Below are 42,845 nucleotides of genomic sequence, written 5' to 3'. Positions count from 1 at the left end.
AACTTTCCGTCATCCATCGTCTGCTTCAACTCCGGCACAAGGTCATTGAGCCAGATATACCGCTGTACGGTTTTCACGCTCATGCCGTTGCGTTGGCCCACGCTTTCAAGTGAGAGCTTTCCGGCCTCGGCGCTGTCGCCGCGCGCCCCCTGATGCTTGATGGCCTCATACTGCATTTTCAGGGACATAGCCTTTTCGCTGGGCAAAATCGTTTCGCGCTGACGGAGATTGTCATCCGTCATAGCGAGAATAGCCTCATCATCCGTCATATTGCGGACGATACAGGGCATATTGCGATACCCTGCAAGCTGGCTGGCCATCTGGCGGCGGTGGCCCGCGATGATCTCATAGCCGCCGCCCTCGCGGGGACGCACCAGCGCAGGCTGGTTGACGCCGCCGTTGCGGACGCTCTCCACCAGAGATTTCATTTCCGCATCGTCACGGACACCGAAAGGATGATCCTTGAACGGGTGCAGGTCGGAAAGGTCAAGATAGACGATTTCCTCTTTCTCGGCGCGGGTAGCGTCACGGGGCGTAGGCGGCACTTCCGGGGCCGGAGGTGCTGCCTTTTCCTCGGGGGCTGCATGGGTTTTGCCAGCCTTGGGCGGCTTGGTCTGCTCCGGGGCTGTCTTTTCCGTTTTGGGCGGACGGCCACGGCGGGGCTTTTCCGCTTTTACCTCTTTCTTGGCTCCCGGCTCGGTGGGAGCGGCTTTTTCAGCTTTTGCAGGGCGGCCCCGTTTGGGCTTGGGCTTCTCCGGCTCCGGCATGGGCTTTTCCCATTCCCGCTTGCTGTACTCGGTGACGGAAACGGACGGGGCTTCCGGCTCCTTGGGGATGTCTGGCGGAGCGTCCTTTTCCGGCGTGGAACGCACAGCGGAAAGGTCAATCACCTTTGCGGACGGAGCGGGGCCGCCGCCCACATCAGGGATCTCGACCTGCTCCATTTCCGGGGCCTTTCCCGACATTTCAGGCGGGGCCTGTTCCTCCGTGGTAGGGGGATGCTTGTTTTCTTCTGCCATGACACGAATAACCTCCTCAACAAGAATTTAGGCCACGCCGCACGGCTGGCCCATATCGGCACACAGAGAAAACGCTGTCTGCATACAAAAACACCGCCTATGTCCTATTAGGCGGTGCATTGTGTAAGGCTTGGCAGCTCATTTTCAGTTGTTTTTCTCTGTGTGCCCTTGTCAAGCGATGTTTGCAAGGGCAAATAGAGCAACTTTTTCAGGTGCAGATACCTGTTCTACTACAGTTTGAACATCAAACACCTGAATTGCACCTGTTTTAGGGTTGACTTCGCATCGTTTACGAGCAGCCCATTGATACGCTTCGTCATGGTGATCTACCCACAAAAGTAGATAGACTCCAGCTTCTTGCTGACGAACAACAATACCACGATAAGTATCATCAATACGAACAGAAAAAATTTTCTTATCTATTCCCGAATTGAGTTTCTCATAGTTAATGCCAGGAGACATCGGATTGTTTCGGAACTTATTTACGAACTCCGTTACTTTACCTTGTACTTGTCTCGGAAGACGAGCAAATGCTGTTAAAAAATCCGATGAGATTGCCACTTTAACATTATCTGTCATTGGTTATCACCTCCAAAATAGCTTGCGACATCCATATTCGTCGCATCCAGCAAATTCAGGATTCTCCATCCCAATTTTTCGAGTTTCTCCTTATCTTCAGCTTGTTCAGCAGTCATAAAACCAATTCGTCTATCAGGCCATGCAATTTCAACAGTAGCAACCACTTCTCCATCATCGCCTTCAACTTCGTAACCAATGTTATCTTCATCCGGGGCCGGTACGCCAGCGTCTTTTGCGATCTCGACAAATGCTTTTGCATCATCATCGAACAGAAGCTCCTTAATTGCATTCCAAGCATCATCAACCGCGGCTACAGGCGCAACGATATCAGAATCAGCATTTATTGCAACTGGCAGTGCGAGGTAATCCATGTGGCTCATGCCTACAGATGATACCGCTATAAACTCATCCGAGAATTGCATCAAGTTACAGAATCTCCAAAACCCATTCCACTCCTGCTCATATTTGTCTGTTCTCCGATCCTTTTCATCATTGAGAACAGCGCAAACAGCAACAGCACCCTTCGCTTTAAGTTCAGATGCAAGGATAGCAGAATAAATTGCCAGATGCGCATTAGAAGTTCTCGGAATCCAGATACCGAATATGGTTCCAGGAAACACGAAATCAGCATTAGTAAAGTGTGTCTGGTCATTTACAGCTTTTACAATTGTCTCCCAATTATTGAAAGCAAGATTGTTCTTCATCAAAGCAGGTTCCAACAAGGACAGAGAATATGCGTATGCTTGTCCTTTAAAAACGATCTCTGCATCAGGTAGTTTAAGATATTCCAGCAACAAATCGAAGGAAGATAACTTTGCCGGTTCAATGACATCTGCTTTTTGTTTCTTAATCATATTCTGATACATCGTCTTTCCAGAAGGCATTTTTTCTGCTTCAAGTGTTGTTGTATAGAAATCGCCCTGTGGTGCAAATACACTTTGAACATCCTTAAAGCTTAGTGACCAAATACGGAAATTGCCACTTCTGCGAATAGCTTCTCGCTTAATTGTATCATCAGAAACGATGTCTTTGTGATATAGAAAACCATCTGTAAATACGGCCACAGGCTTGTGATCTGGTGCGGAAACCGGCCAGAACACAAAATCCGGCTTACAAGATACTGAAACACTTGAGCCAACATCCAGCAGAACCTGAGGCTCGATTTCCCAAGCCAAGTCCTCTATCTTCACATAATAACTATGTTTGCCATTGCGGATTGTGTCACTTACATTGGCAGTACCGACCTTGGTGCGAATTGCTTCCATAAAGCGCTGTTCTAATTCGCTATCAAACAACGGATTGACAGGAATATCATTAATCTTATCAATCTTCTGAACATTATCTTTACCAGAAAGAATCGATTTCATAATTCTGATAGCCGTAGTCCTTGAAATGTTACCTATCTGCTGACTCTGGCGATAGGCGTATAAGCAATGGTAACATCCATCCTTCTGCGGGTCATCCTTGCAGGAGCAATTCTCCATTACATGAAGTGCCTTTTCAAAAATTTCAATCAGAGCGTTCTTTTCATGCATCAACTGTTTCAGATAACCCGTACCACCCGGAACAGAATCATAAATAACAAGATACTGCTTTCGATAATCTGCATCGGGAACAGGGACTTCACTGACAGTTGCCCTTAGATGATCAACATTACCGAAATACTCTTTCATACCTAACATAAATGCAGCCACAAACGATTCCATTTTTACAGAGGAAGAATCCATTGTAGTCGCTGGAACAAGAAGTCGGAGAATTTCTGTGCTGAACTCACGGTACAGGAACAGACATTCTTCATAAGCGTCAGCCTGCATTAAAGTGGGCATCTTTCTTGTCTTGCAGGCAAAGCTATGGTTGGCTTTTCCGTTTTCAGGTTGGATTTTGCCGCAATATTTACAGATTCTAAAGCCCTTGCGTACTTCTTCGACACCGGACACGGACAATTTTTCACCAGTCATGTCACTCTCACCAAAGTTAATTTCACGCAGAGTTGCTTTTCGAACGAACTCATATCCAAACGGAAAATCCTCGTTGTCCATACGATATGCGCTGGAAATATCATGATCCTCATCTACATCAACCAAGAGTTGCTTGCAATAGAAAATATTATTTCGATCATCGCTTTCATCGTTAATTAGGCTCTTAGTATAGTCCATGTTAGAATAGACCATTTGAACCTTCAGCATGGTTCTAACCTGTCCAGCATCAGCCCAGGCAGAACTGCCGCACTGAGGGCAAGCCGATGTATTCTTGCCCATTTCCTCAATCTGAGCATGAGAACAATTCGGACAAAGTCTCCATCTTGCGGCCTGAGCGGTTGTCAAATCAACCTGATCTATGGTCAGCTTACGACCGTCAACATAAAAGCTATTATTGGGAGCAAATTCGCTAATAGCGGAGGAAGCGCCGCGACTATATTCATAGACCATCTTCTCGTATTTTTTCTTCTGAGCTGGTGTTTCTTCATCCTCCTTACGATAGAGCACCGCTCGCAGAATAATACCAGCTTCTGGGAAAGCGTAATTCGGAAGCAATCCCTCGTCAGACAGGAAATTAAAGATATTTTTCTTGCCAATTTCTTGAAGAACCGTAAGCAACGCTGCTTCTTCACGCTTTAGTTCTTTGATTTCCTCATCATAGGAACTATCTTTAGGTTTATCTTCAAGATCACGAATCATCGCTTTTAGGGCATCAACGCTTGTTCTCAATGCATCCTGTTGTTTTTTCAAATCCCCGAATGCATCCAGAATTTTGACATACATAGGACTGTCATTAGCTGCTTTTCCTCTGGCAAACATTTGCAACTCTTCTCTTGCACTATCATCAAGGTACGCTGCAAACATCTGCATGAAAGAGTTTAACTGACGAGATAACGTGCTTTGTACATAATTCAAGAAGTTAAACGGGAACATATCATCCGGGCGGACATCCAATTTTTTCAGAACAATACCAACTTTATCAGGAATAGCGCCATCAGGAATTCCCTTTTTAACCCAAGAATCCATGCAGAAAGCTACAAACTGCCTTTCCAAAACAGCAGATGCTCGAAGGAATATTTTAGGTGGAGTGACCTCGCCGGCAATCATATCCAACGGATCAGAATAGAAATATAAATCGTGGGGTCTTGCATTCGCAACAGCCAAGGTCAGTGCATTACCATCCTTACGGCCTGCTCGACCTGCCCTCTGTAAGAATTGGCTCTGAGCTGGCGGCATACTACACAAAATGACAGTAGACAAGTCACCAATATCAATACCCATTTCCAAGGTCGGAGTACACGATAATACATTGGGGTCCCAAATCTCCTGAGTATCCTTACTGCGCTTAAAATCCATTTCGAGCTGCTCTCTATTGGGGCGCTCTAACAAACCCGTGTGTTCCCTTGCGTTAATACGAACCAAATCACCAGCACTGTAAAGACGGCCATAATAATTTATTTCGCCTGTCTCATATTCTTCGAGAAAACCGCCACAGGTAGTCCTTTGGCAAGGCGCACCAATCCAAAGCTCTGCATTTTCTGCTGCAACAGCATATACAGAACCACATTTATCACAACGCATCTGCATCACATCATCCGTGATAAAGACATGTTCCTTATTTAGTCCGTAGATCTTATAATTGACCGAAGAAGGAACCAGAGATATTACATTTTGCTTCACTGCTTCATCCAAAATAAATTTACTGATTGCCCGAAAAGTGCTGTCATCTACCAGCACTTCGTTACAGCAGGAAGCGATCCAGTCCACATACTTATTAGCAGAAGGTGAGTCAAACTCAAAAGATGAGCGACCATTGCCAATATGCTCAGCAATAAAGCGCGGTGTATTTCGACCCGACTGACGGCCGGGCAGCCAACGATTTCTGTCGTTTGACAACATATAACCATTGCCCTCACCTATGGTATATTCATCGAACACTTTATCCTCTCAAAGGCACCATTTTTGCGCATTAGATTCAAGTATCCGATAACCATGCGTTTGAACGAATCCGAGTTTTCAGCGGTCAGCACCCCAAGTTCGTTGATTGTCCTTTCCTGTACGGCATCAGCAATCCGAACAATATCTTCCGTAACAAAAGAAATAACAGAGCAATTAGACTTTTCAAGCGTTCGCCCAATGTTACCGGCAAGACCAAATTCAAGCATGATTTCGTATTTAATGCGTTGCTCTACTTCATATACCAAAATTTGTGCCTGCTTATCCTTGCCCAAGCTGCGCTTCTCAACCATATCTTCATAGGCTTGCTTCCAAGTCAGATTAGGAGCAATAAAGAAGCTTACAAACTGCTCATCGGTCATGCGCTCATGCCAATACTTAATAAAACCATTCTGAAAATCCGCAAGGTTTTTCCCAGAACCTATTTCAGTACAGTATTTTTGAATAGCAGTTCTAAGTCCAAAACGCCATGTCCTTGAGTTGAAAAATCCTGCTCTGTGCGCAGCATCCTGGACATTATCAGAGAATGCCAACGTCTTTTTATCATCATTAAACTTGGACGCAAACATTTGAGAAATGCTTGCGCTAATTTCTGTTGCGCTACGAAGACCCATCAACGACAGGCCACGACGACTGCCACAGCAGGGACAAACGTATTGCTTGTGATTCTTAGTGCCAGAAGTCCTGATTGGATTGGGAATCATAACATCAACCATTTCGGCACCGCAGTTGACGCACTCATCGGTTCCATCCTCACCAAGTTTTACTTGCAGACAATCGGGGCAAATTCTTGCAGGAATCATACCAAAAACACGTTCATCGTGAGAATGAGGAAACATCATCACGATTTTTTCGTCCGCACGGAAATATAGATTATAGAACAATTCCAGATTTGTCATGGTGGCATTGCTACGTTCATTGAGTACGGATACCCAACCTGTAATACCACAATCACGACAGTTTACAACAGGAAGATACTGCTTTGCCTGTTGTTTATTCAGATCGTGAACGATTTCATAAGTAATTTCATTTGGGTCTATTTTCGCAACTAAGCGACGAAGTTCCCTCATCCAAAGCTGAACCTGAACATTCAAAAAAGGACGTAGCTTTCCCACCTTTCCCGTTCTTGCGTGAGAAATCAAAGCAAAGAGGGAATTGATAACTACAGCTGCATCAGGCAGGGTTTTCAAGTCCGGGTAATGGGTCGTCAAATCTTCTGCTATTTTAGAAACCTGATAATATGTACCGCCGGTCAGATTGATAACCGATTGCATGAAACTGTGATGCATCAATTCGTATCCAAGCTGGATTCTGCCTTCATCGTCAAGGACATCAAAAGAAAAATTCGGGAGCCAATCTTTTACCGCGCTCTGCAAGTAGGCCGAAGGCTCATCTTCCTCAGACAATTTTTCCAGCTCTATCGCCTGCTCTACTGTTGGCAACGTAAATTCCGTCACTTCGGCTCCCGCAAAGAATTCTTGCGCACTCAAACGGTCTTCTGTGATAATTGCGTCCTTGTCAAACGGCTCACCAAAGATTTCTTCTGCGTAGTTCAGAATATTGCTATTGTTTTCCTTTGAGCCCATCGTTGCAGATGTACCGACGCAGCACAGGTATCCATCATAGATGCCCAAGCGCCGTTTCAAACGACGAAGCAAACAAGCCAAATCTGTGCCTTGTGCACCATCGAATGTATGCAGCTCATCGACTGCGATATATTTCAGAGTCTCAGGCTCATTATCCTGCCACAAGAGAGCATCTTTCGGACGCACCAGCAGATAGTCCAGCATTTTATAGTTGGTCATCAGAATATCCGGCGCGTTGTTCAGCATGGTTTCGTGGTCTGTAATAACGCCATGTTCACTCATAGTACGGGCGGGCGTATGCTCTTGTCCACCAACATACATCCCGACAGTCACATTTCCACGGAGTTCATCACTTCCATAGATCAGCTCCGCTATACGTTTCGCCTGATCCGTTGCCAAGGCATTCATCGGATAAATAATAAGTGCTTTTATTCCTCGCTCGCCACGGTGCTGATAGCAATACTCCAGAATTGGATAGAGGAAGCACTCGGTTTTACCAGAACCAGTACCCGTTGCAACTAACGTGGATCTACCATCATCTCCGGTCAGTCGCTCAAAAGCTTTTTGCTGATGCACATAAGGAAGATATGCAGGATGAATTGCTTCAAAACAAGTTGGCATTTCCGCTGCAACACGAAACGGAAGGCGCACAGCAACATAAGGTTCATGATAAACAGAGCCTTTATTCGCCAGCATTTTCTCTACGGAACCTTTGAACGGTTCGTTGGTCATCGGGAATGTGGTTTCTATGTAATCTCCGATGCCTTTCTGTAATTGTTTAGCGAGTATGGATGGTAACATACTGCAATCCTCCTTTGTACTATCTAAGAATTCCATGTGTTATACGGCAGTTCTATAGATCTTTCCATGTTCTGGAATATGAATCAACGCACCTTCATTTTCCTCTATTATCTTGGTAGAATGATCCGCAATGGTTTCACTAAGTTTACCTACATCAGTGTTGATACCTAATGCTTGGATTTCCGCAGATGTTGCAAAGATGTATTGATCGGATTGCTTCTGCATAAGCAATTCCAAATCTTTTTCTTGATCCTTGGTGGGTATCAACTCTACAATATCAGCAAGTAAAAGCTCGTATATTTGAAAATGCTTCCCATATTCAAGTTTGCTAATATGTCTGCCGCAAACTCTATAAGAAATCTCATTCCAATTTACTAAGGCAGTGTCAACCATTTCTTCTCTGAATTCTCGGCTCAAATCATGAAGCTGCTCTCTAGAGGCTCCATTGTCAAACCGTTTTACAAATTTTCTCAAATGTTGATTTGCCAGTCTAAGCCTATAATCATTTCTTGACGATTCATCAATCGAAATTTTGTCATCATCCATAACCTGATACAAGTTTTTAAGTTCGGTTTTCTCGTCTCCCAAAAGCTTGTAGACGCCTCCGACAGGCTGAAATTTTCCTGTTCCACGAGCGTTGCGCACCAAAAGGTATTTACCACCTATTTTAATTCTAAACAAATATGCAAATGAAATGCGCACCGGTGTATCTTTCTTAAGAAAACCACCACGAACCAACTTCCTTTGTGAAACCTTCCAGTCTGTTGTATCAAAAAGATCCTGGAATGATGCAAATAATGCAGGGAGCGAAAAGCCAAGTACAATACCGGCAATGCTACTTCCAACAGGCCAGTCCATGACCTCAAACAACACAATTATTCCCATCATAATAAGTGATAAGGAAAGTAATCCTACACTTTTTAAAATCTTCACAGCATTACACCTTTCCAATCGGGATGTCAACTTTATCTTTTGCAACACATACACCATTCTTAACTATGTAGCACTCGATATAATGCTTACCGAAAAAGTTGCTATGTTCCACTATAGAATTCCCTTTCTCATAGATTTCTCCACGGAGCATATTTCGTTTCTCCGCTTCAACACCTACATTTTTAACCTTCCAGAAAACCTTGTATGGCGGAGGGCAATTTGTGTATTCCATTGTGCAACGAATTTCAAAATTGTGTGGCAAATACCGCTTGAGGAGTGATAAGAATTCCCCAATCGGCTTCGGTCGCCAACCGTTCCCACTTACAATGCACGAGATTCTACACGAATACACTTGATTGACCGGGAACATCTCTTCAATAAATTGCTCGTTATCCACAAAAGAACATACCGACTTCTTGAAGGACTGCAATGTGTTATATTCGGACTTTGTTGCGTTTTCATTCCAGAACTCATGGTTGAAGAAGCCATACCATGCCTGAATAGCATCTGCCTGGGTGCAGTCTTCACTGAAAAGAATATCTAAGTCAGCAAGTTTGCTTTTTAGTCGATTCTTCCAGTTCGTCATTTTCTGTTTGTCACTCTGTCGCGGAGTTAAATCTCGCCCATTATCGACCGGTGCAACAACAGATGTACTTTCTTCAATTCGATTGACAATTTCTTTCATGGTGTAATAAAACAACTCGTCAATTCGATCGTAGGAGTCTTGCAGCGTTTCGTCGCATAAGACAGTTTGAAGCAATCCGCTCGGCATATTTTTCCAAGAAGATCTCGATTTACAAAACATCTTGGATAGACGAACAACTTTTCTCAATTTTCCATTTGAATTGTCGTTCTGGGTCTTAAACCAATCTGTCAATCCCCTTAGTTCTCTTGATGTCCATTCTGAACCTGCGTGTTCATAAATCCATTCTTCATTGACGGAATCATAAGAACGCCTATAAACAGCAAAGTCGATATGGTAGCCATCGGCATATTTCACTCGAACACAACTAGTCTTTACTTCAGGCTCTGCATTAAATTGTTTTGTTTTTCGACGAAGAGCATTTGCAACCATATTTCTTGTAGATTGAGTACCCTTATCGCCTAAATCCGACTTATCTAAAACAATGGCATCATCTATATCATAATCGGATTCTTCATTTTGAACGACCGTTGACATTGCCACACTACCTTGAACACAATCCTCAACTATTGAATATGAAGTTTTGTATTCAACGTTATATTCCTTCAAGCCATCCTTTAGACGCTGAAGATTTAAGTCTTTTTTATGATACAGACTGCTCTGCTCACTCTGTGGCAAAACAACATATGAACTGTAAAAAGTGTTGAACTTTGATGATAAATCGTACATTTTTCTCCTTTCCAGGCACATCGAATATCTGTATCTCATTCTCTGTTCTATACTCAGATGGCAGAGATGTCAAAATGCTTCATACCAATATATTTCAGACATTCCGCTCTTCTGAATAAAGTAACGGACGATTATTGAGTGTCTCCGTACTTCTCCTCAAAGAACTTCCATGCGGTTTCGTAGTCTTGTTCACGGTCACAGCGGTCAAAGGGGGCAACATACTCAATGGTGCGCTCCACAGGGCCGCCGGGCATGGTGTCGTCCATAATAGTGCGATAGAACTTCTTCCCGGCAGGTGCATCCTTCATGTTCAGCTCAAACTCTTTCCGGTCGAAACCAACCCCCACTAGGCTACGGTTGTTGGTAAAGGTAATTCGACCGTTGGCATCGTACCAAGTATCCGCTTCATAGCTTTGCAAAACTGGGAACTGAATGCGATAGATTGTTTTCAGCTGCTGTAATGTCATGCCCAGAGCCATTGCTGTCAGCACGTCAATTTCGACCAGCGCCTGACGACGCTCATAGTCGGTACGGAGGGGCGTGTCCCAAGTCCATTGTGGAGTAAGTTTTGCAAAGTGAGTATTATCAAGACGAGAATCTTGCTTCGCCCAAGAATCAAGTTGATATTTCTCATTCCAGCAGTTTTTCCACAAGGACGAGTAATGTTTTGTAAGGCAATTTAGCATTAAACTACGAAGTATAATCTTTTGATTGCCCTCAACCGGTAGTAGCGGGAGCAACATATTCACGCCATAGTTGATATGCGTTTTTCCTAGAACCTTGATGAAAAAGTCAAATGGCAAACTGTTTTCGGTAGCATTCAGGCACACCATCTGTTTCTCCTCTGGCATAACAATACCAAAAAGCGTATATATGAATGTACTTCCTTTTGGGAGAATACATGATACTAATGTGCGTTCAGACATTGTTCCTACAAACTCTCTATTTGTAAGCATATAGTATTCATTGCATTTATTCCCCCATGGCGTTGTTGGAAGTCTGTCGTAGTACTCTTCTTTTGAACAAAACCGCTGGTACTTTGCTCTAGGTAAATAATCATCATGAATTCCCGTTAGATCAACGGCATCATAGTCGCTATTAACTCGATAATTGCTACGAGCGGTTTGGAAAATAGGATTCGCTAAGCCACAGTAAGCGCCAACAAACAATGCCGAGGAAGCACTGCTCGGAAACTGCACATCAGCAATCAATGTACCGTCATTTTGAGCATTTGTTTCATTCCAGCAGGTAGTAGAATATACATTATGTTCGTATGTGGCAAGGGTCTTCTTACAGTTTGAAAATTGACACAAAACTTCCATCTGTTCCCTAACATGAAGTGAGGGAAGTTTCGATTTTTTCCAGTCGTTGCTTCCATCAAAAACTTTTGCAAAAATCTGCAACTCTTTCTTTGTAACATGAACAATTCTACTCGGGTGTCCTATAATGTTCCAATTTCCTTTATCATCCTTTATTCCGGGAATCGGATTTGATTGCTCTCCCTCGTAACACTCTACGATGCTCTTAGCATCGTAGAGATTACTGATGGTGTCGAAAGACACCATCAGTGGACCACCCTTCGGGTCGTCATAGACGCCCTCAGGGTGAACAAATGCGTTTACACTACATTCGTTACTATACATCCAAGATTGTGGAAGAAAACACTTGTATAGATTAGCTTTCATTCCTACTAGTTCAGGATAATTTTGTAACGCATTTAAGAAGTTTTGACACCCAGATATGGATTCATATTCAGAAAAATAAGTTTCACGAGTCACTTCATTGGATAGTACTTCAATGCGTTTATCAGTTGTATTTGCCGCTGTCATTTTTTTCACAGCAAAGATCGGGTGATGGTCTGATAGGACTCCTTGCTCATTCCATTCAACTCTTATCCAAGGCGGATTACCAATAATCAGGTCAAACCCGCCACGCTCTGAAAACAAGTCTGCAAATTCAAGCTCCCAATGCATAAACTTGTTCTGTTCCGCAATTCTTGCAGCCAGATCCAGTCTCGGATTTTCCTTACGCAGACGAGGAATATCTACAATGGTATCCGTACCGTAAGTGTCGATAATATCCATTGCCATCTGTTCCATTTTCGTCGGGAACAGAGAAAGCTGACCACCCTTAACAGAATCGGTAACATTTACAGATGCCATAGTTCCTTCAAGAATCAAGGACATATCAAACAAGAACTCACTTCTGGTAGGAAGCAGATCCGCTTTGTCAATCGGCCAGAACCACAGCGCACACCAATAGTCCATCGCAAACTTCAGTCGGGCATAGGGACCGGCATTTCTCATGTGTTCGCTCTTATAGAGTTCACTGAAGATCTTGTCCTTCTGGCGAATCGTAGTATGCGAATCCTCTGCATCATCGGTATAGCCAAAGACAGAGAGGGAGTCCTGTGTTTTAGTGCCCACTTCCTTGCGCAGTTGAATTTGCGCCTCCCAAAGCTCATCGATTACCGCAGAGAGTCGCAGCAGAGTAAGAACCTCATCGTCAGTGACAGGACTGGTAAACTTCTTGTTCCAGTCTTTCATCTCCTTGATGTTTGCAGGCTCCAACTGCTTGATTACTTTATCGGAATAGCTGCACATTCCCGGATCACCAAGTAGGAAATGATAAACCTGCTTTTTCGGCATACGTTTTGTTCCCAACGGTACCCGATCAGGCTCCATCTCATACCAACGCACCCCCTTAGAGGTGGATTGTGTATTTTCAATGCGATACACCTGCCGCCTTGCACCGATCAGGGAATTTCCGTTCACCAGCTGCGTGCCAAACCAGGGCACAAAGCCACCCTCATAAATGGTGTTCAGCCACAGGGAAACCTCTGCCAGCTCAACAGCCACAGGGTTCAGGTCAATGCCATAAACATTGCGGTCGGCAATGAACATCTTGACCTTCTGTAATTCATTAAATCTCTTTTCATAGCTGATGATCTCGCCGGTTTCTTTCTCCTTGCGGGAGATATAGGCTTCTGCCAGCTGATTGATCGCTTCGTTCAAGAACGCTGCACTACCCATAGCAGGCTCGCAAATGGTCAGCTTGAGAATTTCGTCCGCAGTTTTTCCTTCAAGAAGCTCCTTCAGGGCATACTTAACCAGACACTTGGTCAAAACCTCTGGTGTATAGTAAGATGCAGATTTCTCTCGCTCTCTACCTGCCAGACGATAAATGAAAGTGCCTTTTTCATACATACGGAGCTTGCCCGCTTTTTCACCAGATTCATAACGGACACGCTCATCTTCGGTATATTGGTCAAGCTCAGATTCAGATACAAAGTATCCAACATCCAGTTCGTTAAAGCTGTCACCGGCTCTCTTTACTTCATAGAGGTCATGTTCGGCAATAAATCCTCGATAGGAAAGAAGCGCCTCGTACACTGCGCCCATCTGGTTGATGCCCAGATTTGCATAGGAAATACGGCCACGGCGACCATTTTTTCTGCCCGTAGCCCTTGTCAAGCTCATAAGGTCGATGATACGCAGCATACAGCTGTTTCTCAGCTTGGCCGCAGTAATCATCTTGGTATATTCCGGATCGAAGATATGTGCCTTCAGCGGAGCAATCAGGAACATATCGTGCAGGCTATCGGAACCTGTCGCTTGTTTCAGCTCATCCTCCGTTTTCGGATAGCCTTCATAAATCAGCTCATAGAGTTTTGCCAAAGTTTCATGCAGGTAATAGCCATCACCAACTTCATTTGCATCATCACGGATGTTATCCGCAATATCTCGCAAACTTTCCAGAGAATATCCGGAGTAATAGCTCTGTGCTTTAATCGGTGCATAGCCAAGTTCCGGCCTGGACTCAATAAAAAGCACAAACAGCATACGATACATATAGCGCAGACACTCTAAAGTCAACTGTCCGGCATCTACAGGGTTTGCATCAAGATCACGACCAAGGCGTGCCTTCATATCGTAAAGGACTTCGTTACCGAGCAACTCAATACTTTCACGAAGGGCGTACTTCAAGTCTTGCGATACGCCGGAAGCATTCTTCTGGCTCTGTTCATCCAACTCATCCAAAAGAACTTTTCCATCATCAGGGCAAAGAGAATCCTTATGAAGCAGGACAGACATTGCCTGCAAAGTCGTGTTTTCCAGTCGAGAAAAAATCTCCTCAAGTTCAAACTGAAGATAGCGCTTTTCGTTCCACTTGTTGCGGTCGATAAGAGCGATCTGATTCATGCCAATCAGCATAATAAAACGAGGGGGTTCAGCTGTGCCAAAGAGAATTTTTGTAACCAAGTCCTCGTTTGCCATCTCGCCCAAAATGCCCTTGTAAAGTGTACCGGCAGCATCGTCGTCCACATCGTCGGCATTGAACACAAAGCTCTCCATAATGCCCGCATCCGATTCTTTAGATGCTGATAACAATACCCACAGCAATGGTGCGCCATTGCTCTTTGTCATTTCAAGATAAACCGGAACCGACAGAGAATCGTCCACTGCCACAACTTCTGGCTTTGCTTCCGGATAGCCCAACGATTTCAGATAACTACCTGCAAGCGCCTTGATATTTGCAAGCACCTGTAAGTTAACAGAAGAACGGACAAATTTATCATGTGCTGTATAATACTGTCGGGCGTTCTGACGCAGAAGCGACCAGGGAGTTTTGATTTCTTCGGACTCTCTTGCAGCTGCATTCCAATCACTGATAGTAGCACTCGTGTTTTCTTCAAACACAGTGGAAAAATAATGGTTGGTATAGTATTCGTTTTTATTGGTGATACCTGTTAAATCTATGCTCATTGCGATACCCCCATCAGCACAGATACAACTCTGATGTACGGGTTGTTCTGTATTGTCAAAGTTTCTTTCACCCAGCTCATAAACTGATCAAAGAGTTCATCTACCCGGCGCTCCTGCTCTTTCAACTTTCGCTCATGCTCAAACAGGGTCAGCTGGTAGTATTCTTTATGCTTCTCTTGAAGCTCAATCAGCTTATCAACTTCTTCATCCAGCAACGGACTCATTTCCGTCTGGTACCTCTTGTAATGTTCGTCCAAATGCATTTTTGCTTGGGAAACTACATCACGCAGCAAAGAACTTGCGGCAGAAATTTCATCTTCACCTATGCAATTCGTATTCGGAATCCGGGAATTACTCAATCCTGTTTTCTGTACCACTTCATTCATAGATAGCACCTTAACGAATTTGCCATCTTGGTACAGCAAGCCAAACCATTCATCAACCAAAGGAGTTGACTTCAGATTCGGCATACTGCCGGTTACAACATAAATGCTTTCGCCAGCCTTTAACGCTCCAGAAACCCCAAGGACAGGAGCTTCATCTCTCTTAAACAGCAAACTTGCTTTGTCATTAACCCAACTAAGAACGGGGTGGAGTTTCCACAAATACTGAGTAGTCGGCCATGCAGCCTCATCCATATTTTTCTGCATACTGCTTCTCATCTGTTCCATGCAGAAGGCTTTATCATCAGAAACACGGAGAGTTTCTCCCTGCGGAAGTGCTTCTTCTGGGACAAGCGCTTTCAAACGTCGCTCCATATCTGGAGTCAGTCTTATATCCAAACCGGAAACTGTTTTCAGTCTTTCAACCGGATGATTCTCTGTCTGATTTAGATATGTGAGTGCCTGATACAAATAATCTATATCCGAGAACAAGGTTTCGTCTGAAACAATCTCAGATTTTTTCTCGTCCTCATCTTCCTCTTTACCAGCTGCGGCCATCAACGCTTCAAATGGATCAAAATCATCTTCACCAGCATCCAATGTTTGTTCAAAGACATCTGAATCCGAACCGGATTCGATGGTTTCAGCTACAACAAGCTCTTCATCTTCGATGGTAAACTTACCGAGCAACAGAGAAGGATCGCCTATATTTTTCAGAGCCTGCTCCTCTTTAGTAATCAAGATTTCGATGATGCGCATATCGCCCTTGATACGTTTGTTATCACTTTCAATGAGCATATAGCGAATATCAGGGCGCTTCTGTTGGCCATATCTGTCGATTCTACCATTTCTTTGTTGGAACACCATCAAAGACCAAGGAATGTCGAAATGAATCAACCGATGACTCAAGTAGTGAAGATTCAAGCCTTCAGATGCAACATCAGATGCAACCAAAACACGAACCGAAGATTCCGTTCGGCCAAAATCCTCAACAATGCGTTGCTGTTCAGCGTCGCTCATCCCACCGGAAATCTCCTGAATGGCGTTTGCCTTCAGTCCAAGATCTTGGCGAAGTCTTTCGGCAAGATACTTCATGGTTTCGATACGCTCAGTAAAGATAACAATACGGTCACCGCTATCTGCTGGATTCCAAGCGTATTCTTTACTTTTGAGGAGATCAAGGAGTTTCTGATAGCGTGTAAAATCTGCCGGAGTAATTGCCTCCAGCGCAGTTTTCAGGTTTTCAAGCAGGTGAATATCTTTGATGTCATCTGCAGTATATTTTTTATATAGTTTCTTCAAGCGCGCTTCGATACTCTTGATACAAGCTGCCGGACTGGAGAACAAAGATTTTTCCAAGCTGGTCTTAAACAGCTGACCTGTACCTTTGGTTTTACCCAGATCCATCTCCAGTTGCATTTCAGTAAAAATATCAAAAGCGTATTCTTCCTTTGCAGATGCATCGCAACGCTCAAGTGTGATTTTTCTTTCTAAGAACGAACCACTGACTTGATCTTTGACATCTTTCTTAAAACGACGAATGCAAAGTCCTTTAATATCTTCTGGGGTATAGTTTTGTGGGTCTGCAATCGCGGTTGGGTCGAGCATATTCATCAAGGATGCAAAGCTCTTTGCTCTACCGTCATGAGGAGTTGCTGACAGCATTATCATTGTGTCGCTACGATCTGCAAGCAGCTTTGCAAGACGAGAACGCTGCGCCTGATGATCTCCACGTTCTGCAACGTTCTGAGCTTCATCGATTACAATAATGTCCCAATATGCATTTTCCAGATGAGTGCGGTATTCAACATCTCTCTTTAGAGTGTCGATGGATACAATCGTCTTATCATAATAGAAAAACGGATTATAATTCGATGGTAAGTTGGCACGAATTTTTTGAATCCGGTTAGAATCAAGGCGCACCAAAGGAATGGTGAAGCGGTTCCACATTTCTTTCTGAAACTGCGTCATCATACTCTTAACGGTAACAACCAGTATTCTTTTACCTTTGCCACGAGCAATTAGCTCGGACATCAAAATGCCTGCCTCCAAAGTTTTACCGAGACCTACGGTGTCCGCAATAAGAATTCTCTGTCTCGGGCGTTGCAGGGCAAGCTTTGCGGGATCAAGCTGATATGGCATCAAGTCCATCGCCGCTTTATGGCCAATATGTAAATTGGCATCAGTAGGAATTTGCTGACGCCATTGACTTTCTAAATATAATAGTGCTCGCTTGTAGAACGGTGAAGCATCCGCAACTAATTTAACTTCCGCAGGATCAACGATTTGAATTTTTTCCAAATCCGTAAAGAAAATCGCTTCTCTATCCTTAACCAACGGAGAAACACCAACGCAGTATAAAGTCTTGTTTCCAAGATTATTCGTTTCAATTTTTTTGACCATCCATTCCTCGTCACGAATGATGGTTCTCATGCCAGGCGCAAAATCTATCATCACGTTTTCTCCTTTGGTTTACTGCTTTTTATCATCTCGGTAAAACTCCAGAACATCATTTGGAGTGCATTCTAATGCAAGACAAACTCTTTCTACCATTTCAACGGAAACAGGTTCTCCGCGCCCCATTTTTCCAATGGTACTTGCGCTGACTCCGGCAAGCTCGCACAGCTCTTTCTTCTTCATTTTCTTGTCTATCAACAGCTTGAACAACTTGTTATATGATACTGCCATCGCCTCTGCCTCCTGCTTAAAAACAACCTTCCCATGGGTATAATTTCTCTATTTTCAAGTATAGCACTCATCAACTTCCAAGTAAACAAAAAATCGTGCGTTCAAAACAGTTTTCACTTTTCTGCAATCAGTTTCTACAATATCAGCAATATCAGTGAAAAAATTGTCTCGGAAAAGACTTTGATCATTTTTGATAAAATACAGGACTGTCCTAAAGTAATTAATTCTCTGAAATACTTTTGTGAAAATGCTCCGCAATACCACATTGCCTGCGCCGGGTCTTTATTGGGTATCGCTCTGGCAAAACCATCTTCTTTCCCTGTTGGCAAAGTCAATTTTATGCAGATTGATCCCATGACTTTCATGGAATTTCTGATTGCCAATGGTGATGAAAATCTTGTTAAATATCTTGACAGCATAAATACAATTGAACCAATTCCAGATGCATTTTTTAATCCGCTCTATGAGAAATTAAAAATGTACTACATTACCGGTGGAATGCCGGAGTCTGTATTAATGTGGACCGAGGCCCGGGATGTTTCTGCCATGCAGGATGCCTTATCCGGAATCATCAATGCCTATGAAAGAGATTTTGCGAAACATCCGGATACACATGAATTTCCAAAGATCTCCATGATCTGGAAATCCATTCCTTCTCAGCTCGCAAAAGAAAACAAAAAATTTCTTTATAAAGTTGTCAAAGAAGGAGCCAGAGCCCGGGAATACGAGGATGCTTTACAATGGTTAGTAGATGCCGATTAGTCCATAAAGTCTATCGAAGCAGTGCTCCGCGTCTTCCTATTGCTGCTTATGATGATTTATCTGCCTTTAAATTATATTTAGTCGATGTTGGATTACTTCGTCGCCTGGCACAGCTGGCTCCCACCGCTTTCGGCGATGGAAACCGCCTTTTCACCGAATTCAAAGGAGCATTAACAGAAAATTACGTTCTTCAGACTTTAACTACACAGTTTGAAGTCGCACCTCGCTACTGGAGCAATTTTCTTATTCAACGCGAAAATGATATTTTCCCAATTGAAGTAAAATCCGAGAATAATACAACCAGCAGAAGCCTGAAAAAATTTAAAGAATTATTTCCGGATCAGATCAAACTTCGTGTCCGCTTCTCACTGGATAACCTCAAACTGGACGATGATCTCCTGAACATTCCTTTATTTATGGCTGATTACACAGATCAACTGATTGGATTTGCCCTGGAGCAGAAAAAGACCTCCATTTCGCTTTAATTAAACTTTTGACGTGGGTCTATATGAAAATAGTCCCACGCCAGTTCCTGTTTTTCTATATTCCCTTTCCAAACCCACAATTCGGGTAATGGCAGGGCTTACATCCCAGGCAGAAGCCTCCATTTCCCATATGGGCCAGTTCTTTCTTTGTGATCTCTACGCCTGCCGCAATGCGGGGCAGGACCAGATCGAAGATTGTGGCTTTGGCATACATGACACAACCGGGCAAGCCAAGAACAGGTGTTCCATCTTCAAAATAAGCCAGCAGGAACATAGCTCCAGGAAGTACCGGTGCACCGTAGGATACGATTCTTGCACCGGTATTTTTAATAGCACCCGGTGTCCGGTCATCCGGATCCACGCTCATGCCGCCGGTGCAGAGAATGAGATCGGCACCTTCTTCCTTCAGTTTCAGAATCGCATCGGTAATGCGCTCCATATTGTCGTCGCAAAGAACATATCCGCAGACTTCGATGCCGTAAGCTGCCAGTTTTTCGATAATGACTGGTGTAAAGGTATCTTTGATTCTTCCATAATAAACTTCATTTCCGGTGGTAACGATGCCCGCTTTCATTGGTTTAAAGGGAGTCAGGGAAACCAGCGGTTTTTCACCTGCTGCCTCTTTGACCCGTTCCATTTTCTCTTTTGCAATGACCAGAGGAATGACGCGGGTACCAAGAAGACGGTCTCCTTTTTTCACTGCTGTATTGGTATGCCGGGTGGCAATCATCACCTCGTCAATCTCATTGATCGTATCCAGCCTCGGCACATCCACCCGAAACAGACCATCGCAGTCTGCCACCAGTTCGATCTTTCCTTCTTTTACATCCGTTGGATGCATATGCTCATTGATACAGACATTTTTCAGGATCTCCGCTGCCTCATTTTCATGGAGAGTGTTTTCATCCTTCTCCCATACATAGAGGTGATCCTTTCCGAGGGACAGCAGAACCGGAATATCCTCCTCTGACACAATATGTCCTTTCCGGAATGCTGTGTCCTTTACCACATCCTTCACAATTCTTGTAATATCATGGCAGAGCACATGACCTACCGCATCCGTTGTATTAATACATTTCATGATTATTTCCTCCGAACGTTCTTCTTATATTAGTGTATCACAGAGCAAGAAAAAAAGGCTACCCTCTTTTCGTAGAAGGGTGGCCTTTGAAATATTTCTGTTACTGTTTATAACAACCAGCCGGATAAAAGTGACCGTCTGTGAAAGGAACGTCCGCAGTCCCGGTACTTCACGAGAACGAGCGTTCAGCGATGTTTGAGTGTTAGTACCGCTGGATCGAGGACTTAGCGCGATCGGTTCCGCTCACAGACGGTCACTTGCGGCCGGTTGGTTTCCAATGAACTACAATTTACAATTTCTTAGCCGGTTTTTTCAGTGCACACCAGCAGATAAATCCAAGGAATACGATTGCCGCAGCCATCCAGCATACCAGCGTTACAGTTCCCTGACCGCTGAATTTGTCATAGTAACCTTTCAGGTAGATAAATGCGATCAGTGCCGGGATTCCCCAAGCCACATAGGCTTTTAATCCTGTCGGGAATTTCAGTCCGTCTCCGGAATTAGCCTCCTTAATGAATGCATCCCAGCCCCAGCCGTTTCTTCTGGTACAGAAGAGAAGATAACCCAGGCTTCCCAGCGGCAGCAGGTTATTGGATACAATGAAGTCCTCCAGATCCATAATCGTGCTTCCTTCACCAAGGGGTTGAAAGAAGGACAGTACATTAAATCCAAGAACTGCCGGCATGGACAGGATCATCACCAGGACTGCACTCACCAGAACGCTCTTCTTTCTGGTCCATCCGAACAGGTCCATATCAAATGCAATAATATTTTCAAATACCGCAATAATCGTGGACAGTGCTGCAAAGGTCAGGAACAGGAAAAACAGTGCACTCCATAAAAATCCTCCCGGCATCTGTGCGAAAATGTTTGGCAATGTAATAAATACAAGACTCGGACCTGCGCCCGGCTCAATTCCGTAAGCGAAGCATGCCGGAATAATGATAAATCCTGCGGTCAATGCCACAAAGGTATCCAGAATCGTAATATTAATGGCCTCACCGGTCACACTTCTGGAATGATCCAGATAGCTTCCGAAGATCATCATGGCACCAATACCAAGAGACAAAGTAAAAAATGCCTGACTCATAGCACCGAACACTACATTTCCGATACCGGTCTCTACCATCTTTTCAAAATCCGGAACCAGATAAAAATGGACTCCGGCTCCAGCGCCTTCTAAAAATACGGAATGGATGGCAAGTACCACCATCACAACCAGAAGCGCCGTCATCATAATTTTCGATACTTTCTCCACTCCTGCCTGCAGGCCAAAAATACAGACTGCAAAACCGATGATGCAGATCAGAACCGTCCAGAAAATCATGGTCGGATAATCTACCAGCATATTGCTGAAAGCCTGTGTAATCACTTCCGGTGAGGTACCTGCAAAATCACCCCGCAGACTCTTGAAGCAGTAATACATCATCCAGCCGCCAACCATTGTATAGAACATCATGAGCAGGTAACAGCCAAAAATGCCAATATATTTCATGTTGTGCCATGAAGTGCCCTCCGGTTCAATCTGATCAAATGCCAGTGCTACACTTCGTTTGCTTCCACGTCCGATAGTGAACTCACAGACCATGGCCGGAATGCCCATAATAAGCAGGAAAATCAGGTAAATCAGAATAAATGCTGCTCCACCATAAGCTCCGCACATATATGGGAATTTCCATACGTTCCCGATTCCAATCGCACATCCTGCTGATACCAGGATGAATCCCAGACGGGAACTGAATTTTTCTCGTTTCATTTCTTACCCCTCCGTATATATCATAACAATTAATCATTATAATTTGCTCTTATTCTCATTGCAAGCATATATTAAAAAAAGCCGCATATTTATGCGACTTTTTTTAGCAATTAATTCATTTCTTTTGGGAAAATACGGCTTCCATAGTGAGCAGCATACACATGACCTTCTTCATCCCGAATTGCAGTAAGATAAATGTCAGAATATTTCTTCCGAACCATTCCCTGCCATGGGTAAACAGCCTGAAGATCTGTCGGATTTCCGTTAACTTTCATGGACAATGTTCCGTTTTCCTCTGTAAGCTCAAAGGTATCACCTTCTCCAGATACATAACGTCCTGCAAGTTCTTCCACTTCCTGTCTGCTCCAGCTGCGTATATTATGATTCTGACGTACTTCCTGTACATCCAGACCACAATATGCTCTTAATGCTGCATCGGCAATTGCTGCCACAGAGACATCCATTGTGTTGCAAAGTACTACGATTCCAACTTCTTCCTGCGGACAGAAAGAGAAGTTGGAAGATACCCCAGGAAGACTTCCGCCATGCTCATAAACAGCACGGTCTTCCAGCTGTTTCGTTTCCAGTCCATAACCATAATAGACTCCTGGCTTCATAAACTGACGTGGTTTTCCCATTTCCTGAATGGAATAACGATCCACAATCTGGTTCCCATTTTCGGCAGTTCCTTCATTGAGATACATAACAGCATATTTCAGCATATCTCCCATCGTAGACTTCATACCACCACCGCCATGAAGGACAAACGCATCATTCTGGTAATCTCTGTCAGCTCTCCATTCACCATTTTCAAAGGAATATAAGGTGGCGGCATTGTCATCCAGTGTATTGCGGATGAAACTGATATTACTGCGGTCCATACCAAGCGGTTTCAAAATTTTCTTATCGAGATATTCTGCAAAAGAGCCGTATCCGGAATGACGGCGTACAATATCGGAAAGGAGACCAAAACCGTCATTGCAGTAACTCAGACGCTGTCCTGGACGTCCGGTAAAACGAGTCTGTTCATCAAGGCGTTCAGCCACTCTGCGGACACCTTCCTCCGCAAAGTCTTCACGATAAATCAACTCATCTTCCAAAGAATCTTCAATTCCCATTTCCTGTGCAGTTTTGTTAATGACAATACGCGGAAGAGGGAAAAATCCTCCGCTATGACACATCAGATGCCAGAGTTTTACTGGCTCTTTCAGGTTTTTATTCGTAAATTCCGGAACATATTTGGATACCGGATCATCTACCGACAAAAGTCCGTCTTTCTGCATCTGCATAATAGCCAATGCCGTAAAAGATTTTGTAACAGACGCCATTCCGAAAATCGTATCACGCGTAATCGGTAATTGATTTTCTTCATCCCGGTAACCAAAGTAGTTTTCATACTGAATCTGTCCATCAGAATCAACAATTCCAACTGCAATACCTCGAGCCTGGCCATCCTTCATGACCTGAGCAATCAGCTCTTCTAATTGTTTTCTGCCTTCCTCTGTCATGCGGTTCATGAGAGCATCTCCTTTTTCAGACCTTTAATACCAAGTCCCGGATCATCAGAAAGAATCAGATGTCTGGTATCTTTTACTGTCAGACCGCCTTCATATGGAAGTTCTTTCAAAGAGAAGGTTGCATCCAGATCTGCACGTGTAATATTTTTTAATGCAGCACCTAAAGATGCAGCCGCTGTAATACCAATTCCACTTTCCTCTGCCATGCATCCTAACATAACTTCTACACCTGCAGCTTCTGCAATAGCAGTAATCTTCTTGGCTTCATAAAGACCGCCGCATTTCATAAGCTTGATGTTAATCAGATCTACAGCACGATGAGAAACCAGATGAAGTGCATCCTTGGAGTCCCAGCAGCTTTCATCTGCCATGATCGGTACAGAACTGTTTGCGGTAACGTATTTCAGTCCCTCAAAATCAAAACGTGGAACCGGCTGCTCAACTAGTTCAATATCATATTCATTCAGACGGCTGATCAGTTCAACGGCCTCTTTTGCCTTCCATCCCTGATTGGCATCAAGACGAATCTTCGCTTTGTCTCCTACTGCTTCACGGATTGCGCGTACTCTCGCAAGATCCGTTGCAAAATCAACGCCGACCTTCGTTTTAATTACATTGAACCCTGCTTCTACGTGTTCTCTTGCACGCTGTGCCATAACCTCCGGATCATCAATTCCAACAGTCATATCAGTCTCGATTTCATTGGAAAGTCCGCCAAGAACCTTATAAAGCGGAAGACCTGTTTTCTTTCCCAGAATATCATGACAAGCAAGATCAATTGCTGCCTTGGCACTGCCGTCATAAGCAACCGCACGGTTCATTACAGTCCAGATAGCTTCCATATCACAAGGATCCATGCCGATCAGCTTCTCTTTAAGCCGTTCAATGGTTGCAACCGTTCCTTCCAGATTTTCACCGGTAATCAGCGGTCCCGGTGAGCCCTCCCCATAACCTGTAATTCCTTCATCGGTCTCGATCTCAACCAGGCAGCTGACTGCATGAGTAATCAGACCAAGTGCGATACGGAATGGCCGTACAAGCGGAACCTGCATTTTGTAGGTTCTAATCTCTGTAATTTTCATGATATTTCCCCCTCCCCAGGATTAATTTTCTTTTTTATCGTTTTCTGTGCAGGAACCACCACAAAAATGGCATGCACATAAATGTCCGTTTCCAACATCTTTCAGTTCCGGTTTCTGACTGGAGCAAATCTCCTGTGCCATAAAACAGCGTGTATGGAAGATACAGCCAGACGGCGGATTTGCCGGACTTGGAAGATCTCCCTGCAATAAGATTTTCTTTCTTTTTGAATGACGCTCCGGAACAGGAATTGCAGATAACAATGCCTGTGTATATGGATGTGACGGATGATCAAAAAGATCATTCTTATCTGCAAGCTCTACCACATGACCAAGGTACATGACCATCACACGGTCAGAAATATGTTTGATAACACTTAAGTTATGAGAAATGAAAATATATGCCATTCCCATGGTCTGCTGCAGCTGACGCAGCAGGTTCAGTACCTGAGACTGAATAGAAACATCCAATGCAGATACCGGTTCATCACATACTACCAGTGACGGGTTCAGTACGATAGCACGGGCGATACCGATTCTCTGACGCTGTCCGCCGGAAAATTCATGCGGGTACCGATTATAATATTTGGTATTCAGGCCAACCACTTCCATGACCTTCAATACATGTGCCCGTGTTTCTTCCTTTGTTTTATACCGTTTCTGGATATTCAGCGGTTCAGCAATAATCTCACCGACCGTCATTCTCGGGTTTAAGGATGCATACGGATCCTGGAAAATAATCTGCATATCCGCACGCATTTTGCGAAGTTCCTGACCGGATGCTTTCGTAAAATCTTTTCCTTTATAAAGAATTTCACCCTCTGTTGGCTCAATCAGACGAAGGACTGACCGGCCCATCGTAGATTTACCGCATCCGGATTCACCTACGACTCCCAGAGTTTCTTTTGCGTCCAGCTTAAACGATACTCCGTCTACTGCCTTGATCCATGCTTTGTCTTTCTTCATAAATGAAGATTTTCCCGGGAATAATTTCCGCAGGTTCCGGACCTCCAGAAGCGGAGTTTTTTCATTCAGTTCACTCATTAGATGTTTTCCCCCCACTCCTTTGTGTATTTAAAGCAACGCACTTTACGGCCTTCAGCTTCCACAAGCTCCGGCATCTTCTGACGACAAATCTCCCGTGCTTCCGGACATCTCGGACAGAATGCACATCCTGCCGGCATATCATCAAAACTCGGCACCATACCTTTAATGACACTCAGTTCTTTTGTATCATCGTCGTCCAGTTTCGGAATACATTTCATCAGTCCATCTGTATATGGATGCATCGGCTTATCAAAAATCTGGTCACAGGTTGCATGCTCTACTACTTTTCCAGCATACATAACCATAACATCATCTGCAACTTCTGCAATAACCCCCAGATCATGCGTAATCATCATGACAGAAGTACCGGTCTTCTCTTTCAGTTCATTGATTAGATCCAGAATTTGTGCCTGAATTGTCACATCCAGAGCAGTAGTCGGTTCGTCACAGATCAGCATATCCGGATTACAGCAAAGTGCCATAGCAATCATAACACGCTGACGCATACCACCGGAAAGCTGATGTGGATACTCATCAAAACGACGCTCTGCAAGCGGAATTTTTACAAGCTTTAACATTTCAATGGCGCGCTCTTTTGCTTCAGACTTTGTCATATTTTCATGAAGTAAAAGTGCCTCAACCAGCTGCTGTCCAATTGTATATACCGGATTCAAAGATGTCATCGGTTCCTGAAAGATCATTGCAATTTTCTTTCCACGGATCGCACGCATCTGAACTTCTGTCTTCTTCAGAAGATCCTCTCCCTCAAAGAGAATTTCGCCACCTTCAATGTTCCCCGGTTTTTCTACCAGCCCCATAATAGATAATGAAGTGATACTTTTTCCACATCCTGACTCGCCTACAATACCGAGAGTCTTTCCTTTCTCCACGTCAAAAGAAACTTCATTTACCGCTTTTACCAGACCTGCCTCGGTATGAAAATAGGTTTTCAGGTTTTTTACCTGTAAAATTTTTTCTGCCATCTCCCATACCTCCTAATTTTTCAGTTTCGGATCAAGAGCATCTCTTAGACCGTCACCAAAAATGTTAAATGCAATTACTGTAATCATAATAGCCACACCAGGCATAATACTGTATACCGGACGGAAACTGATAAATGTCTGTGCTGCACTAATCATGTTACCCCATGACGGAGTTGGCGGCTGAATACCAATGCCAAGGAAGCTTAAAGAAGCTTCATACATAATAGCATTCGGAATACCTAATGTTACCAGTACGATAATCGTAGAAAGACAGTTCGGAACAAGTCCTTTCATAATAATCCAGTAAGTGGATGCTCCACATGCACGGCTTGCTTCAATATATTCTTTTTCCTTCAGCTGTATCACAGAACCTCTGATCATTCGGGCTGTACGTACCCATGTCAGAAGTCCGAGTGCTATAAACAGATTCAGGACCCCTTTTCCCATGAAAGTCATAATTGCCATTGCAAAAATCAGATCCGGGAAAGCCTGGAAAATCTCCATTACACGGGAAATTAAACTATCAACCCAGCCGCCATAATATCCAGCCAGAGACCCCAGTGCTACACCTACAATAGATGCAATAATCTGAGCTACGATACCGATACTGATAGATACTCTGGAACCGTAAATAATACGGGATAAAATATCACGGCCATATTCATCTGTTCCGAAAAGATGAGCTTTGCAAGGCCCTCCAAGGACTGCACTGTAATCCTGATAATTAGGGTCATATGGTGCGATAAGTGGTGCAAAAATTGCAATCAGTACAAGCAGTCCTAACAGGCATGCACAAAACATTGCCATCTTATTTCTCTTCAGACGACGCAGACTGTCTCCATAGAAACTAGAATACTGCATGCCGCCATCCATAATATTCTGTTCGAACTGTTTCTGTTTATTAAAAAATCCAAGTATTTTTTTTGCCATCTCTTATGCTGCTCCTTTCCCGTAACGAATTCGCGGATCCAGAAATGCATAGGAAACATCGACGATCAGATTTACAATAACGAAGACAAATGCAATATACATAACCGTACCTTCCAGCAGTGGGAGGTCACGGTTTGACATAGCATCTACTGCCAGTTTTCCAATTCCAGGAATAGAGAAAACTTTTTCAATCAGCATAGAACCAGTCAGCATGTAACCAAAATCCGTTCCTACCAGTGTAACAATCGGAATCATGGCGTTTTTCAGTGCATGTTTCATAATAACTGCCCAGCGTGTAGCTCCTTTTGCTTTTGCTGTACGGATGTAATCCTGTCCAAGGACTTCCAGCATACTGGTTCTGGTAATACGGGCAATATTTCCTGCATAACGTGCACCCAGCGCAACGCTTGGCAGAATGTAAGATGCTACACCGTCAAATCCAGATATCGGAAGAATATTCAGTTTTAAACCAAAAATAATCTGAAGAATAATGGCAACCCAGAATGCCGGGGCAGAAACACCAATGATGGAAAGAAGCATAACAACAGAATCAATGCCCTTTCCTCTTTTAACTGCTGCAAAAATTCCGCACGGAATACCGATTGCAGATGCAAACACAAAAGACATACATGCCAGTTTTACTGTTACTTTAAAGCAGCGAAATAATGCATCTGTCACTACTTCCTTTGTAAAATAGGAAGTTCCAAAATCAAGGTGAACTGCACCTTTAATAAAATTCAGATACTGCACATAATAAGGCAGATCAAGCCCTAGCTCACTCCGCACTTTGGCAATCGTTTCCGGATCTGCACGTTTCTCCAGCATCAGGGCAACCGGATCTCCCGGTACTACCTGAAGAAGAATAAACGTGATCAGGCTGATACCGAACAGTACAAATACCGTCTGAAGCAAACGTTTTCCTGTGTATGAAAGCATGGTTTTTTCTCCTATACATGAGAACAGAGGAGCCGCCAATGATCTCAGTCCTCTGTTCTCCATAACATTTTTATTTTATTCTGTATTAATTACTGAATATCTGCATTCTTCCAGAACATACGGAATGTGGCGTCCATCTGGAAACCAGTGATGCTCGGATTCAGCAGGTAGAATTTAGTCTCATTATATAACGGAGTAGTTGCCCAGTCTTCTCTGGTCATAATGTGCTCTGCTTTTGCATAAATTGCCTGACGTTCTGCTTCATCGGTGGTAGCAATACCATCTTCCATAAGCTGGTCAAATTCTGCATTGTGCCAGAAACTAGAGTTTGTTTCTGTCTTGGTCATCGGATACAGCATACTTTCCGGATCAGAATAATCTACATACCAGTTACTAATACCGCAGTCGACACCACCACTCTTCTTCATATCAGACCATGCTGCGGAGTCAACCTGCTCAACCTCTACCCTGATACCTGCTGCCAGAGCCTGCTGCTGGAACGCAGTTGCAATTGCAACATTTCCTTTATACTTGGTATTTACAGTTACACGAAGATCAATGCCATCTGCATATCCTGCTTCTGCAAGCAGCTGTTTTGCTTTCTCCGGATTATATTCAAACTCCGGAAGACTGTCATCATGACCAATAATGCCTGCCGGAATATAAGAAGTCGGAACCGTTGCAGTACCATGAAGAATACTATCACAGATAGCTGCGCGGTCAACGGAAAGAGCAATTGCTTCTCTTACCTTTGCGTCCGGATAAGTCTTGCAGTTCATAAGCAGGCTGTAATTTCCAGTCGGCTGGAAACCATGCATCTGATCTTTCAGCTCCGGATTGCTGGAGTATACCGGATAAATAGACGGGTCAACATCCACATAATCTACATTTCCCTTCTGATACTCAAGAACCTGGGTGTTTACATCTTCAATAAACTTATAGCTTACACCATCCAGTTTTACTGCACCGCCATGATAGTCATCAAAACGTGACAAAGTCACACCAACACCATTCTGATAGCTGTCCATCTTGAACGGGCCAGTACCTACCAGAGTTGTCATACCCCAGCTGTCTCCAGCAGCTTCGCATGCTTCCTGCGGATAAATTGCACAGTATGCAGTAGACAAAACAGACAGGAATGGTGAATATGGTTTTTTCAGGGTAATGGTGAAATGGGTATCGTCCTGAACCTGAACACCAGACAATTCCTCTGCCTCGCCATTGCTCATCTCGTCATATCCAACTACATTCTCAAGCAGAGTAGCCATCTTTGCCATTTTGATCAGACGCTCATAAGAATATTTTACGTCAGAAGCCTTTAATGTCGTTCCATCATGGAATTTCACATCCGGCAGCAATTCAAAACTATAAGTCATGTTGTCATCAGAAATGGACGGCATACCAGTCAGGAGTGTCGGTACCAGACCATCTGCTGTAGTAGTCAACAAAGATTCCGTAACATTATCGGTGATCTTCATTACAATACTGTAAGTGAACTGCTGCGGATCCAATGCTACCTGAGGATCTACTGCTGCGACACGTACTACCTTGCCGCCTACCTCGGTCGTTGCAGAAGCTGTGGTAGAATCTGCAGCTGCAGCAGAATTATCAGAGCCTCCACCGCATGCAGTAAGAGATACTGCAAGAATGCAGCTCAGCAGAATTCCTGCTAATCTTTTTTTCATTTGTGTTTCCCTCTTTCTTCTCTTTTTCTCTTTTTTAGGATTCTGAACTTATAAAAATAAATTTTTTACTTTAATTCAATAAATCACTAAACGCTTAAAATTATATCTATTTTTTTATATAAATGCAAGGAATATTTTCAGTTTCTGCACATTTTACCGAATACCTCAAATTGCTTTGTTCCATTCTTCCACAATCATCTGGTATATTTGCTGGTATGATTTTCCAGATTTTCGGGACAGATCGATAATGCTTTCATATTCAGGATAGCATCTTTTCACTGATTCTGAATTTTCTCCGTCTAGAACAGTACAGATTTTTACTCTTGCTGCTCCATAAAACGTCTCCACGATTTGTATTTCCCGTGTCAGCACCGTACGTTCCATCCGGCATCGCCGAATTCCAATCGTTGTGGTGTTGGAAAAAATAATCTGTTCCATAATTGGAATTTCTTCTTCCAGACACAGAACGCACAATTCATACGCAGGACGATTTTTTTTCATTTGTACAGGAAGGTAATGTACTTCTCTTGCACCTGCATCCAGAAGGCATTCCATGGTATATCCAAGCACCTCCCCACTGCAGTCATCAATATCACTTTCCAGTTTCCATATAGAATCCATCTTCACATGACTGGGCATAACAGGCGTATTAATGAGAAATGCCCTTAAAATTCCAGGTCGTTCATATTCTCTTTTTCCGGCTCCCAGTCCAATTTTTTCTATATTAAATGCATCTGGCAGAACTTCTGAAGTCCGGATCGCTGCTGCTATCGCAGCTCCTGTCGGAGTCACATACTCTCCTTGTTCTCCTGTCAGATGAAGTTTTAAATGATGTGCGGCAGCAATGTTGGCAACTGCCGGCACAGGTACTGGCAGTATTCCATGCTGGCACCTGATCGTTCCCCCTCCCTCATAAAGGAAAGGAATGATTACCTCACTTATATCCAGATTATCAAGGCACACGGCAGCAGCTACAATATCCACAATAGAATCAATAGCACCAACCTCATGAAAATGAACTTCTTCCAGCGTGGTTCCATGAGCTTTTGCTTCTGCCTCTCCAAGAATTGTAAAAATTTTTACCGCTATTTCATATGCCCGTCTGGTCATATCTGTTTTTTCAAGAATTTCCATTACTTCCTTCATTCCCCGATGACTATGACTGTGTGCTTCGTGAGCAGTATGCCCGTGAGAATGTTTTTTCCCCTGATGAAGATATGCCATATCATGATCATGGTTCTCAAATTCCGCATTCAGTAACACATCAAAGTCACACACATCAAGTCCCGCTTTTTTTACGCGGCTGATGCGAATATCAAATTCCTGGATCGGAAGACTCTTAAGTACCTTCCTCAGCACCTTCTGATCTGCTCCCAGATCCAACAATGCGGCTACCGTCATATCTCCACTGATGCCAGAATAGCATTCCAGATATAATTTTTTCATATTCAAGTTCTCCTTTAAATCTGCTTCGTATGCGTCGTATCAAATACAAGCTGGCACCGGTCTTCTGGTTCAAAACTGGAAAAGTAATGTTCTTCCAGAGGAATCCAGCGATTTCGAAACATCTCTGCTTTTTCCGGCCCGTTTCTTTTTAAAATTCTGCGCATCTGTTCTTCCTTATCCACGGTAAGAAATATCCAAAGGTCATAATATTTAAATAAAGATGGATGACATGCATAAGATCCCTCAATTACAGTAATCGGGGTTGCTTTTACCGTAACAGGCGTTCCAAGATCCCAGATGCGACAGTCAAAAGGCCTATAAGAAAAATCCTTGTTTCTCTGCAAAGGCTGTATCACGTCCGTAAAGAATCGTTCATAATCTACATTTCCACCAGGTTCCTGAAAACGGGCTTCTGTTCGCTGTTCCATCCTTAGATAGAAATCATCCATATGAATCAGGCTTGCATGAAGTCTCTTTGCAAGAGCCTCTCCAAGCGTTGTTTTTCCGGAACCGCAGCGTCCATCAATGGCAATGAGCAAAGGAATCGTAGTTTCGTGTATCTTCTCTATTCGTTCTAATATACCGTTTAACACTTGTTCCATATCATCTAGTTCTCCGATCCTGCTGTATGATGGACATCCATTTTGTGAAACGGGACAATCTTTGCCTTATTTAAAGCAATCATCAATGCTGGAATCATGACCAGCTGAAGGATAATGCCAGGAATCGCATTGAAGAACGCACCTGCCAGAAACAGCTGCCACCCGAAAGGAACACTGCCGATTCCCAGAAGAGCAATTCTCACAACGCCCCATACAATACGGCCAGCCAGCATTGCTCCGACGAGGGAACGATACAGCGATTTTACGCACTTCCATCTGGAATGTCCATAGAGCCATCCAATCACCAGTCCGTAGGTGGCCAGCTCAAAGGCCATGGAAACGGCATTCGGAAACATAGCCGGCATTCCAAAAAGGATGCTTCTGACAAGTGGAAGAAAAAAACCTACTGCAAGGCCATATTCCCATCCTACAATCAATCCGCACAGCAATACCGGAATATGCATAGGTAACAGCATCTGTCCAATCGTTGGGATTTGTGCAATAAACAAAGGAAGAATCAGGCCAATGGCAAAAAACATGGCCGCAAGGGTCAGCTTCTTTGTCTGTTTCAGTATCATTTTCAATCTCTCCTTAGCATTTTCATTTTCCTGTCTCTTATATTAACATTTAATCCGGCTTAAAGGTTAATCTTTTTTCTGTATTTTTCACATTTTTTTATCTTTGGTCAATCTGCCTTAATATCGGATCTATTTTCATGATTTTTATTATCCCCCTAACGAAATCTTTATATAAACGCTTTCACTTTATCGACACAATAATTAAAAAAATATAAATAATATAAATTTTTTCAGAAAAAAGTATTTCATTTTCAAATCGACTGTGCTATTCTATGGGCATAAGAAGCATGACGGATAGATCCGTCAAAAGGAGGGTATTTATGATTACATTTTTTGTGTGCCTCGCACTACTTCTCATCGGCTATGCAACCTATGGCGCATTCGTAGAGAAGGTCTTTCACCCGGACGACAGAGAAACTCCCTGTACACGTCTGGAAGACGGAGTTGACTATGCTCCGATTGCTCCCTGGCGAGCATTCCTGATTCAGTTACTGAACATTGCAGGTCTTGGACCAATTTTCGGAGCTCTGTCAGGCGCTATCTGGGGTCCGAGCGTTATGCTCTGGATCGTATTTGGTACCATTTTCGCAGGTGCTGTCCACGATTTCTTAAGTGGTATGCTTTCCATGAGAAATGACGGTGCAAGTATTGCTGAGATTACCGGCATCTATCTTGGGCCAACAATGAAGACTGTTATGCGTGTCTTTTCCGTTGTTCTGCTTGTTATGGTAGGCGTTGTATTCATGGTTGGTCCTGCAGGTCTTCTGGCTCTGCTGACTCCGAATGTACTGGATGTTAAATTCTGGACAATCATTGTTCTGATTTACTATTTCCTGGCTACACTTCTTCCGATCGATAAGATCATCGGAAAGCTGTATCCGCTTTTCGGTATCTGCCTGATCATTATGGCAATCGGCATCGCAGGCGCTACTATTGTAAATAATGTAAACGGTTCTGCTCCGATGCTTGAGATGACATTACAGAACCTTCATCCGGACGGAAAACCGATCTGGCCATTCATGTTCATTACCGTTGCATGTGGTGCAATTTCCGGTTTCCATGCTACTCAGTCACCGATGATCGCAAGATGTCTGACCTCTGAGAAAGATGGACGGAGAATCTTCTATGGTGCTATGGTTGCTGAAGGTATCATTGCTCTTGTATGGGCTGCAGCAGGATGTGCATTCTACGAGAAAACCGGCGGACTGATGACCGGTCTTGCAGCTGCTAACGGCGGAAACTCTACTACCGTATATCAGATGTCCATCGGACTCCTTGGACCTGTAGGTGGTGTTCTGGCTATGATCGGTGTTATTGCATGCCCGATTACTTCCGGTGATACCGCATTCAGAAGTGCCCGTCTGACTATCGCAGACTGGTTCAAGATTGATCAGAAAGACCCGAAAAAACGTCTTGCACTTTCCTTCCCGCTGCTGCTGGTTGGTTACTTTATCTCCTTCCTTGATTACAATGTTGTATGGAGATATTTCTCCTGGTCCAACCAGACACTTGCTATGATCGCTCTGTGGGCAGGCGCTACTTATCTTGCTAAATTTGTCAGCAAGAATGCAAGCTTTATCGCAGCTGTACCGGCAACCTTCATGTCTGCAGTTTCCTGTACATACATTATGATGGCCGGTGAAGGTCTTGGATTGAGCGCTTCTATCAGCTATCCTGTAGGTATTGTATTTGCAGTTGCCATGCTTGGTATCTTCCTGTTCAAATGCATTTTGAAATCAGATACAAAAACAGCTTAAGTAAATCATACAGTATCACGACGAAAAGGGATGCCGGAAAACCGACATCCCTTTCTTTTATTTTTCCATCATTGTAAATTCTATTCTACGTCTTTCAGAGCATCCAGATCTTCTTCACCAGTTCTTACCTTCACAACCTTATCTACATTGTAAACAAAGATCTTTCCGTCTCCGATATGTCCGGTATACAGTGCCTTCTTGGCAGCTTCGACCACTTTTTCTACCGGAATATTTCCAACGATGACTTCTACTTTTACCTTAGGCAGCAGGGTTGCATCCATCTCAACTCCACGATACTTCTCTCCCGCTCCTTTCTGTACGCCGCAGCCCATAACCTGGGTAACGGTCATACCGGTAACTCCGATATCATTCATGGCTTTCTTCAGCTGATCATAACGGGACAGTCTGGAGATAATGGATACTTTGTAAATACCAGTTGCAGTATTTGCTGCATTGATCACTCTCACTGCTGCGTTTTTCTGTGCTTCCGAAGCAGCCACATAACTGTCCTGACCAAGATCCGTGTTTTCATTTACATCCATGGTCATGGTATTGGATACATCCATGATGCTGAATCCTGCATATGCACTCGGAAGACCGTGCTCACATGCATCCAGACCAACAATCTCTTCTTCCTCGCTGACACGAAGTCCGACGGTTGCCTTAATAATAAGGAAAGTCAGCGTAATAGTGACTGCTGTCCATGCACATACACTGACAACACCTAAGATCTGTAAGCCCAGCAGCTGGAATCCGCCGCCATAGAACAGACCAGTCAGTGTATCATTACCTGGTGCAGAAGTAGTTGCAAAGAGACCTACTGCAAGAGTACCCCAGACACCGTTGCAGAAATGAACAGCAACTGCACCAACCGGATCGTCGACTCTCAGCACATAATCAAGGAACCATACACCGAAGACTACGAGAACACCGGATACAGCACCGATGACCAGTGCGCCGAAACAATCTGTCACATCACAGGGAGCGGTAATGGCTACCAGACCTGCCAGAGAAGCATTCAGGCACATGGACACATCCGGTTTGCCATATCTGATCCAGGTAAAGATCATGCAGACAACAGTCGCAGTTGCCGGAGCTACGGTGGTGGTCAGAAAAATAGAACCAAGCTGTTCTACAGAAGTTGCAGCAGCACCGTTAAATCCGTACCAGCCAAGCCAGAGGATAAAACATCCAAGGCAGCCAAGGGGAAGGTTATGTCCTGGAAATGCATTGACCTTTGTGATTCTTCCGGATTTGTCTTTTACAAATTTTCCAATACGGGGTCCAAGCATTTTGGCACCGATGAGTGCAGAAAGACCTCCTACCATATGGATGGCACAAGAACCTGCAAAATCATGGAAGCCTATCTGTGAAAGCCAGCCTCCTCCCCAGATCCAATGAGCCTCAATCGGATAAATGACTGCCGAAATGACACCGGAATAAATACAGTAAGATAAAAATTTGGTACGCTCTGCCATAGCTCCGGATACAATCGTTGCGGTAGTTGCGCAGAACACTAAATTAAATACAAAATTGGACCAGTCAAAATTTGCATAGCTAGTAAAAATATCGAATCCCGGTCTTCCAATAAGACCAACCACATCTTCACCTAACAGTAATCCAAAACCAATCAGAATAAATACGATGGTTCCAATACAGAAGTCCATCAGGTTTTTCATCAAAATATTACCGGTATTCTTTGCTCTGGTAAATCCCGCCTCTACCATTGCAAAACCAGCCTGCATCCAAAATACCAGGGCGGCGCCGATCAAAAACCAGACACCAAAGACTATACCGTTTACGGACTCTAAGATTTCTCCACTCATAAACGTTCCTCCTCATTTTTCCTTCGTTAGCATTTCTTCCGGGCCCACCGCATAGTTACTGCGAATAAAAGAAAAAGGCACTGAATCTTCTGATCCAGCGCCTTTGCTTGTCATTCATTATAAAGACAATCTCTTCTTTCGTCAATCAACGAAAAATACGAAAGAAAATAAAGACAGTGTTAAAATTTCGTTAATTTTTACAAAATTGTATCATTGTATACAACTATTTCTTTTTAAGACTGCTCACGGTCTGCTCAAGTGCCTGAAGCGTCTCCGTTATATCCTGCTCATTCGCATTTTCACCCATATGTCCGATACGGATGACCTGTCCGGTGAGCACGTCAAAGCTTCCTGCAATCATGATATTATGATCTTTCTTCATAGTTTCCAAAATATCTACAGCTGTCATTCCTTCCGGAATGCGGATAACGGTAACCGTGTTGGAATACCCATTTTCCAGATAGAGAGACAGCCCCATCTTCTGAACTGCCCTTCTGGTCATCTCGCCATACTTCTTATGACGGTCATAACGACCAGTATCTGCTTTTACATTTTCCAGCGCCGCACGCAGTCCGTAAATATCACTAATTGGCATCGTATATGGGAACCACAGATTCTTATAATAATCCTTGAACACCAGAATATTGGCATAGAAAGACGCAATCGGTGTTTTCCTCTCTTCCATGGCTTTCATGGCTGCATCACTGACTGTCACAAAGGTCAGTCCCGGAGGTGCCGAAAGAGCTTTCTGTGAACCTCCACAGGCAATATCGATCTGTCCCTCGTCCACACGAAGCGGTTCACCAAACATAGCAGAAACAGAATCAACAATCGTCATAATGCCGTATTCATGAAGAGCACGGCTTAACTCCTCTACCGGATTCAGAACTCCGCTTGGTGTATCACAGTGTACCAGCGTTGCATATTTAAAATCATGATGCTCTTTTAAATATGCACGAAAAGCATCTACATCCAGTGCCCGGGTGTAAGGGGCTTCATAAAAAGTAACCTGTCCGCCATACATCGTTACAAAATCTGCAAATCCTTTTCCATAGACACCGTTATCCAGAACAAGGACCTGATCTCCAGGTTCTGTCAGAGACGCACAAGCTGCCTCCAGACCAAGAATCCCTTCCCCATCCAGAATATAGGCTGTATTTTTCGTTTCCAGGAGCTCACTGATTAATTCACAGGTTTCCTTATAATAATCGTAAAATGCCGGATCCAGATCCGGATTCGTGCAGGCAAGACTTCTTGCATTGCGTACATTTTCCCGTACCTGTGTCGGTCCGGGAGTCATAATCTTATACATTACTTCTTATTCCTCCTGTATATGCACCTACGGCGGAAGACTTTCTCTCTCCCGCCGTTCATGCAATTTTTTCTTATCTGCGAATGGCTCTTCTGACTACTTCTGCAATCGGAAGAACCAGAACAGCTGCCACACCAATCTGAACCAGGTTGCCCGGAATGGATGCTGCCGGTGCAATCCAGTTTCCATAAATGATACCTTCTGCAATATAGTATCCTACGATTTTTAACACACAGGCAACAGCAATGGCCAGTACATTCCAACGGAATCCATGATGTTTCTCGGTAATTGCGCCTACGCTGTATCCCATCAGACCTACAACTACAAAAGTAAACGGTGCCCACAGCACCCAGCCGCCCATCAGATCGAACAATGCCATTCCAATCGAACCAGCCATTGCGCCAGTACGTTTTCCAAAAATAATTGCTGCCAGAAACAGCGGTACATTTCCCAGATGGACCAGTCCGCCATTAGCTGCAATCGGAAGCCGGATATTGATAAATCCTGTCGCAATAAAGGTAAGTGCAATGCAAACTCCAGTGATTGCGATTTCTGATACAGAAATTGTCTGTTTTTCATTTGTAAGTTCTTTCGTGCTCATAATACGTTGCCTCCTCGTCATTCGTTGAGCACTATACTACTACCTATCTGGCTTTACGGATATATCCAGTTTTTTACATTTTGATAAGGTCAGATTAACGAACCCTGGGAAGATTCCAGCGATATTTCGCTGCTAGCAGACGGATCATAAAAACGAGCATCGAAGAAATCATCATTGCCGGAAGTTCTCCAAACTGCCTATACAAGAAAATACAGCTCATTGCCCCCATCACCGAAGCGCATGCATAAATATGCTTTACAAAAATATAGGGTGGATTCCCGGCCATCATATCTCTGAGCAGACCACCGCCCACACCTGTAACCGTACCGAGGAATGCGAGCAAAAATGTATTGTCTGTATAGCCCTGTTTGATTCCTGTCATGACTCCAACTGCAGTGAAAATACCAAGACCTATTGCATCCATGAGCTGCATCACCCTGTCATAGCTGTTATGAAATCTGGCAGCATTTTTATCTGCTTTAAAATAGAGAAATCCAAAGATTAAAAGTGCTGTTATTACAGATGTTTCCACATAAATCGGTTCCAGCAACGCCGACGGTATCTGGCAAAGCACAATATCACGGATCGTTCCGCCTCCCACCGCCGTCACAGTTCCCAGAACACAGACTCCAAACAAATCCATATTCTTACGAATGCCTACCATTACGCCGGAAGCTGCAAAGGCAATGGTCCCGATCAGTTCCATAAGAAATAAAAGCAAATTCTGAATGTTCATAAATCATAATCTCCCGTGTCATTGAAATTTGACATATCACAGGAGAAGATTTCTGAGTCTGTCCAAATCATCTGCATCGGGATGTGACAGGGCACGGTCAAAATTTTCAATCAGTGCATCAATATTAGCCGGATGCTCTGTCTGTTCCTTCATCTTTAAATAACGATTTTTCACAGATTCCGGCATTTTTCCCTGGCACATATATTCACCTACAATCGTATTGCTTTCATCGATAGATTGTCTGACATGCTCAAGTACCTTTTGAAAATAGGTATCACTTCCACCAAAACCAGCGGTTCCGAACAGAAAGATCCTTTTATTTCTCAGACTGGACAGCAGTTCCAGCGTAGATTGATCTGCGTTTCCTTTGTCTGTCCAGAAACCAATATAAAGCATCTCTGATAGCGGCTGCCCGGTCTCTTTTATACCAAAATAATCACAGTTTTCCTTTGGCAATGTTTCATAAATCGCATCTGCAAGCTGTCTGGTGTTACCTGTCAGACTACTGAATATAATCGAATATCTTTCTCTGCTCATTTCATGTTCTCCCTTTGCATTTCGGTTCATTTAATCGATTTCCAATCTTATAAAACAGTATAACACAGGTAGCTTCTTCTTTTCCAGTCTCCAATCAGCTCTATTTCTTATCCAAGTGCCACATCGAGAACCATCATTAAACTGAATCCGACCGCAAAGAAGACCGTACCAACATCGGAGTGCGACCCCTGCGACATTTCCGGAATCAGTTCTTCTACTACAACATAAAGCATTGCTCCTGCTGCAAAGCTCAATAAATAGGGCAATGCCGGAATTACCAGCTGCGCAGCAATGATTGTAAGTACTGCGCCAACCGGCTCAACCACCCCTGAAAGCACACCACCCCAAAATGCTTTTCCCTTACTTTCTCCCTCGGCTCTAAGCGGCATGGATATGATCGCTCCTTCCGGAAAATTTTGAATCGCAATTCCAAGGGATAAAGCAAGGGCGCTTGCAGCTGTAATCTGAGTATTTTCAGCAAGAAGTCCTGCATACATTACACCGACTGCCATACCTTCAGGAATATTATGCAGTGTAACCGCCAATACCATCATTGTAGTGCGGCCAAGTTTGCTTTTCGGTCCCTCTGCCTGGTCACTTCCTACATGAAGATGTGGAATCAGGTGATCAAGTGCAAGTAAAAACAATATGCCAATCCAGAAACCAGCAAATGCCGGGAAAAAGGAGAAAACTCCCATATTCGCAGATTGTTCTATGGCCGGAATCAGAAGACTCCAGATTGAGGCAGCAACCATCACACCTGCTGCAAATCCCGCAAGTGCCCGCTGCACCGATTTTCCAAGTGTTTTTCTCATAAAAAATACGCATGCTGCACCGAGCGTCGTTCCAAGAAATGGAATCAGTATACCAAAAAAGATTTTCATTTATTTTATGTTTTCCTTTCTATTGATTTTATATCATAATACTATTCTATGAGACAGCATTACATGTGTGAATAACAAAGTTAGTTTATCCTAACCTATATTTATAAAGAAACTATGTAAAACATATGCCGTAATCATATTGGCGGCAGTAGATTTTCCAAAACAGCGTGGACGGCTGATACAAATAAATTCCCATTTGCATGCCCTCCCGCTTTTCATATTTTTTATTATACCCTATTTTTGATCTTCTGGAAACATGAAACTGCTTTTTTTCATCCTCACGCAACTTCCAGTATAAGTAAACTGTGCCAGCATCCAGATCACCGCCAGGACAATTACTGCAAGCATGCCGGTATCAAAATAGAGATTTGCAAGCATGACCAGAATGAGAATCACCGGGATCGTGCGATTAACGGTCATATACGCTTTATAAGCGCTGCGGTAAATCACCTCTTTTTCCGCTTCATCACAGCTATCCAGCCACTGCTCCTGGAATTTCGGGGAAGACGGATCACCTTTCTTCTCCGGATGTGTTTTCTGAAGCAGCTTCACATACCGGATCTGCCAAAAATAGAGATATACATAGATAGCAATAAATATCACACATGCCACAAGGAATGAATACGCATGGTTCTCTGCCTCAATATATTTCATGGAATAACCGAAAGTCAGGAAGAAAATACTCAACACCTGTGAAAGTACACTCAGATTCGTCGCAAAAGCTCCAACTTTTTCTTCCTCATATTCCAACCGATCACATTCTTCATCATCCGCCGCCGGCTGACACACGCAGATTCCTTTCAGTTTCCGCATACAGATTTCCTCCAGCAACACAGTCACTGCAAAAATGACCCCCAGAATTGGAATCAGCATGCTTCTGATCTGCTGCAACGCCCAGGCACTGTTCAATATAATTCCACGTGACAGTAATACAAAACGAAGCATTCCTGTTCCTCCGCCGATCACACTGCCAATCACACAGGCGATCGCAATAATCTTGACGCCTCTAAGATAACTGTTGACTTTCATTTCCTGTTTCATGACTCATCCTCCTCATACTGAAAAATATCTTCCACCTGAACCCCACAGATTTTTGCCAGCTTCAATGCCAACGCCACTGACGGTGAATAGTCCCCCCGCTCGATTAAACTGATGGTCTGTCTTGATACTCCTGCCAGCTTTCCAAGCTCAGTCTGATTGATACCGAGCCTGGAACGATATTCTTTTAACTGATTAAGTAATGACATATGCATTTACTCCTTTGACAACTTTTCTTGTCATCTTCACTATAGCATTGACAACTATCCTTGTCAATATATTTTGACAATTTTACTTGTCATTTAAGAACAGGTACAAAAAATACGCATGCAGGACAACTCCCACATGCGTGTCTTCTTCAATAATGCAATGAAGGAATGTTTTATTCCAGCCGCTTTTTAAAATATCCCTCTGCACAGTAGATAGCACCGCAGGGATTATGAGCCAAAACACGATCCTTGGCCACCAGTGTCGTGACCATTGCATCCGAATATTTATAAAACATCGAGTCATGTCCGACGCACAGACCGATCTCAATGTTAAACTCGGTCTGCTGCTCGTTCAACAGCTTTGCCTGTGCGATGGGATTGCACATGGCCTCAAATTCACCCGGATGTATTTTGACCTCTTCCGGAATACCGACTTCTTCTTTTGAGATGCCGCCCGTCTTGCAGATGACTGACACTACCTCAAAGCCCTGTGCCCGGAGTAAATCGGCCACGATGCGGGCTTCTTTCCGCAACCCTTTGCAGAATGCAAGGCCAAGCTTGTGGTAATTCATCCGCTTACAGAACTCTATCGTTTCTTTCAGCCGGGGCCACTGGCAGTAACCAAGTCCTTCGATGGACGAACAGTTGATATAGAAATCGTGGTTTTCAGGCAGGTCATATCCGTCACGGGAGTTCTTCATGACGGAAGTATTCCGCATCGGGCAGTTTTTTGGCATCTTATCCGGCTCATTGTTGGCACAGGCTAGAACCGTACAGCTGGCACAAGTATACATATCTATTTCTCCTTCGTTATAAGCATATTTTAGCTTGATTTTACTCAATTCTGCAGAGTTTTTCAAGCTCTTTGCTATTTGCTGAATCATTATTCTTTCATAACATGATATTGTCTTCCGCACCAGTTAAGACGTCGACCGACTGAAGTTAACGTTTCGAAGCTCAATCACTATTCAACCCTGCTTTCTTGCTGTCTACGCT

The 42,845-nt window shown here is 43.7% G+C and carries 31 protein-coding genes and 1 pseudogene; 2 read left to right on the top strand and 30 right to left on the bottom strand.

Features of this window, described 5'->3' with window-relative positions; genetic code table 11:
• The 9 genes from ACZMB2_RS11345 to ACZMB2_RS11305 all read right to left on the bottom strand — a co-directional run.
• The coding region (locus ACZMB2_RS11345) for a ParB N-terminal domain-containing protein (protein WP_487596841.1) at positions 1-1,019 on the bottom strand (1,019 nt) is incomplete at its 3' end.
• Between the two features lie 171 nt (positions 1,020-1,190).
• The gene (locus ACZMB2_RS11340) at positions 1,191-1,598 is read right to left on the bottom strand and encodes a type II toxin-antitoxin system RelE family toxin (protein ID WP_487596840.1); all 408 of its coding nucleotides are present in this window, start codon (positions 1,596-1,598) and stop codon (positions 1,191-1,193) included.
• Positions 1,595-5,515 carry an MrfA Zn-binding domain-containing protein gene (locus ACZMB2_RS11335; protein ID WP_487596839.1) on the bottom strand — a complete coding sequence of 1,307 codons (3,921 nt, stop codon included), beginning with the start codon at positions 5,513-5,515 and terminating at the stop codon, positions 1,595-1,597. The genes ACZMB2_RS11340 and ACZMB2_RS11335 overlap by 4 nt, the downstream gene beginning before the upstream one ends.
• Positions 5,494-7,920, bottom strand: coding sequence for a DEAD/DEAH box helicase (locus ACZMB2_RS11330; RefSeq protein WP_487596838.1), 2,427 nt, complete (start codon positions 7,918-7,920; stop codon positions 5,494-5,496). The genes ACZMB2_RS11335 and ACZMB2_RS11330 overlap by 22 nt, the downstream gene beginning before the upstream one ends.
• A 39-nt stretch (positions 7,921-7,959) precedes the next feature.
• Entirely contained in the window at positions 7,960-8,853 is an 894-nt protein-coding gene (locus tag ACZMB2_RS11325; protein WP_487596837.1) for an SMODS-associated NUDIX domain-containing protein, read from the bottom strand.
• Positions 8,854-8,857: 4 nt separating this feature from the next.
• Entirely contained in the window at positions 8,858-10,225 is a 1,368-nt protein-coding gene (locus tag ACZMB2_RS11320) for a nucleotide-binding domain-containing protein (protein WP_487596836.1), read from the bottom strand.
• Positions 10,226-10,356: 131 nt separating this feature from the next.
• Positions 10,357-14,991 carry an Eco57I restriction-modification methylase domain-containing protein gene (locus ACZMB2_RS11315; RefSeq protein WP_487596835.1) on the bottom strand — a complete coding sequence of 1,545 codons (4,635 nt, stop codon included), beginning with the start codon at positions 14,989-14,991 and terminating at the stop codon, positions 10,357-10,359.
• Complete coding sequence (locus ACZMB2_RS11310; RefSeq protein WP_487596834.1) at positions 14,988-17,828, bottom strand: DEAD/DEAH box helicase; 2,841 nt, start codon at positions 17,826-17,828, stop codon at positions 14,988-14,990. The genes ACZMB2_RS11315 and ACZMB2_RS11310 overlap by 4 nt, the downstream gene beginning before the upstream one ends.
• A gap of 18 nt (positions 17,829-17,846) precedes the next feature.
• The gene (locus tag ACZMB2_RS11305; protein ID WP_118763037.1) at positions 17,847-18,062 is read right to left on the bottom strand and encodes a helix-turn-helix domain-containing protein; all 216 of its coding nucleotides are present in this window, start codon (positions 18,060-18,062) and stop codon (positions 17,847-17,849) included.
• Positions 18,063-18,095: 33 nt separating this feature from the next.
• On the opposite strand from ACZMB2_RS11305, the pseudogene ACZMB2_RS11300 reads away from it, so the two are divergent.
• A pseudogene (locus tag ACZMB2_RS11300) lies at positions 18,096-19,309 on the top strand (ATP-binding protein).
• Positions 19,310-19,364: 55 nt separating this feature from the next.
• On the opposite strand, the gene ACZMB2_RS11295 reads toward ACZMB2_RS11300, so the two are convergent.
• From ACZMB2_RS11295 to ACZMB2_RS11240, 12 genes are all read right to left on the bottom strand, one after another.
• Positions 19,365-20,390, bottom strand: a complete 1,026-nt coding sequence (locus ACZMB2_RS11295) for a molybdopterin-binding protein (protein ID WP_487596833.1) — start codon at positions 20,388-20,390, stop codon at positions 19,365-19,367.
• A 289-nt stretch (positions 20,391-20,679) separates the two neighbouring features.
• Positions 20,680-22,146, bottom strand: a complete 1,467-nt coding sequence (locus tag ACZMB2_RS11290) for a sodium-dependent transporter (RefSeq protein WP_487596832.1) — start codon at positions 22,144-22,146, stop codon at positions 20,680-20,682.
• A 110-nt stretch (positions 22,147-22,256) separates the two neighbouring features.
• Positions 22,257-23,663, bottom strand: a complete 1,407-nt coding sequence (locus ACZMB2_RS11285) for a serine hydrolase domain-containing protein (RefSeq protein WP_487596831.1) — start codon at positions 23,661-23,663, stop codon at positions 22,257-22,259.
• On the bottom strand, positions 23,660-24,745 hold the full coding sequence (locus ACZMB2_RS11280; RefSeq protein WP_487596830.1) for a mandelate racemase/muconate lactonizing enzyme family protein: 1,086 nt from the start codon (positions 24,743-24,745) through the stop codon (positions 23,660-23,662). Before ACZMB2_RS11280 ends, ACZMB2_RS11285 begins: the two co-directional genes overlap by 4 nt.
• Before the next feature lie 21 nt (positions 24,746-24,766).
• Complete coding sequence (locus tag ACZMB2_RS11275; protein ID WP_487596829.1) at positions 24,767-25,786, bottom strand: ABC transporter ATP-binding protein; 1,020 nt, start codon at positions 25,784-25,786, stop codon at positions 24,767-24,769.
• Positions 25,786-26,772 carry an ABC transporter ATP-binding protein gene (locus ACZMB2_RS11270; RefSeq protein WP_118770061.1) on the bottom strand — a complete coding sequence of 329 codons (987 nt, stop codon included), beginning with the start codon at positions 26,770-26,772 and terminating at the stop codon, positions 25,786-25,788. Before ACZMB2_RS11270 ends, ACZMB2_RS11275 begins: the two co-directional genes overlap by 1 nt.
• Positions 26,773-26,784: 12 nt before the next feature.
• Positions 26,785-27,702 (bottom strand): ABC transporter permease, encoded by a 918-nt coding sequence (locus tag ACZMB2_RS11265; RefSeq protein WP_308459217.1) that lies wholly within the window; start codon positions 27,700-27,702, stop codon positions 26,785-26,787.
• A gap of 3 nt (positions 27,703-27,705) precedes the next feature.
• Positions 27,706-28,638 carry an ABC transporter permease gene (locus ACZMB2_RS11260; protein ID WP_308459216.1) on the bottom strand — a complete coding sequence of 311 codons (933 nt, stop codon included), beginning with the start codon at positions 28,636-28,638 and terminating at the stop codon, positions 27,706-27,708.
• Positions 28,639-28,727: 89 nt separating this feature from the next.
• Positions 28,728-30,323 (bottom strand): ABC transporter substrate-binding protein, encoded by a 1,596-nt coding sequence (locus ACZMB2_RS11255; protein ID WP_308459215.1) that lies wholly within the window; start codon positions 30,321-30,323, stop codon positions 28,728-28,730.
• 165 nt (positions 30,324-30,488) lie between these two features.
• On the bottom strand, positions 30,489-31,769 hold the full coding sequence (gene larC / locus ACZMB2_RS11250; RefSeq protein WP_487596828.1) for a nickel pincer cofactor biosynthesis protein LarC: 1,281 nt from the start codon (positions 31,767-31,769) through the stop codon (positions 30,489-30,491).
• 14 nt (positions 31,770-31,783) lie between these two features.
• Positions 31,784-32,371 carry a uridine kinase family protein gene (locus ACZMB2_RS11245; RefSeq protein WP_487596827.1) on the bottom strand — a complete coding sequence of 196 codons (588 nt, stop codon included), beginning with the start codon at positions 32,369-32,371 and terminating at the stop codon, positions 31,784-31,786.
• 5 nt (positions 32,372-32,376) lie between these two features.
• Positions 32,377-32,949 (bottom strand): ECF transporter S component, encoded by a 573-nt coding sequence (locus ACZMB2_RS11240; protein WP_487596826.1) that lies wholly within the window; start codon positions 32,947-32,949, stop codon positions 32,377-32,379.
• Positions 32,950-33,269: 320 nt separating this feature from the next.
• On the opposite strand from ACZMB2_RS11240, the gene ACZMB2_RS11235 reads away from it, so the two are divergent.
• Positions 33,270-34,706, top strand: coding sequence for a carbon starvation CstA family protein (locus ACZMB2_RS11235; RefSeq protein WP_487596825.1), 1,437 nt, complete (start codon positions 33,270-33,272; stop codon positions 34,704-34,706).
• Positions 34,707-34,786: 80 nt separating this feature from the next.
• Here ACZMB2_RS11235 and ACZMB2_RS11230 read toward each other — a convergent pair whose 3' ends face one another.
• The 9 genes from ACZMB2_RS11230 to ACZMB2_RS11190 form a co-directional block, all read right to left on the bottom strand.
• A complete protein-coding gene (locus ACZMB2_RS11230; RefSeq protein WP_487596824.1) occupies positions 34,787-36,532 on the bottom strand; it encodes an ammonium transporter in 1,746 nt (581 codons plus the stop codon).
• 223 nt (positions 36,533-36,755) lie between these two features.
• Positions 36,756-37,844 carry a pyridoxal-phosphate-dependent aminotransferase family protein gene (locus tag ACZMB2_RS11225; RefSeq protein WP_487596823.1) on the bottom strand — a complete coding sequence of 363 codons (1,089 nt, stop codon included), beginning with the start codon at positions 37,842-37,844 and terminating at the stop codon, positions 36,756-36,758.
• Between the two features lie 73 nt (positions 37,845-37,917).
• Positions 37,918-38,445, bottom strand: coding sequence for an ECF transporter S component (locus ACZMB2_RS11220; protein ID WP_487596822.1), 528 nt, complete (start codon positions 38,443-38,445; stop codon positions 37,918-37,920).
• A gap of 94 nt (positions 38,446-38,539) precedes the next feature.
• Positions 38,540-39,181 (bottom strand): trimeric intracellular cation channel family protein, encoded by a 642-nt coding sequence (locus ACZMB2_RS11215; protein ID WP_487596821.1) that lies wholly within the window; start codon positions 39,179-39,181, stop codon positions 38,540-38,542.
• 36 nt (positions 39,182-39,217) lie between these two features.
• Positions 39,218-39,718 (bottom strand): flavodoxin family protein BilS, encoded by a 501-nt coding sequence (gene bilS, locus ACZMB2_RS11210; RefSeq protein ID WP_487596820.1) that lies wholly within the window; start codon positions 39,716-39,718, stop codon positions 39,218-39,220.
• A gap of 107 nt (positions 39,719-39,825) precedes the next feature.
• On the bottom strand, positions 39,826-40,602 hold the full coding sequence (locus ACZMB2_RS11205) for a ZIP family metal transporter (RefSeq protein ID WP_487596819.1): 777 nt from the start codon (positions 40,600-40,602) through the stop codon (positions 39,826-39,828).
• 234 nt (positions 40,603-40,836) lie between these two features.
• Positions 40,837-41,643 (bottom strand): DUF3169 family protein, encoded by an 807-nt coding sequence (locus tag ACZMB2_RS11200; protein ID WP_487596818.1) that lies wholly within the window; start codon positions 41,641-41,643, stop codon positions 40,837-40,839.
• On the bottom strand, positions 41,640-41,849 hold the full coding sequence (locus ACZMB2_RS11195) for a helix-turn-helix transcriptional regulator (RefSeq protein ID WP_308459204.1): 210 nt from the start codon (positions 41,847-41,849) through the stop codon (positions 41,640-41,642). Before ACZMB2_RS11195 ends, ACZMB2_RS11200 begins: the two co-directional genes overlap by 4 nt.
• A gap of 173 nt (positions 41,850-42,022) precedes the next feature.
• Entirely contained in the window at positions 42,023-42,643 is a 621-nt protein-coding gene (locus ACZMB2_RS11190; RefSeq protein WP_118770074.1) for a DUF1847 domain-containing protein, read from the bottom strand.
• Positions 42,644-42,845: the final 202 nt, after the last annotated feature.

This window comes from Hominiventricola sp. (assembly GCF_057604405.1).
The sequence above is the reverse complement of the archived record's forward strand: the minus strand, read 5'-3'. Positions and strand labels throughout refer to the sequence as shown.

Coding starts and splice junctions, on each gene's coding strand:
- ACZMB2_RS11280 (WP_487596830.1), bottom strand. CDS start 24,745: ATGAAAATTACAGAGATTAGAACCTACAAAATGCAGGTTCCGCTTGTA.
- larC (WP_487596828.1), bottom strand. CDS start 31,769: ATGAAAAAATTATATCTGGAATGCTATTCTGGCATCAGTGGAGATATG.
- bilS (WP_487596820.1), bottom strand. CDS start 39,718: ATGAGCAGAGAAAGATATTCGATTATATTCAGTAGTCTGACAGGTAAC.
- ACZMB2_RS11255 (WP_308459215.1), bottom strand. CDS start 30,323: ATGAAAAAAAGATTAGCAGGAATTCTGCTGAGCTGCATTCTTGCAGTA.
- ACZMB2_RS11260 (WP_308459216.1), bottom strand. CDS start 28,638: ATGCTTTCATACACAGGAAAACGTTTGCTTCAGACGGTATTTGTACTG.
- ACZMB2_RS11225 (WP_487596823.1), bottom strand. CDS start 37,844: ATGTATAAGATTATGACTCCCGGACCGACACAGGTACGGGAAAATGTA.
- ACZMB2_RS11220 (WP_487596822.1), bottom strand. CDS start 38,445: ATGAGCACGAAAGAACTTACAAATGAAAAACAGACAATTTCTGTATCA.
- ACZMB2_RS11235 (WP_487596825.1), top strand. CDS start 33,270: ATGATTACATTTTTTGTGTGCCTCGCACTACTTCTCATCGGCTATGCA.
- ACZMB2_RS11205 (WP_487596819.1), bottom strand. CDS start 40,602: ATGAAAATCTTTTTTGGTATACTGATTCCATTTCTTGGAACGACGCTC.
- ACZMB2_RS11290 (WP_487596832.1), bottom strand. CDS start 22,146: ATGAAACGAGAAAAATTCAGTTCCCGTCTGGGATTCATCCTGGTATCA.
- ACZMB2_RS11315 (WP_487596835.1), bottom strand. CDS start 14,991: ATGAGCATAGATTTAACAGGTATCACCAATAAAAACGAATACTATACC.
- ACZMB2_RS11320 (WP_487596836.1), bottom strand. CDS start 10,225: ATGTACGATTTATCATCAAAGTTCAACACTTTTTACAGTTCATATGTT.
- ACZMB2_RS11310 (WP_487596834.1), bottom strand. CDS start 17,828: ATGATAGATTTTGCGCCTGGCATGAGAACCATCATTCGTGACGAGGAA.
- ACZMB2_RS11340 (WP_487596840.1), bottom strand. CDS start 1,598: ATGACAGATAATGTTAAAGTGGCAATCTCATCGGATTTTTTAACAGCA.
- ACZMB2_RS11240 (WP_487596826.1), bottom strand. CDS start 32,949: ATGATACTGAAACAGACAAAGAAGCTGACCCTTGCGGCCATGTTTTTT.
- ACZMB2_RS11275 (WP_487596829.1), bottom strand. CDS start 25,786: ATGAGTGAACTGAATGAAAAAACTCCGCTTCTGGAGGTCCGGAACCTG.
- ACZMB2_RS11285 (WP_487596831.1), bottom strand. CDS start 23,663: ATGAACCGCATGACAGAGGAAGGCAGAAAACAATTAGAAGAGCTGATT.
- ACZMB2_RS11195 (WP_308459204.1), bottom strand. CDS start 41,849: ATGTCATTACTTAATCAGTTAAAAGAATATCGTTCCAGGCTCGGTATC.
- ACZMB2_RS11245 (WP_487596827.1), bottom strand. CDS start 32,371: ATGGAACAAGTGTTAAACGGTATATTAGAACGAATAGAGAAGATACAC.
- ACZMB2_RS11230 (WP_487596824.1), bottom strand. CDS start 36,532: ATGAGTGGAGAAATCTTAGAGTCCGTAAACGGTATAGTCTTTGGTGTC.
- ACZMB2_RS11215 (WP_487596821.1), bottom strand. CDS start 39,181: ATGAACATTCAGAATTTGCTTTTATTTCTTATGGAACTGATCGGGACC.
- ACZMB2_RS11190 (WP_118770074.1), bottom strand. CDS start 42,643: ATGTATACTTGTGCCAGCTGTACGGTTCTAGCCTGTGCCAACAATGAG.
- ACZMB2_RS11265 (WP_308459217.1), bottom strand. CDS start 27,702: ATGGCAAAAAAAATACTTGGATTTTTTAATAAACAGAAACAGTTCGAA.
- ACZMB2_RS11330 (WP_487596838.1), bottom strand. CDS start 7,920: ATGTTACCATCCATACTCGCTAAACAATTACAGAAAGGCATCGGAGAT.
- ACZMB2_RS11295 (WP_487596833.1), bottom strand. CDS start 20,390: ATGAAATGTATTAATACAACGGATGCGGTAGGTCATGTGCTCTGCCAT.
- ACZMB2_RS11305 (WP_118763037.1), bottom strand. CDS start 18,062: ATGGCAGTATCATATAACAAGTTGTTCAAGCTGTTGATAGACAAGAAA.
- ACZMB2_RS11270 (WP_118770061.1), bottom strand. CDS start 26,772: ATGGCAGAAAAAATTTTACAGGTAAAAAACCTGAAAACCTATTTTCAT.
- ACZMB2_RS11200 (WP_487596818.1), bottom strand. CDS start 41,643: ATGAAACAGGAAATGAAAGTCAACAGTTATCTTAGAGGCGTCAAGATT.